Origin of the sequence: Ochrobactrum sp. EDr1-4 (genome assembly GCF_049199085.1) — a bacterium.
Taxonomy (GTDB): domain Bacteria; phylum Pseudomonadota; class Alphaproteobacteria; order Rhizobiales; family Rhizobiaceae; genus Brucella.
In genome coordinates, this window is the sequence record NZ_JBLZOF010000008.1 from 1 (window position 1) to 57671 (window position 57671).

Sequence of the window (57671 nt, forward strand, 5' to 3'; positions counted from 1 at the left end):
GCCGAGCGAACGGTCGACGGCTTATGGAATACCGTTGGCCAAATCCTTACGCTGTTCGAACCACAAGAATGCGCCAACTACTTCAAATCGTGCGGATATGACCCCGAGTAAAGCGGACACGCTCTAGCAGAGCAAGCGTCGGCATGGTTGGCAATATCGACCGCCCAGTTCAGATTTCTGCGATAAGCAATTGTGCCGCGGATAGGCTTGCGGCTCGGTTCTTATCTACATCGCGAAGCCGACAGCCAGTGCGTCGCAATAGTTCGCGCATCATGTGGAAGTCAGTCGAGCCAAAATACGGTGTGAAAATTTTGGAGGACGCAATGTCGTCCTTGTATTGTGACTGGAGTTAGCACTCCCAACAGACAGTGCCCATTTCAATGGCCGTCGAGACATGTACGATGCGCCTTTATTCGCTTGAAGCAACTGAGGCCGAAATATGAACGCAGCTAGGCTTGCATTTACTTCAAGCTTTCCAGATGGCTCACTTCATGTCCTCCAGAGTAATCCGATAGGAAGTTTGCCGAGTGTTGGAATAAACTTCGCGGGCGACATCGTATATCTTTTTCCGTGAGGCGTCGAAGGCAGCAAGGAGCGATGCTTCCGTCGCTGGGATGACGCTGGCTTTCTCAAATGCAGCTTTATCAATTAGAAATGGAACCGAAGTCATTCCATCGTAGCCGACAAATCGTACTCCCGCCTTAAAATCATCGAAACTTCTGCTAGGGTTTGGAAATAAAAGGACCATTATATTTCGCTTTAAACTTCATCACCTTGATCATCCCCACGATCAACGGCTTTTGCCATTGTTCGATACTTCTTGGCGAATTGTTTCAGCGCGATTTTTAGGCGACCTTCATCACGTGTTCCCTCCTGAAACCGGCGTGCAAGATAGCGTGCAGCATCGCTGCGCAAATCTTGCGTGTCGTCAGGTTTGCGAACCTCCCTGAGTAGGCGCGAAATCATAGTAATGTCTCTGTGATTCAAAGCATTGGAAGACATTTTGTCCTCCTTTGTTGCGGGCCAGGCGTCTTAGCCTGAATGACAGCGCCCGTTTCAAATGCTGTCGTGGTGATCACCATGCGCTTTACGTAGGGAAAAAGCAACTAAGGCAGCGATATAACAGCTCTTAGGTCAGTTTGGCCTGCATCGCTGAAAACGTTTCTTAGTCATATACGCAGAAATCACGTACCAACCAGCAATTTAAAACTCGATTTTCTCCGCAATACCCCGCTGGGCATCGTGGGTCGGATAACGGAATGCCCCCTATCATCGAACAGAAATGGAAGCCAGACTTAAATGTTCTTCGATCTGATTGAGTGCCAGTCAAGATTCTTGATGATTGCCCCTCGTCAACGGCGATATCGCCCGTCTATCTTGGAGAGAAGCGAATTGGCGCCCCGTTGATCCCATAAATAAAGTTTGAAGCTTAGCTGGTAGGAATCGTGTCTGGCCATTCCCGTGCGCCATGAAGTACGCGGAGGATACGAACAGCCGATTGTGTTACAGCATAAGCCGCGACGTATGGGGTACCGTTTATCACCAGTTCCCGCGTCCCGGCAATTCTGCCAACGCGACCACTCGCCGGAAAATCAATTAGGCGACGAGCAGCCGCGACTATTCGTTCGTCGACCATGATTGCAGATGAGGGATTCTCCGCCTCAATGAAAGTGAAGATGGCGTCTCGATCTGATAACGCAAATGCGGACCAGGTGAGCTTCACGACTTGAGCGCCGCTGCTTTAAGGCGCGCTGCCGCCCGTCGTCTTTCGAAATGAGCCGTGACTTCATCATCCGGCACGTCGGGTCGCGTGTCGTGAAGCGCTTCAAGAACCTTGCTGCGAAACCAGGCATCGTGCGCTTCGCTGCCTGATATAAGTTCGAGCGGTAATGCCCCCTCGTTCGCCGTCCGTGTGAGTAAGATACGAACTACGTCCGACACCGTAAGACCCATACTTTCAAGCACCGCAGAGGCACGATCTCTAACTTCGGCATCAATGCGAGTTTGAACGAGTGCGTTAGAAGCCATAAATTTCTCCAACTTAAAGCTTAATTGTAATGCATATGAATTACGCAGTCTATAGAAAATTTCTGTGTGCGCCAAGTCACTGCATTTTCCGCCTTGGAGCGATACGATCCACTCGTCACTATCATTATTGGCCGACGTACTGATTGCCAGTCAGAAACCGTTTCCATCTGTCCTAACGCCCGAAATGGGCCACCTAATAACAACTATTGGGTAGTCTGTGGAATCTAGCCTGAGTTTGACCCAGTTTTGTGTTTGATATTGATCAGACCTAGCGCAGGTATCCTGTTGAATCCTTTGTCGATCTCCATCTTTGTGTGGTTTAGCCCGAAATAGAAATCTGGCTCAAAATCTGGCGAAACTCAACAATGACGGCTTCTCTGCACCAACATCGGGCCGATATACCTAAGAAATAGCCGAAATATATCGCCGAGCACTGGGAACGATTGGTTATGATTAGCATTATCTTGCAGTGGTCGGGGCGCTTGCCAAAAACGAATGGAATACAGAGTGGTCGAAGATGGTTGCGCCTACTTAATGGGGCAGATTCATAGTTTGCGTAACGTGTTACGATCTGTAAGTAAAAAGATTGATCCAACTGAAAAGAAATACATGATCTCAACGCTCTTAAACGAAATACGTAATTATGAAATGCAGTTTGAGGCTTCGACTGATGATAAATTTAAAGAATTTATTATGGGCGCTATCGAAGAAAACAAACGTTTATTGAAGGTTTCAAGTTAAGTTTCGTAATTTTTGTTATCACGAGACGTTACTGATAGAGGTAAATTCCAGATCCGACAAATATCTTAGATTTGCGAGATGCGACGTTTTATTGTGTGTTTAACCAATAATGACATGCAATAAGTATTGGTTTACTCGAATCATTTCACTTTAACAATACGTTTATTTGGTAAGTGTTTTAAAATATTAAACTGCTTCTCTCTTCAAAAGTGACTTTAATCATCCAGCAACAATCATCGGCTCTATGGGGCACAACATGGTTGAAACCACCAGTACCGAGCAAACAGCGGAGACGCTGAAGGAAGCACTCCCATCTAAATCCGCTGCGATACATGAATTGATACGCAGACACGGCGAGAAAGAGCTCGGGCGTGATGTGCTCGCATTACTCTGGTCGGCCATCGCCGCTGGCATATCGATGAGTTTTTCTATGATGGCAAGAGGCATCCTCGAAGCCAACCTGCCAGCGTCCGAAATGTCGTTTCTGATAAGCTCAGCAGGATATTCGGTCGGCTTCATCATAGTAATTATAGCGAACCAGCAGCTTTTCACTGAAAATACTATAACACCTGTGCTGCCGTTTATGGACCAACCAAGCGTCCGTAATTTGTGGCGGGTTGCCAGGCTTTGGGGAGTTGTACTTACTGGAAATCTGATTGGAGGAGGAATAGCAGCCACCGCGTTCGCCATGCTACCCATTTTTTCTGATGACACGTTACGCTCATTTGTAGCAATGGGGCATCATTTAATGGAAAACACTGCAGGAGAGATGTTTGGAAAGAGTATAATATCCGGCTGGCTGATCGCTACGCTTGTATGGATGTTGCACAGCACAAAAGCTTCACACTTCGCAATAATATTTCTCGTCACCTACTTAATAGCCATCGGCGATTTTACACATATAATAGTCGGTTCCATTGAGGTTATATTTCTTTTGCTGATTGGCGAAGTTTCCTTCACAGACGCAGTTTTGCGTTTTGGCATTCCCACTCTGTTTGGCAATGTATTTGGCGGGACGTTTATTTTTGCTCTCATTTCGCATGCACAAATCAAAGCTGACGAGTAATGACGTTTAGACGGTGCGCTGCTGAACACGCGAGGAGCATTAATTTCGTCAGAGACACTCGTCGTTCAAATGGAAAAACCTCATATGCCGTTTCGATCTGGACTATTTGTTGGCACATATAATCCCCAACAGTTGAGCGCTATGCAGGAAGCGTATCGTGAAACTTGCCATCAACTCGGCCGCACAACTCAAAGTCCGATCAAAGCTCAAAGATTAGCCAAACAAATATACCACGTCTACGACAGCGGAGTTACCGACCCTATACAAATTGCTCGCATCATTTTGCACGCAGAAAGCATCGATTATAACTTGCAATATTCAATGAACGATTGCTATGCTTCAGGTCATCGTCGGCAAAATGTATTCAGCACGTTAGCCGCGCAAGATTTTCAATACGTTATCTGCCGGAAGCGGTTTACTGATTAGGTATCCCTGACCATTATCACATCCGATCGAGTGTAAAAAATCCAGCTGACTTTGTGTTTCAATACCTTCAGCCACGATGGCCATACCGAGATTATGGCCTAGTTCGACTATTGCTTTTACGATAGCTGTGTTTTGTGGCTTTTTGCCAAGTCCGGCAATGAAGGACTGGTCGATTTTTAAAGTATTAATCGGAAAGTCGCGCAAGTGAGTGAGTGAGGCATAACCAGTCCCAAAATCATCCAGCGAGATTTGCATGCCGGCGGATCGAAGCTCCGCCAGAAGTTGTCCTACAAGCTTTAGATCATCTCCCCAAAGAACCGTTTCCGTTATCTCAACCTCAAGGCTTGAGCGCGGAACGTTCATTGCGTCGATTTTTCGGGTGAGTAAATCTGCGAAGTCGGGATTGAGAAAGCTAAATTCGGAAGCGTTAAAGCTTATAATGCCCGGATCCAGCCCCAGACATCTCCAGGAGGCAATATCTGCAACAACTGCGTTGAGCATGTGCTCGGTGATTGTTCTCGAACTCATGGGATCAGAAAATGCAGGCCAAAACTCAGACGGTCCGATAATTGAACCGTCGTCGTCCACGATACGAGCCAACGCTTCAAAACCATATACGGAAAGATCGGCTAGCCGAAACTTGGGCTGATAGTGGGGCATTATTCGTCCAGTAGCAGCGGCTGTGCGAACCTTATCAATTGCAGCACGTCTGGTATCAAAGATTGTGGCTGTTTGAGAGGTGTAAAAGCCTATATTCCCGCCTCCGGACCGCTTAACTTTATAAAGCGCCATATCAGCGCAACGAAGCAATCCGTCGGGCGTATCTGCATCATCTGGAAAGCAAGCGATCCCCAAAGACGCAGTCACGTGGATCGCATCGCTATAAAAACGTATTGGCAAACTCACTTGGGAGAGTGTTTCATCGGCAAGGACACGCAGACTGCTAAACGAAATTGACCTGTCTACAATTAAAGCAAATTCATCACCGCCGAGACGTGCGACGAAAGCTCCTGTTCCTGCAACCTGCTCAAGCCGCCGCGCAACCGTCTTGATGACTTCGTCGCCTGCGTGGTGGCCAAGCGTGTCGTTAACTTCTTTGAACCCATCGAGGTCGATCATAAGAACATGAATTTTTTTTGCCCGACGCCGCCTTTTTAAAAGTCGCTCGGCCAGATCTTTTTGGAACCAGTGCCGATTGGCAATGCCGCTAAGATGATCAACATGTGCACTGAGCCAAAGCGCACGCTCTGCTTCATAATATTCGGTAATATCCTGAAAAATACCGATGACGTGGACCGGCTTCCCCTCGTCCATTTCCACATCTGCACTCGCACGAATACGCCGCTTGCGGCCACGCGCTGTGATAAAATTTATATCGAACTTAAACGACTTGCCCAATTCCACAGCATCTTTGACAGCATTCCTGACAAGCGTGCGATCCGGTTCCGGATAAAAACTAAGGGCGTCCTCTAAGTTAACCGTTTCACCATCTTCAAGCTCGTGAATAACACGGATTTGATCGGACCAAATAACCTCTGTTGTTGCAACATTGATCCTCCATGCGCCTATAGCAGCCATCGTCTCCACTTGTGACAACAATGCTCCGCGGCGGCCAGCTTCGCGTGATTGACGATTGGCCTCTGCAGCGGATTCGGTTGACATCACAAGATGGCGATGCGCCAATAACAGACCTTCGACAGCTCGACCTAACCTTACGAGCTGGGCGATTTGCTCATCACTGGGAACTTGGGGCTCTGTCCCAATCACACACAGTGTTCCAAGATAAAGTTCTCGGTCAAGCGATAGAGGTACGCCGGCATAGAACCGTATATTCGGCTCGCCAGTGACAAGTGGATTATTACAGAAACGGGGATCACTCGTTGTATTGTAGACGACGAGCGGTTTCTTCAGGCTAATTGTGTAGTCACAAAAAGCGATCTCGCGCGACGTTCCATCAAGGTCTATCCCACATTTTGCCTTAAACCATAGCCGGTCTTCCGCCATAAGTGAAACAAGGGAAGTGGGACAGTTAAAAATAGCGGCAGCAGTTTCAACGATTGCATCAAAGGCGGCCGATGGTGGGGTGTCAAGTATGTTGAGCTCATGAAGAGCATTAATGCGTTGCCGCTCGCTGTTTAACTCAACCATAACGACACTCCCACGTCGGCATCACATTAAATCAAAATAATCACCCAGGTTACCGAGGGTAGCGCAGATAGTCTACACAAGTCTTTATTTATAATATCTGAATAACTTATATCTATTCAATGTAGGTCTCGAATTGAGAACACGTCATCTGTTAAACATCCGGATTCCATATTAGGTCACTATGAAAATAATATTTAACTTCGTAGTCGCTGTTTGATAAAGTGTAATTAGAGTACGTGTTTTAAGAATTGCGTGAGTTCAGTATTTTAATTTTCGACCTTCTGATGCCAGTACCATTGATTCAGACATCTATATGAGAGATATGATTTGGGACCTTTTTTAGTAACTTATTTTAGTCTTTGAATTCGCTTCGAACACTATGAGACAGGTTCTATGACGATAAGTTTTAATTGTCCGGCGAGATAAATACATAAAAAATGTGCACTGCCAAGAGAACCAGAAATCCTACGGCAGTCTGGGTTAAATGTTGAAATCCGCTTAAACGACGACTAGATGAACGAAACGGGAGCGATTGAGATCCTAAACACTGCTTTAGATGCCCATCAATCGGATAATGTTGTCTTTGTAGTGAAGACTGGAATCTGATAGGACGTACCTTTATGTAATAACGCCTCTATTCGTAAGCGCCCAAACAACATTTTATCCGAAGGTCAATGCTGACCGACGCGCAAAAGCCTTTTTTGGTATAATTTAATAAGAACATTTATTCTTTCAGTAATGACACTATAGTTAGTTAATATGAGTTAAGCGAGTTTTGGGGCGGGGATATGGATCAGGCATCAGCAAAAAATAATATTGCTTCAGAATTATTTGAATTGAAGCCAGCAACCTGGAACTCGTGGCGCGCGATAAGAACAGCCTTTTGCATCGGATTCCCTTTTGCTGTTGCTTTGTTCTTTAACGATATAATGACCGGCATGTGGATCGCGATGGGTTGCCTGATGATGGCGACCGGCGAAGGCTCAGGCAGCTATAGTTCAATATTTAAAAAAATGCTGATTTCTGCGCCAATCGGTGCTTCAGGCTACCTCCTCGGTTATCTTGGGATATTGCCTTGGGCTTTCGTTGTTTTTGCAATGATGCTTGTCGGCTTTTGCGCAGCATATTTGAGCAACAAAAGCAGCACATTATCCATCGGCACGCTCCAGGCACTACTTTTAGCGTCAATCGCACTTGGAGTTCCTGCTATTAAACCATTTTGGCAGCCTGCGGCTCTTTATCTGGTGGGTACTCTTCTCTATTCAGTAGTCCTCGGTTTGGAAGCGTTGATACGCGGTTGGCATTCACAAGATGCTCAATCAAAAAAGGTAACTCATAGTTCCTCAGCCCAAATTCGTGCTGCAACTCAACGATCAATTGTAGCAACCGCAATCGCTTTTTCGGTCTGCCTTGGTGTTTCTTATTCTTCCCATTGGTTTGATCATGATGCCCACTGGTTCTGGATCCCCCTCACAGTCGGTTTGGTGATGAAGCCTGACTTTGGATCAATTCGAGACCGTGCAATTCAACGCACCATCGGAACAATCCTTGGCGTCATAATCGGCGCTGTAATCTTAACAGCCGTTCCAAAAGGCGCTTTGTTCATTGCTCTGATGGCCGCTTTGAGCGCTATGTTGCCGTGGGCAATGCAGCGATCCTACATTCTGCAAGCCGTTTTTCTAACACCACTGATTTTAATGCTTGTTGATGTCATAGTTCCAGGAACTGCCAATATTGACTATGGAGCTCAGCGTCTCGTCGATACAGCGATAGGCAGACTGATAGTGGTTCTTTTAGGGTATATCCCGCTTCAATATGTGAATAGATTAAGGACGTGACGTGGCTCTGCGATGAGAACATTTTTTGATCATTAAGTTTAGAAGCTTTTTTGAAATACCCGGACTATCGTATGCTAAAATAGGTGAGACTGTTTATCTGCGACTGAGTTTGCAATTGGCTAAGAAGGTATGGCGTGATGATAGATTTTGGGTTGACAGCTTTACCCGATCCCATGGTCCTTACCAACGCAGGCGTGTCCGGACGTTGAACCAGATTGCCACAAGTGATAGCCCTGCCATAAGGTATCTTCATCAGATGCGACCCTGCTTTCCGCACAAAGTTTACTTCTCATTGCGATACGCAAATCGAAAACTTGGAGCTGTCGGGGAAAGTAGGCCGTGATCAGTGCGCTTCGGGCGCACTTTCTTGTTCGACCAGCTCCTAGTGCACCAAAACCACGCAATTGGACACATCAAGCGCAAAGTCCAGTAAGTGCTTGACTACCAGCATCGTACGGCATTCCTCTCCTAGTAGACCGCCCACAGCGCGCAGCACTTCGTCAACCAGTTCCGGATCAAGCGCTGAGGTCGTTCGTCGAACAACATAACGGCTTCATGGAGAGTGCAAGCGCATTGGCTACAGTCTGCTGCTGGCCACCAGACAAATGTGCCGGATAGAAATTGCGCTTTTCGGCAATGTCACATTAGCGAGCAAAGCTTCTGCCTGGTGCAAGCATTCAGAACGCGAACGTCCCTGCACATAGATCGGCGCTTCAATGATGTTTTCGGGAAGGGCTTTGCGTGACCAAACATTGAAGCTCTGGAATACCATGCCCAGTTCAGAGCGAATGCGCGAGGCCATTTTTTGTTTGCCGGATAGGCTCAGCCCATTGAGTTCTTCGCCATGAGAATTATCCAGTTGAATGGCTGGATAGCCCGTATGCCAATTGTGGATGAAAATCAGACCATGAGCCAAGACCCATTGTCGTAACATTCGATACAGCTCGCAATCCTGTCGCTATGAGAAACTCAGTGTAACGCCCAAATAAAGCTCTCGTATCGGACCGAATAAACTGGCCTTTTAAACCTTTCATCAGAGCGCCCGTCAGGGAAATCGCATCATCATCGTTAAAAGCCATTACTGGACCTATTAAATGTCCTCTGCCAAATTGTCTTCGCATGGAGAAACCAACTATTTTTCCTCCACGATCAATAACTCGCACTTCAGATATGCCTGCAAGATAACGCAGAAGATGACTTCGATCAGCAGAATAAGCGTCCGCATCGCAATTGCAAATTCCTTGAAGATCGTTGATATTGGCGGGGCGGCAAGTCACTTTAAAACGCGGCAGATCGAGGAGATATCCTTGATACTGAAAAATATAACTGGCTTTGCTGGCACCTACAGACTCATAGAATGTAATTGAATGATTACAAGCATTTAGAAATGTGGGTCCGCCACCGGTCTTTTCAACGACGTGGCTGATAAGCCACTCTTCTAATCCGGAATTTTCCAGCTTAGGATGAGCGATCGTCATCCCTATGGCAAACCGGTCTTCACCAAACGGGAAGTACATAGCGGATCCTTGAATTCTACCGATCTGATCAATAGCCACTACACCTTTTCCTAAGGCCAGATTAGCAATCCAGTCTCGCTCTCTCTGTGGCCAGCCAACACTTACCGAAAGAGCTTGAAGTCCAGCTAGATGCTGCGGTTTTATGCAAACAAGTGACAATTCATAGCTATCTAGGCTTCTGTATTGAGAATGATGGGCCATGAAATCTACCTGAGCTACCAAATGCACCATGCTTTACGGAAATTTTAGTCCACGCTCTTTTTGGTAGCAATCGAAATTATACGTGCAACTTGGCTTTGAACTCTGTTAACGTACCTGTAAGTCGTTCTCGGACCAAGACATTTTTCAGCGAGAAGATGTTTGGCAATGTTTTTTCTCAATTAAGAAAACGCAAATCACCGCGCCCAAATTTCTGCCACCCACTGTTATTATATGGCAGTTCATTAAGCATTCTCTAGAACATAATCAATTTGAGACGTAATGACGATTACCACATCCTTAATTGGATTATCCATGCGAATAAAGGTATATTTTTCGGTTATTGCGGACTTGTTCTCTACTCTTCTAAATTTGATTGCCCGGCAAATATTTCCGCGAAAGTTTTATTTTATCATACTCATAGTGCATAACGCTCAAAGGAGCAGTTAGCGGACACTGACCACTATCCATGACCTAACCGTTCAAATGGCGCACTCGAGCGCGCTTCATGACGCTGATAGACATATCACCGCAATTCCGGTTTGGAGACAGCCTCAGAATAACCCAAAAGTGTTTGCTTTTTTGTAGATGCCTGTGAACCTTTTCCTGGTCACCTAGTTTATCACATTAAAAGGGAAAATGATGGCAACATTTATCACAACAATATCGGCCGTTTGGATTGTCCTAATCGCATTTTCGGCGTGGAATGAACGTAACGGTGGATAGCGATTAGTTTAGGTAGGTATCAACTACCTGTTCGAGCTGTGGATGCAGGCATCGGCTTAATCAGCGCTGAAAATCAAATTTACTCTCCCTTTCCAGTTGCAAACTTTACGCTTGCACTTTTTGCTGATAGCAAAATTACGCTCCTAACTTACAAGCATTTATCATCCAATTCCACGATCGGCTTGAGGTAAGAGCGTGGTTCAGTCGCGGTTTGCTGATTTTAAACCATGTCTTCAATCTTTACTTCTGAATTTTGAATACTTGAAAGCCATCATAAATAACATCTTTATAATAATTAACCTAAATATGATTTTCTTATTAAGAAAACTCATAAGTACTAATTAAATCGATAAAAATATCATTAATATTTTCAAAATTATAAAATAAATTATATTCTATGTCAGAACTATCCCACTGTTATTTAGAAAATACTTGCGGTTTCGGCTTTACATCGATTATGGGGAAACCAGATGTCTCAACGAGCTCCCCCTCAATTTTCACTTCACATAGCTGTCCCAAGAGCTAACTCTTTAGCCTACCCAATGACCCGGGATGTTACCCAATAGCCAATATAGGCTGAAACCGCAGATAACACAGTGCCCCAGATCAGATCAGCAATTGTCAGCGTCCACGACCAGTTCTTCAACGTGGCCTGATTGGTCAGATCATAAGTGGCATAGGCGACAAATCCCAAAAGAGCACCGTTCAAAAGCGTGACTGCTCCACTACCAGCTAAAAGGCCCGGCCTGACCGCAAAAAAGACCAGTCCGAACACGAATATCACATAGAAAACAATCGCCGGGGCAAGGCGGAAACTCGGCGCGAGCATGTCACCCATCACAGGGCGATAAAACACATTCGCCATATTGGTGAGCCACACTGAGTCAATCGCCAGAAAAGCAATAGCCGTTACCACATAAGCAACAATATAGGACTTCATGAATGCTTCACTCTCTTATTTTATTCGCGACCAGCTGACATCGCGGCACAACAGGCCCGCCAGAACGCAGCCATTGGTGGTCATCTTGTCGCCATTGACCTTGACGTTGATCTTGTAGGTGAGATTACGCTGCGGATCGAAAGCCGTTCCCGAATATTGGCCGTCCGCAGTCTCGTTAATACTCATAACCAGCCGGTCGCCGGTTTTCTCTTTTGCAGTCCCCGGCTTGATCCATGTATTGGTGGCACAAATATCTTTGCCACAATCCGCGATTTTGACCCGCGCCTTACCATCACCGCGTGCCCAGTTACCGCCTATTGCTTCGGCCTGTGCCGACACAGGAAATAACATTGCCGTAATGCCGATCATAATTATCCATTTCATCGACGCCTCCTGCATCTTTAGTTTGGATTGTTAAGCATGCTCAATCGTGTAGAGGCCTACATTGATTGCCCCTTCTTCAAAACCACCTTCGCAATAGCAAAGGTAATATTCCCAGAGTTTACGGAACCGATCATCAAAGCCGAGCTGTTCGATTGCCGGCCAATTAGAGATAAAGCGCTGACGCCATTCGGCGAGGGTAAGCGCATATGAACGGCCAAAATGCTCAATTTCTTTTAAAGCCAGACCGGCTTTCGACAGATCGCGTTCAAGCACCTTATCCGATGGCAGAAAGCCACCCGGAAAAATGAACTTCTGTATAAAATCAGCCTTGCGGCGATAGTTTTCGTAGCGCGCATCTTCAATCGAAATGATCTGCAAAACCGCACGACCACCCGGCTTGAGACAGCGTTTCAGCGTCGCAAAATATTCCGGCCAATAAGCTTCGCCGACTGCCTCAAACATTTCAATGGAAACGATGCGGTCGAATTGTCCCTCGACATCGCGATAGTCCTGCAGACGCAGATCAACTGCCTCAACCTGTCCGGCATCAGAAACAACCTTATTTGCCCAGGCAAGCTGCGATGGCGATAAGGTAATTCCCGTCACATGTGCATCGCCCTCTGCCGCCAGAAATGCTGCCAGAGCACCCCAGCCACAACCGATCTCAAGGATTTTTTCGCCGCGTTCAAGCGCCAGTTTGTCGGCTATGAACTGCAACTTATACTCCTGCGCATTTTCAAGGCTATGCGTCTTCTCATTCCAGATTGCGCATGAATAAAGCATCGTCTGATCGAGCCACCGGCGATAGAAATCATTGCCGAGATCATAATGGGCTTCGATGTTTTTACGGCTGCCACGCCGTGTATTGGCATTGAGAAAATGGCCCATGCGATGAACAAGGCGCATGAAGCGTGATCCACGCAATGTGGATAGCAGAGTATCGCGATTACGTGCTGCGAAACGAATGACTGAGGTTAAATCGGGCGTTGTCCAGTCGCCTTCAATATAGGCTTGTGCAAAGCCAATATCACCGCCCATCACCATACGCCGCACAGAACGCCAGTTATTGAGAATGATTTTCGCGTCTGCCCCTGGCAAGCTGCCCTGAGCAACAAGCGACTTTCCCGAAGGCAGCACGATTACCAGCCGCCCATAGCGCACCTGATTAAGCAACCGGCGCAAAAGACGAGCCGAAGGTGTCCAGGTTGAACGGCCTAAAGAAACGGATGTGGGAAGAGAAGAAGTCTCATCAAGCTGGCTCATGCGGCCTCGTTCCTCTGCTGGGACGTCTGACGACGAATATGTGTGATTGGGTCTTGTGGCGATATTTGCACTTGCGAAGCTTGATACCCTTCCGCCAGAGTTTCAACGCTTCCCAATGGATACCGCCAACCACACGTAAGGTCAGAAACGGGATCGCAAAGAAAGCACGCAGCAAGGCGGCATCGCTGAGTTCTACCCGGCGAGCCAGATGGCGCGCCGTCAGAAGCAAACCTTCATCATCAAAGCTGTTGATAAGAATTGTTAACGTGTCAGACGGAGGCGACACTTCAAACTCGTAGCGCAGCTTCATATCCATGAATGGCGACACGTAAAAGGCCTTGTCACAGCTTTGTACGATACGACCATTCTGGGTGGCCTCGACTGGGATCATATATCCGTGGCGCTGATGAAACGCATTGTCGACTTCCCAAAGGATAGCGACGAGTTCCTCTCTGCGATTATAGCAAAAGAACTCCGTCAGCGAATTAAAGGCCCAGCCAAGAATGCGCGGCATCGTCAGAAGTCTGATTGCACCACCATCCGGTTCAATTCCAGCGCCGCGCATGGCGTCTTCCACCTGCGCACGGAGAGGCGTAGCAGAGCCATTGCCTCTGTCTTTCTCAAAAAATGAAAACAGATTGAAGCTGTTGACCGAAAACGCTTTCAATTTCTTATCAAGGGCTTGCAACTCATCCAGATCAAGCAGCAGCGAATAAATCTTATAGGCAAGCTTATGCACTTTTGGCCGTGAACGCGCATGCGTTACATGCCCCGGGAAAAGTGCTGACTGGAAGGCTTTCGTCATGCCAGCATCCTTTCTCTAATGGCTATCGGCTGACGAACGATGCGCGCACTCTCCTGCTCCACCTGCCACGGACGGCGCAAGCCACCAAGATCTTCGGCAACGGCCAGACCTGCCTGCAAACCATCCTCGTGAAAACCGGAACCAAAATGCGCACCGCAGAACCATGTGCGACGCTGCCCCTGCAACGACCAGATTTCCTTTTGCGCGCGATCGGTTGCCATGTCGAAAATCGGATGCTCGTAGATTTCGCGACGTATCACCAGTTCCTCACGCGGAGCGCGACATGGATTAAGCGTAACGAAAGTATCGGGCGCATGGCCCAGCGCCTGCAAACGGTTCATCCAATAGGTGATCGACGGCTGGGAGGGCCCTGTTTTTGCGTTCGTCAGATAGTTCCAGCTTGACCATGCAGCACGGCGTTTTGGCATGAGCGAAGCATCGTTATGCAGTACCGCCTCGTTGCACGAACATTGAAACGCACCGAGAATACGACTTTCATCGGCACTTGGATCTGCGAGCATGCGCAAGGCCTGATCAGCATGGGTGGCAATCACCACGTCATCAAAGGTGTAAGAGACACCTTTTGCATCGATCAGTTCGACGGCATTTTCGGAACGCCTAACCGACGTGATCGGTGTCGAAAGCCTGATCCTGTCTGCATAGGGTTTTGTAATACGTTTCACATATTCACGGCTGCCACCAGCAACAGTCCGCCAGATCGGCCTGTCACGCAAAGCAAGCAGGCCGTGATTGCAGCAAAACCGGACAAAGCTTGCAGCCGGATAACGCCCGACTTCCATCGCGGGCGTAGACCAGATCGCCGCGGCCATCGGATAAAGATGATCTTCCCGAAAAGCCCGGCCATAACAATTTTTCACCAGATAATCATCAAGCGAGATGCCGTCCATCATCGATAAGTCTTTGGGCGCATTGCGATAAAATCGCAAAAGGTCGCGGATCATTGACCAGAAGCGTGGGCTGACAAGATTGGACTTTTGAGCAAATAATCCAAGTCCGGTTCCGCCGGAATATTCATAGGCACCATTTCCGACCGAAACCGCAAAGGACATATTCGACGCGACTGTGGGAACTTCCAATGCACGAAACAGGGCCGTCAGGTTGGGATAGGTCACTTCATTATAGACAATAAAGCCGGTGTCCACGGCAACAGGTCCGACAGCGCTGTTAAATTCGACAGTGTTACTATGTCCGCCAATACGGTCGGAGGCTTCAAACATCGTAACATCATGGCGTTGCGACAACAACCAAGCAGCCGACAGCCCCGAAATACCGCTACCAATGATTGCGACTTTCAGACGTCTGGTGCTGCCCGGATTACTCGTGATGTCCATAAGTCTCTCTCCCAGCGGCATCTTTGCTGCATTTGACTGTCTTACGTTTTGCGAAAGCAATTGGTTCAATGAAGCAGCGAAGTTTTTTCATTTTTTTGAGCCTGTTAGGAAACCAAAAAGCAAAACCAAACGTATTGTATCAGGTAAAACAAACTCACGACCAAAGGTCCGCCATGCAAGCCGGTCTGCTTTTGATTGTTGCTATCAGTCTCTCTGCGATCATGACGTTTGCATGGGCACTGGAGCGGAAGACCGGGAAAAGCGGCTGGATCGATGCGATCTGGTCAATTTCCGTTGGCATAGGTTCGGTTATTGCCGTTGTTCTGGCCGACACACCATGGCAGCGGCGTTCTATAATTCTGATCCTGATCCTTGCATGGTCGCTACGTCTTGGGGTGCATATCGCCAACCGAAGTCTGTCGCATGGCGAAGACCCGCGTTATGCTAAGCTCATGAGAGAATGGGGAGCCGACGCTTCAAAGCGTCTGTTTTGGTTTCTGCAAATTCAGGCTTTGGCCGCATTTATTCTTGTCTCGTCAGTGTATCTTGCAGCCGTCAGCCGTCCTTTTTTCCCGCACTTCTTTGACCTTATTGCAGCTGCGATCATTGTGATCGCCATTGCTGGCGAAGGATTGTCAGACGCCCAACTGGCAAAATTTCGTAAAACCCCAGCCGCCAGAACCGAAATTTGCGAGACAGGCCTGTGGGCTTATTCGCGTCATCCCAATTATTTCTTTGAGTGGTTGTTCTGGTGCTCATGGCCGTTGATGGCAATCACCGCTTCACCATGGAGCTGGCTATCGCTTCTCGCCCCCATCCAGATGTACTGGCTGCTGGTTCATGTTTCGGGCATCCCACCACTTGAAGACCATATGCTGAAATCGCGCGGTGAAAAATTCCGCGCCTTGCAACGCCGCGTCAATGCGTTTTTTCCCGGCCCCAGGAAATTAGGAGTCTGAACATGGATATGCTGACCTATGCAATTAATGCGGCAGAGCGCGTTCCTCTGAGCGACACAATCACACTTGCGGGCATCGAGTATCTTTGCGGTCGCACCAAACGCCGACTAGCCGGAACACCTGAGCAAATTGAGCTCGATTTCCTCAAAACCATGAATGACTTTCCCGTTGCCACGAATACCGATGACGCCAACCGCCAGCATTACGAGTTGCCACCGCATTTCTTTGAACTCGCGCTGGGACCACAGCGCAAATATTCCTGCTGCTATTATCCCGACAATAACACCACGCTTGCACAAGCTGAAACATACGCATTGAGCGAAACCGTGCGTCACGCCGACCTTCGCGATGGTATGCATATTCTTGAACTTGGTTGCGGCTGGGGTTCGCTATCGCTTTATCTGGCCGGAAACTTTCCCGCCTCCCACATTGTTTCCGTTTCGAACTCCGCTCCGCAACGTGCTTACATCGAAGCACAGGCTGCGATGCGCGGCCTTAAAAACATCACTGTCATCACCGCCGATATGAACGACTTTTCAGTCGATCAGCGCTTCGACCGCGTTGTTTCCGTTGAAATGTTTGAACACATGTCAAACTGGAAATCGCTGTTTGAGCGAGTACGCGGATGGCTCAATCCTGATGGCAAGTTGTTCATCCATGTTTTCACCCATCGCGATCGCTCCTATCGCTTCAACCATGAAAACCCTGCCGACTGGATTGCGCATCACTTCTTCACTGGCGGTATCATGCCAGCCTTTGATCTGCCGCATCGCTTTGACGATATTTTCACCGTGGAACAGGATTGGCGATGGTCAGGCAGGCATTATAAAAAAACTGCGTTGGATTGGCTGAGCAATTTCGATAAATCGATTGATAAGATCAGACCTATTCTGCAACAGGTCTATGCGCAGGATGCCGGTCTTTGGGAGCGCCGTTGGCGACTGTTCTTCCTCGCAACTGCTGGATTGTTTGGTCACGAAAATGGCAATGTCTGGGGTGTTGGACACTACCTGTTACGGCCCGTTCGCTAAGGTAAGGCCAATAGGTCGAAAGTGGGTATAATAACTTAGACTGGTTTTACGACAGGACGCCAAGACATCCTCGAAGCTCGATTGGGTGATGAGCGCCTAATGGTATCTCGATCAGCAATTTCGGTTTGATAAACTAGTTCAGGAGCACGGGTCGCATCCAAGACAACATCAAGTGTTAGCCGTTCGGTGCACACTATCGCTGACCGGGTTGGCTATAGAGTATTAACTATGCGAAGTTGGTGCGCTCGATGTCCCGCAAGGCGTGTTTGCCAGAACGCTGCATGCGAAGGCTTCTCCGGCAGACTGGAAACGGAGCTCTGTTACTCTCGCGACTGGAAAAACACCACACTCAAACAAATTATCAAAGAAGTGGATTAAGAGGTCACTTAGCACTCAAAGAACAATCAAATATCGAAAAAGTCTTGGATTTGTGACGTAAAACCAATCCAAGTTATTATCCGGCCCCTCAGTGGATCAAGTTCAGCTGGAATTTAACAGCTAAAGCGCTCGTTGAGACGCGCAAGAGCGTCATTGGCGCGCTTACGGCGAAAACAAAACCTTGATGTAACCGGCGGAGATTTGTTGGCCCGTTTTTAATTTTGAGTGCCAGTTAAAAACATGCTCGCTTCTAAAAATTCTGACGACGATTTGTCCCCCTTCAAGTTTGATTATTGGCCCAACAACGGCCGTGGTGGATGACTTTCCCAAAGTGGCTTAAAGACCGTTATTCCGTCAAATGCCAACTGAAAAACCTTACCGCTTGCGATTTTTATGCTTATACAGATGGCTATCGCATTAAGAGCATGTTCAATAGGCTAAAGTAATTTCGTCGTATTACCACTCGTAACGATACAAAAAAGATCATTGCAATCCCTCGTCGCTATAGCAACTGTCAAATTATGGCGGCCATACTTTGGCAACATGACCTAAGTTACCTTGAAAAGGTTACCCCCTAATTGCCGTTCAATTTCGCTGATAGCTACTTGTGCACGTACAGAATTGCCCGCCTCATCCAATGGCGGTGAAAATGCAGCGATTGCCATTTTTCCGGGGATGACAGCGACAAGTCCGCCGCCGACACCACTCTTTGCAGGCAAGCCAACTGAATATGCCCAATCGCCCGAGGAGGTGTATAAACCTTCCATCATCATCTCGGCGAGCAATGGTGCAACATGCTCCTTTTTAATAATACGCTTTTGGGTGATGGGATTTATACCACCGGCTGCAAGTGTTGCGCCCATGGTGGCGAGATCGACGCAATCGACGAGTGTAGAGCATTGTCTTGTATAGACATCGACTGCCCGCATTGGGTCGCTATAGCAGGTTCCTGCACTGTATAGCAGCCAGCCAATCGCCCGATTGTGAAAATTTGTATCCTGTTCGGATTTATTGACCTCGTCACTGAGCTGAATTTCTCGTCCGGCAAACTGGCTTTGCATATCGAGAATATTCGACCAGCATTGCTCTGCATCATCGCCTGGAACAAGACTTGCAGCAGCTATCGCCCCTGCGTTTACAAGTGGCGAAAGCGGCTTTCCCTCATGTAATTCCAGTGCTTGTACAGAATTAAACGGCATACCCGTAGGGCTATCGCCTAGCTTTTCCTTGACCGCCTTTGGACCGATTTTTTCCATGACAAGAGCAAGTGTAAAAACTTTGGAAATGGATTCGAGTGCGAATTTATAATCAGTATCACCCTGTTTGAAGACTTGGCCATCTGCAGTCACGATAGCGACACCAATTAGTTCACTGGGAACTTTGGCCAGAAAAGGAATATAATCAGCGTTGTTTCCACCAGATGTCTGCTTGGCAATTTTGTAAGCAGCAATAACGTTATCTTGAAGATTTAATGACAAATTATATCCCCCCCCAATTACATGCTCAGATTTAGGACTTAAACTATGCATAATGAATCAGTGGTGACAATAGCAAATATAATGATTAGCTATTCAATTAACTAATCTGATATTTTTTACTTAACTTAGGTTGACATAACGAGCGTACATGAGCGACGAATTAAAATGTAATACATATGGGTAACCATTGAATGGAGGGCTATGTATGACTAAAAAATCTATTTCTGCAAAATACAACGGCTTGGACGATGTATATGCATCATTAGAATTATCCGCTTCTTTGCCTAAGACAAAATTTCCAAAAGAAGAGCGCGATCCACGCAATGTGTTTGCTGCTGTGCGTGACGAGTTGATGCTGGACGGTAATTCGCGTCAGAATCTCGCAACGTTCTGTCAGACATGGGTCGATGAGAAAATTCGCGAGCTGATGGATTTGTCGATCGATAAAAATATGATCGACAAAGACGAATATCCGCAGACAGCAGAGATTGAAGCGCGTTGCGTGCATATGATCGCCGATCTGTGGAATTCACCGGATGCTGAGAATACGCTCGGTTGTTCCACAACCGGTTCATCAGAAGCGGCAATGCTGGGCGGACTGGCGCTCAAGTGGCAATGGCGTAAGAAGCGCGCCGCGGCGGGCCTATCGACGGATAAGCCAAACCTGATTTGTGGCCCTGTACAGATTTGCTGGCATAAATTTGCCCGCTATTTCGATGTCGAGTTGCGAGAAATTCCGCTTGAGGGCGACCGCCTGATCATGAGCCCGGAAGAAGTGCTCAAGCGTGTCGATGAAAACACGATCGGCGTGGTACCCACTATGGGGGTGACCTTCACCTGCCAATACGAGCCGGTCAAGGCTGTTCATGACGCTTTGGATAGGCTCCAGAAAGAAACTGGACTGGACATTCCTATCCATGTGGATGGTGCCAGTGGCGGTTTCTTGGCACCTTTCTGTGCGCCTGATATCGAATGGGATTTCCGTCTGCCGCGTGTAAAATCGATCAACACATCTGGCCATAAATTTGGTCTGGCACCTTTGGGTGCCGGCTGGGTTGTGTGGCGCGAAGCGTCTGATCTGCCGGAGGAGCTTATATTCAACGTGAACTATCTGGGCGGAAATATGCCGACTTTCGCGTTGAATTTCTCGCGTCCTGGGGGGCAGATCATAGCGCAATATTATAATTTCCTGCGTCTCGGGCATGAAGGCTATGCGAAGATTCACAATGCCTGTTATGAAACGGCGCAATATCTGTCAGACGAGATCGCAAAGCTCGGACCATTTGAGGTGATCTTTGATGGTGACAGTCAGAAAGGCATTCCTGCGCTGGCATGGAAGCTGAAAGAGGGCCAGACAATCGGTGGCTACACACTCTATGATGTGGCCGATCGTTTGCGCAGCCGTGGTTGGCAGGTACCTGCCTATTCAATGCCAGCAGATCGCGAGGACCTTGTGGTACAACGCATTCTGGTGCGGCACGGCGTCAGCCGTGATTTGGGTAGCCTTCTGATCGACGATCTTAAGCGCAGTCTTGATTACTTCGAAAAACATCCAGTCAGCAAACCACTAACCGAAGACGAGGCTGGTGGATTCAGCCACACTTAACTTTCTCTACATTCATTTGATTATTCGCAACTTACTCACGAGATTGGTGCTCAATCGATCTCGTGATCATCTCTTTACAGAGGGGACTTACTATGGCGAATACCAAAGCCGCTATTCCGGCTAAACAGCTATCGATGATTGGCTTTTTTGCCATTACCGCTTCCATGGTGATGGCGGTTTATGAATATCCAACCTTTGCAACATCAGGTTTTAGTCTGGTTTTCTTCCTACTGCTTGGTGGAATTTTATGGTTTATTCCGGTCGGTCTTTGTGCTGCTGAAATGGCAACGGTTGAAGGCTGGGAAGAGGGTGGTGTATTCGCCTGGGTTTCAAACACGCTTGGCGAGCGATGGGGCTTTGCAGCAATCTCATTTTGTTATCTTGAAATTGCCATCGGGTTTCTTCCGATGCTTTACTTCGTGCTTGGTGCCCTCTCCTATATCCTAAGTTGGCCAGCTTTGAATGCCGATCCAATCACCAAAACTATCGCCGCTTTGGTTATTCTTTGGGCGCTAGCTTTTACCCAGTTGGGTGGCACAAAATATACCGCGATTATCGCCAAAGTGGGCTTCTTCGCTGGTATTTTGTTGCCAGCGTTAATCCTAGCTGCCCTGGCTATCGCTTATCTGTCGAGCGGTGCGCCTTTACAGATAGAAATGTCAGCGCAGACATTCTTCCCTGACTTCACACAGATCGGCACACTTGTTGTCTTTGTTGCCTTCATTCTCAGCTATATGGGTGTTGAAGCGTCTGCGACACACGTTAATGAAATGGAGAATCCGGGACGTGATTATCCGATAGCGATGATACTGCTTATGATCGCAGCGATCGTGCTAAGCTCAATTGGCGGTCTCTCGGTTGCTGCAACCATTCCGTCTAACGAGATCAACCTGTCTTCGGGCGTGGTACAGACTTTCAGCGCACTGGTAGCACATTTTGGCCCCGGTTTCGAATGGACTGTTCGCATCATTGCAGCACTGCTTCTGCTTGGTGTTCTCGCCGAGATTGCAGCATGGATTGTAGGACCGTCGCGGGGTATGTTGGTTACAGCTCAGAAGGGAATTCTTCCAACAACGTTTGCAAAGGTTAACAAGAATGGCGTGCCGGTCGCACTCGTTGTAGCACAGCTAATTTTGACATCGATTGCGATTATTGTTCTGACAAATACCGGTGGTGGCAGTAATATGTCGTTTCTGATTGCTCTCGCTCTTACGGTGGTAATCTATCTTTGTACATACTTCTTGCTATTCCTTGGCTATATCCATCTCGTTCGGAAGCAGCCGGAACTAAAGCGTACATTCCGCGTACCTGGTAGTAACGGCTTCAAGATAGGTGTTGCAGTCGTCGGCTTCCTTGTTTCGATCATGGCATTTTTCGTTTCGTTTTACCCACCGACATCCATCGGAGGGGAAACGGCTGATGAGACCTATGTGACGCTACTCGTTGTTTGCTTCCTTGTTGTTCTGGCGATCCCGTTCATCGTCTACGCTCTGCACGATAAGCGCGGCAAGAAGACCAACGTCACTTTGGTGCCAATCAAGCTTCACAATGCACCGGAAGGGCATTTTTTCATGCATCCGCGTGCCCGCTCGCCGCATCATGTCATTGTTGATGATACGACATTGCAACGCACGAAGTCTGGCCTCTAGAAAGGCCCTCAACAAAGATCAGGGCGTTTTTCATCTTGCCTATACGAAAACGCCCTTTCTACTTTCCCCCTTGTTCTCGTCTCAGAAAGCAAATTGTAATGATCAATTCTACGAAGAAGCCGAGTAATACCCCTTCCATTCTAGGTAGATCTTTGGCTACTCCGGCAATGCGGTCCGATCAGTGGCTAACTATCCTTTCGGAAGGACGATTTTGGGTTAACGGCGATGATAGCCGGACCGAAACAATCCGTCAGGTTCTTGACGGGCTTGAAACCATCGAGCGTTTCTTTGCTTACCCAGGCAGCTCAGTCCTGAGCAAACTGCATGCACGTTTGAACGATGGCGATGCACGAGGGTTCCTACGCGCGGCGCAGAACATCTCTACAAGCATTATTTCGCAGAAATACATGGCCGACATTTCGGCGTGGGAAAATTGGGACGCTGATGATAGCCAGCCAGCTGACCGGCTGCCGCAGGCGATCAATCACATCGAAAGAAAGCCTTATTTTGAAGTGCTTTCCGTTGTTCCGCACATGACATCGCGCTGGCAGCATATTGCGCGCGAAGCGCGCTCCATTCGTCGCCCTGAAGATGAGTTCATCTATGAGACAGTTGTCTCTGGAAATGCAGAAGATGCCCTGACAGCTATTCTGGTGAATCCTTCAATCGCGTCGGTTGTTCTCTATGAGGGCTTTTCGGCTAAGGCTGCAGAGATAAACCCGCTGATTACCGCGATTTCCGAAGTCATTGATCTGGCTGAAATCAAAGATGATAGCCGTCTGGCCCTTCGGACGGCACAAGCTATCAAGAAGATTCGCCCTGAGCTCGACGTTTATCTCCTCAGTGACCGCGAGATCGAACATCTGGCAGGCGATCCGGATAATCAGATATTCAGCCGATTATTCTATCAGGTCGAAGAACCGCTTGAACTGCATCTTTCGATCCTCGAAGGCGTACACAAACGTTATCACACGCCATTCTTCGATAATCTTAAACATTATGCAGCAAGACCAATTGCAACTTTTCACGCACTGCCTATCGCGCGCGGCAAAGCTGTATTCAAGTCGAACTGGATACGGGATATGGGCGAGTTTTACGGCCCAAACTTGTTTCTTGCAGAAAGCTCGGCCACGACGGGCGGTCTTGACAGCCTGCTTGAGCCGACAGGCAACATCAAGGAAGCACAGGAATTAGCCGCCCGTGCTTTCGGAGCAGAGCATGTCTTCTTCGTCACTAATGGCACATCGACAAGCAACAAGATGGTGCTTCAGGCGCTGCTCGCGCCGGGCGATATCGTTATCATCGACCGAAACTGCCATAAGTCGCATCATTATGGCTGCGTTCTCGCCGGTGCTGAACCCTATTATGTCGAAGCATTCCCGCTGACCGAATATTCGATGTATGGCGCCGTCTCCATAAACACCATCAAGTCGGCTCTTCTCACACTTCGCGCTGCGGATCAGCTCGACCGCGTGAAGATGATCGACCTCACCAACTGCACCTTTGACGGCCATGTTTACAACACGCGGCGCGTTATGGAAGAATGTCTGGCTATCAAGCCCGATCTTGTTTTCCTGTGGGATGAAGCATGGTTTGGTTTTGCTCACTGGTCGCCATTCCTGCGTCAAAGAACAGCCATGGGGGCAGCGCGGACACTGGAAGATTACCTCTCCACACCAGATGCCAAAAAGGCATGGCAGGAACAGCAGAAAGCGCTTGGCGAAAACCCATCCGATGACGTGCTGCTTGCAACACGTCTGATCCCAGATCCGGATGTGGTCAGACTGCGGGTGTATCAGACCAATTCCATTCACAAATCCATGTCGGCGCTGCGTCAGGGATCGGTGGTACTGGTTCGCGATATCGAATTCAGTAAAGTGGAAGCACAGTTCCACGAAGCCGTGTTCACCCACGCCTCGACAAGCCCAAACCTGCAAATCATCGCAAGTCTTGATGTGGCACGCCGCCAGATGGAACTTGAAGGTTATGGCCTTGTGTCAAATGCGCTTCAGATCGCGCTGGAGATTCGCAAACAGATCAACAGCCATCCGATTATTTCTAAATATTTCCGCGTCCTCAACAATGCAGAAATGGTTCCGGCTGAATATCGTGAATCGAGCCTCACGGACTTCAACGATAGCTCGCTGACGTGGACTGATGCGGTCAAAGCGGTTCGTGACGATGAGTTTCTGCTTGATCCGAGCCGTATGACGCTGACCTGTGGTCAGGCTGGCTTTGATGGCACCAGCTTCAAAAACATTCTGGCTGACCGCTTCAATATTCAGGTCAACAAAACATCGCGCAACAGCATTCTGCTACAGTCCAATATCAACAATTCACGCAGCGACGTGGCTCTGCTGGTTCGTGTGCTGCTCGAAATTTCGCAGGAAATCGAAGAAAGCCTGAAGGAAGGCGGAGAGGCACGCATTCAAAGCTTTGCGGAAAAGGTGCGGACGCTCGTTGAGGATGTGCCGAACCTGCCGAACTTCAGCCGTTTCGACGACTGTTATCGGGGCGATCCGAAAGCTGCGACATTGAACGGTGATATTCGCGGCGCGTTCTACGATGCCTATAAGAGCGAACAGTGTGAATTTGTTCCTTTGAATGGTGCAGCCGTGGATGAACGGCTTGAGAAAGGTCCGACACTGGTTTCGGCTAACTTTGTCATTCCATACCCACCGGGCTTCCCGATCATGGTTCCTGGTCAGGTCATCACGCGTGAAATCATCGAGTTCATGCGCAAACTCGATGTGAAGGAAATTCACGGCTATGACAAAGCGGCCGGTCTGAAGGTCCTCAAGCGCGACGCATAAGCTAATACTTTCTCGGAAGCATCTGCCCTCATCAAAGGGCAGATGCTTTTGTTCACGCAATATCGGAAAGAAACAAAATGCACTTGTTTGAATGGATAAGTGATGTCCTGCGGTCTGCACCGGAGCTGGCGATCTTTCTCGCACTGGCAATCGGGTTCTGGGTCGGTGCTCTGAAATTTGGTAAAATCAGCCTTGGTTCTGTCACCGGAACCTTGCTTGTCGGCGTTTTGATCGGGCAGCTGGGCATTGAAATATCGCCACAGATCAAATCGATCTTCTTCATCATGTTCCTTTTTGCGGTTGGTTTCGGCGTTGGGCCACAATTCGTGCGCGGCATTGCAAGCGATGGGCTGCCACAAGCACTTTTTGCAGTGGTAATTTCCTGTCTTTGTCTGGGTTCGGTCTATATTGCGGCCGTCATTGCAGGCTATGGTCCCGGCTCATCCATTGGCCTTCTCGCAGGCTCGCAGACCATTTCCGCTTCTATTGGCATGGCGACAGATGCACTCAACAGAAGTGGTCTCAGCCCAACTGAAATCACACAGCAACTCAATGCCATCCCTGTTGCCTATGCCGTCACCTACCTGTTCGGCACCATAGGAACAGGTCTTATCATTGCCTTTCTCGGACCAAAGCTGCTTCGGATCAACCTCGAAGAAGAATGCCAGCGTTATGAACGTGAAATGTCTGCCGGTGCGCCTGAAGGTGGCATTGAAACGGCATGGCATCAATATATTGTCCGTTCCTTCCGCCTCACGGTTCCGGGGATCATTGCCGGAAAAACCGTTGGTCAGGCCGAGCAGATGGCGGGTGCCCGTATCTTTCTGGAGCGGTTGCGCCGCGACGGCAAGGTGATCTCCTTTGATGATGATACCTTGCTTGAAGTCGGCGATATCGTTGCGGTTTCAGGTCCGCATGATGCGATAGTGGAATGGTCAAACCGGGCACAGGAAGTCGCGGACCGCGAATTGCTGGACATTCCGATTGAAACCATGGATGTGGTCGTGACAAATAAACGGCTGCATGGTCGCACACTGATTAAACTGTCGCATGAGTCTTTTGCGCGCGGCGTTTATATCAATCGAATCAGACGCGGTTCGATGAATGTTGACGTGCCCGTTCAAGCCCAGAGCAAAGTCTATCGAGGTGATATTGTCAGCCTGACAGGTAGCCAGAAACACATCGAAGCGCTTATTGCCGAGATTGGCTATGCAGACAGACCAACCAGCACGACCGATATGGTTCTGGTCGGCTCCGGTATTGTCCTTGGTGGTTTACTGGGATCGATTGTAGTGCCAGTGGGCGGCGTTCCAATCACATTGTCAACCTCCGGCGGCGCCCTAATCGCAGGTCTGATCTTCGGCTGGTTGCGCAGTTTCACTCCCAAGATGGGCAATGTTCCGACCGCAACAGTGTGGTTCATGAACACTGTGGGCCTTAATATCTTTATCGCTGTTGTCGGTATATCAGCAGGCCCGACATTTATCTCGGGTCTTAAAGAAGTGGGCTTTGAAATGTTTCTGTGGGGCCTGTTTGCGACATCGGTGCCGATGCTGCTTGCGCCGTTAATAGGTAAATATATTTTCCGCTTTGATCCGGCGATCAATCTCGGCTGTTGTGGTGGTGCGCGTACAAGTACTGCTTCTGCGGCCATGGTTTCGGAAGCCGCAAAAAGCAATGTGCCAATGCTTGGCTACACAGTGCCTTATGCGATCAGCAATACTCTATTGACGCTGTGGGGACTGGTAGTTGTGTTGCTAACGCTTTGAGACGAGCAACGTTAATGAGTGATATGTGAAATCTCAGTTGGGCGCACTTGGGATGGTTTGTTGCTATTTTGGTACCCACCACTAAGTGCGCATCACTTACAATATGATTGATCAATGCCATCAATCGTTTCGCGCAGATAATTGCAAATATTGAAGCAATACGTGACCCTTAGACAATAAACTTGAAACGAAACATACAGGATGACATTAGCGATTCAGCTTTTCACTCTTTTTGGCCACTGAGAGCGTTTGCGGCAGGTGCTTTCCAAAAACACTGACCTGACGCAGTTAAGCAAGGCGCGGTTATATGCGGTAAGCGGGGCAGATTTGGTGGGATGTTTCTGATTTAGAGTTTGATTCAAGAACATAAGGATTGGCATCAAACTAGATATGCAGCGATGTCCTCGTCTCCAATTAACCAGTCATAAATACTGGCAATACATGGATATTAGCGAGATCTAAATCGTGTGCTTGAAGTTGCTTTCCAATAGATGTCACGCCATTTAATCCTTGTGATACAATATGACGCTGCTCAATATTGAACAGCATCATAATTCCAATCACCAATCAGAATGCACGCTGGAAACGTAGTTTCAAACCAAACGCATCCTGTCCATCAAGTGCGATACGCTTATTGTTCCACTGAACATAGGTAATTTCAGGTGTGATGTTGAAGCCAGGCACCAATGAATAGCTGACATTGCCAGTTGCCATCAGGGTTTCACTGGCATCATAGCCAACTTGCAGATTGAGTTTGGCTTTTTTAGTTGCCTGATAGGCAAGACCGGCCCACAAAGCCCAATCGCCACCCCATGTACCGTAGAAGCTATCTACCATACGATAGACTTCGCCATTGGCATTCGCCTCGTAAAGGTCGTCATTGGACTTATAAGCGAACTGCGACCAGACTGAGAACTTATCGCTCACCTTGAGATCAACCTTGACCTTCCCCGCCCATTTTTCATTGCGCGCGTCATAGGCCGCAACACCTGCAATGCTGCCCCATGACTGAGCATATTTCAGACCACCCACCACATGCGGCATATAGTCGTCGATGGTAACATCCACGTCCGCATCTGTATTTCCGCCCTGTTCAAGCGACAAGGTAGCCGAGAAGCCCTCCTTGTTTTTGTAGGTATAGCTGATGAGGTTCGTACGATAACCGCCAGCCAGAATGACGTCATCATTGAGCACATTGCCCAGATAATCGGTGAAAGTTACGAAAGCCGACTGGTCGAGACCAACGCGCAGACCGCCCAACTCAATAAAGCCGAGACGCAGGGAGCCAGACGATGAAGAGTCTGCACCATTATACCACTGATAACGTGTTTCAGTGACTGTCTTGAGTGTACCGAGTTCGGTTTCGGTTCCGGTAAATGAGCGGAAGGTGAAGCGGGTCAGCTGCGCATAAGTATCCATATCCCGGGTACTCGTTACGCGCGCATAAGCATTATCGCCACCGCTGACATCATAACGCACATAACCAGCAAAACGCAGGCAGGTTTCGGTTCCGGGAATATAGAAATAGCCCTTGCCATAGGCATCGCAAACGCGAACATATTCAACAGCTTCAGGCTCGGGTGCAACAATGGTATCGGCAGCCGATGCAACTTGCAACATTGCCAGAACAGCGACCGATGCAGCTAGAATTTTCTTCATTTGAGTAGGTGTCCCCTTTGATTTTAGGCAATAGGAGTTTTTCGGCGGAAAGAGACTTTCCGTCGTGCTGAGAACAGACTGCCGGAACTCGCTGAAACCGGCGGCCTGCTATGACTGTGAATGCTGTATTACGTGCCTGATATCGACAAAGCGCCCCGCCCCGTCATCAACTCAAATCCCCCATCTGGATTTTATTGCAAAATTCCTTAAATCTGGAACAGGTCAAGGTGAAATGATGCAGCAATTACAAGGTTTTATAGAGAGCTGCACACGCCCAAACAGGCACATGGCACTCTATAGCTTGCAGTGACGCGCCATCATTTCGGCAACGTCTTCCCGACCCTCTTCGCGCAGTTTTTTGATCGCAGCACTCATATCTGCCGACCGTTCGTCCTGCCCGAGCTTGAACTTGATTTCCATCTTCTCAATCGGCATTTCGTAGCCGACGATATTGGGCAGGCGCCGCTCCAGACCACCGGGGCCGAGTTCCTTCATCTGCCAAGGCTTGTCACGACCCTTTTCCATATGCTTGACGAGCTCGTGGAGATGTTTGGCGGTCGCTGCTTCCGACAGAATTTTGGGCGTGCCATGGATATGTGCAACCATAAAGCTCCAAGTCGGTGCGCTGTCCCTTTCCGGATAACCCGGATACCATGACGATGATACATAATGACCAGCATCCATCAGGATTGCGATTGATGGCAGGCCGCGTTTCAGAAACTCAACATGATCGTTGGATGCAGCAACATGCGAGACCAGCATGCCGTTTTCGCCGCGTGTCGGATCCATCATGAAGACGGGGTGCGATATAGCAACGCCTCCCTCATGGCTGGTGATCAAAGTACCAAGCACGGTTCTATCAACGAGATCGAAAACCTCGGTCGTATCGGACGGCTGGAAATAGGGCTTTGTATAGAGCATCGCTTGTCTCTTGATTTCAGGCGTGAATAGCGGGCAGTCGATCAGACCATGGACACATGGCTTCCAACTGACCTGCAAGTTCGAATAGCAGATTTTCGGCCCCATAAGGAGCTATGAACTGGCTGCCGATTGGCAAACCATCAGACGTTTCGTGAAGTGGGACACTCATCGCAGGCAAGCCAGCAGCGTTGACCGGATGGGTGAAGGTTGTCAGCTCCAGAAACTGCCGGGCAAACCCTTTCCAGTCGGGTGAGCGCACGTCGAGCATCCCAAGCGGAAATGATCCAACCGGCATGACCGGGCTTAACACCACATCGCATTCTTCAAACAGACGACCAAAACTGCGCGCCGTACTGTTTGCGGTCAAACGCGCTTGAATAACCTCTGTCGCAGCCAAGCCATCGCCGTAAGCGGCCAATCCCAGATTTGAAGGCTCAAAATAGAGGTCATTGGCAAGCTTTGCCATTGTCGCGGCAACATCGGCCACTTCAATTGCGGTGTAAACGGCGATCAGTTTTTGTACGGCACCCGCAAGCTCAACGCCGTCAAAATCAGGCTTCACCCGAACAACGTTATGTCCGAGCCGTTCGCATAACGCAATCGTCGCCTCAAGTGCTGCGATTGTCTCCTCGTCCAGATCGTGACGAAGATCAGACTCCTGCCAGACACCGATACGAAGTTTCCGCGGCGCCATTCTGACACTGTTTACGAACAAGTCCGTCTTGGCCGGGGCTGCGTAAAGCGAACCCGGTTCAAGCGCATCTGTCAGATCAAGCATCATTGCGGAATCGCGAACCGAGCGCGTCAATACATGATGACTGACCATTCCGCCCCAGTTTTCTGTCGAAACCGGACCGCATGGGACACGCCCACGCGACGGACGCAGCCCGAAAAGCCCGCCACAAGATGCGGGGATACGGATCGAGCCTGCTCCGTCATTGCCATAGGCCACAGGCACCATGTGCGCGGCAACGGCAGCTGCCGCACCGCCGGAAGAACCGCCAATGCTGCGGGTCACATCCCAGGGATTGAGTGCCGGACCATGCAGCGAGGATTCCGTTGCGATATTGCAGGAAAACTCCGGCAAATTGGTTTTACCCACCACCACCAGACCAGCTGACTTGTAGCGTTTGACGAGTTCATGATCGCGCTGCGAGATATTTCCCTCTGCCGCACGACATCCAAAAGACATTGCTGCACCGGCATAGGAAGGGCAATCATCCTTCAACAAAACCGGAACACCGCTGAGCGGGCCCTCTGGCAGCGATTTAAGCTGTTCTTCCGCTTGATCGCGCATCTCGTGGATCACAGCATTCAGCTTAGGATTGCATCGATCAATCGCTGCAAATGCCTCATGAACAGCCTCATGCGGCGACAGAATTTTTGCGTGAATGGCCTCTCCCAGACCGACGGCGTCGGTCCGGGTGTAGTCAAAGGATGTAGACGTCATGGGGTTATCCCAATGCTAAGCTCGCGAAGCGGAGCGTTTTACTGTTCCTTGCTGATCGTCCAGAAGCGAAGCGTATCACCAGCCCAGCCCTTGAAATCGTTTACTTTTGGACCGGCAGCTGTGATCGATGGCAAGTTTACGAGACCAAGAATCGGAACCTGCTCACCCATCAGCGTGTTAAGTTCGTTGAAGAGCTTCTTGCGTTCTTCGACGTCGCTTTTCGCAGAAACTTGGCTGAGAAGGTCTTCCGCCTTGGCGTCGTCCCACTGGCGCGCGGCATCAGCCTTCTTGTCACCGATCATCGACTGGAAAGACAACAGCGGATCAAGGCGGGCTGAATAAGCGAAAACAGCAAGTTCATAAGCGCCACGACGATACTGATCGAGCTGGGTCGCCCAGTCGCGCACTTCGAGCTGCGCATTGATGCCGGAGGCTGCAAGGAATGCCTGAACAATCGTGGCAACCTGCACGCGGTTCTGGCGGTTGGCGACCAGAAGGCTGATCGGTTCGCCCTTATATCCTGCCTTGGTCAGCAACTCCTGCGCTTTGGCTGGATCGTATGCAGGCCAGGCAGACGCCTGATTATCCGAATAGATGGTGTTTGGTGCAATGACCGACGGGTTTGGCGCATAAATGCCCTCACCGATCGCCGTTGCCAGCTGTTTAAGATCGATGGCGTGAGCAATCGCCTGACGCATCTGCGGATCTTTCAACTTATCGGAAGTGGACTGAATTTGAAGCACCATCCAGGAAGGCGTCTGCTGCACATTGACCTTCATGCCCTTCGCTTCCAGATCCTTGACACCAGTTGGCTCCACTTCATCGATGAAGTCGATCTCACCGGAAAGCAGGCCATTGGTGCGCGTGCTTGAATCCGGAACAGTCATGAACTGAATGGTCTTTACATGACCTTTCTTGTTACCCACCAAACCAGCGGCATCGCCGGGCAGCGCGACATAATCATCGAAACGGGTCAGGTCCAGATAGCGACCACGCTCCCATTTGGAAAAGGCATAGGGACCTGTACCAATCGGCTTTACAAATTTGCCATCTGCATCAACGGATTCCGGGCTCAATATCCATGGCGTACACTGGATGGTAGCCATGGTGATGACGAAGTTTGGCGCAGGTGCTGCAAAACTGAAGCGCACCGTGCTGTCATCGACGGCGTCGACCGACTTCAGTTCAGAGTCCACTTTTCCATTATAGCGATTGACACATTGAAAGGCTGTATTGGGCTTGAGATAACGCTCGAAATTCCAGACAATGTCCTTGGCGGTCAGGTCTTTGCCATTCTGGAACTTGACGCCTTTGCGCAACTTGAATTCATAAACCGTATGATCGGCATTCGAGGTCCAGCTCTCAGCCAGCATTGGCTTGATTGCGAGATCGTCGCCATAAGCGACCAGACCTTCGGCAATATGGGCAACAACCATATCGGCATTGGCATCGCGATTGACGCCCGGATTTATGCTCGCAACATCAGAGTGAATGGCGACGCGCAAGGTCTCATCGTCTGCAGCATGTGCCTGGAAGGATGTGGCGCTGAGACCAAGAAGCGCCATGCTGAGTGCAGAGCGGATTGAAATTGGATTGAACATTTTGGTTTCCCCTTTTTGTTTTTGATTTTGCGGTATGGTCAGCTTTGTGACCTCAGCACGTCCGCTAAAAATGCTTCGACCGGCTCCAGCACTTTGAAAGGCTCATGAGCCACACCCGGCACCCTGTCCCTGCGAACCGGGATGCGATGCGCTTCAAAAGACTTGGCCAGTGCTTCAATGCGTTCGATCCGGCAATCGCCCTGAAGATCGGCGCCGCCCATCCAGAAGGCGCTGTCACGCGGGATGGCGATTTCCCAAGTCGCGGTATCTTCCTCACCTATCACTGTATGAACCGTAACAGCCTTCATCGCTTCAAGATCAATGCGGCAGCCAAAACGTGCTTCAACATCGCGAACGCCAACCCACCAGTCATAATCAGAATTGAGCAGAGTTACTATGCCCGGCGCTCCGATTGAGACGGCCTTGAGCCTGTGGGGATGCAGCATGAAAAAGCGCTGGCAGAACTGCCCGCCGCCCGAAAAGCCGTACATGATAGCGCGATTGCTTTTGACGCGATACTTGGCGGCCACTTCGTCGATCATCGATAGCAGAATATGATCAAAGCGAATGCCGTGAAACTCGATGCGCTTGTAGTTGGCAAGATCGCCCTGCACGACGATGCCCGCAGGAAACAGCGGCGCCAGAACAATGCAGCGGTTCTTTCGCGCAAAATTTGCAAAGTGATCGCGGTACTGTGCCGCCGTCCGCCCCGTCCCGTGAATGATAACGATCAGTTCGTGCGTTTCGGTGCCGTCTTCATCATAGTCCTCAGGGACATAAAGGCAGTAACTGAAACGCTGATCGAACTGACTTGCAAAAAACGTGGTCGCTCCGAAATCGTAGAAGCTGAGTTTTTTGCCATGGCCCTGCCGTTTAGTAACAGGCTTTTCCTCAGTGATGGACATGACCGCCCTCCTCTCCGGATTTCGTATTTGCACTATCGCCGCGCCATTTGAGTTTGACGCCGCCCTCGCCCGTCAGTTCGAGCATTGGAATGGCTGACAAAAGACGTCGGGTATAGCCGTTTTGCGGCGCGTCGAAAATCTCGTCGCGCGTTCCCTGCTCGATAATGCGACCGTCATTCATCACGACCACACGATCGGCAATTTGTTCAACCACGCCCAGATCATGGGTAATGAACAGGCAACCGAAGCCATAGCTCTGCTGCAACTTGGCAAAGAGATCGAGAACCTGCGCACGCACGGTTACGTCAAGCGCCGAGAGTGCTTCATCGGCAATGACAAAAGCGGGACGGCGCACGAGCGCACGCGCAATCGCCACACGCTGACGCTGACCACCCGACATTTCATGCGCATAGCGATTGGTATAATCTCCACCGAGGCCAACGTCCTCCAGTGTTTCGCGAACACGATCCACTTTCTGGCTGGACGAAAGCTCTTTCGAGAAGCGCAGCGCCTCACCGACCAACTCGCCCACTTTCATACGCGGATCGAGTGATGAATAAGGGTCCTGAAACACCATCTGAGTGTGATAACGATAATCCTGATAATGGGATGAACGTCTCTCGACAGGTTGTCCCTTGAACAGCAACTTCCCTTCGCTCGGCTTGATTAGTCCAGCCATCACGCGCGCGGCCGTGGTCTTGCCCGAACCCGAGCCGCCAACCACTGCAACAACCTCGTTGGGCAGAACATCAATCGTAACCCCATGCAGAGCTCGCTTGCCAACAGCTTTCTTGAACCAGCCACCCCGGCCTTCAAAATCGACAACAAGATCGCGCACGCTGATCAGCGGATCTGCCTTTGGAACCACGCGTGCAGGCCCACGAACCGGTAATGTCGAAAGCAGTTTACGGGTGTAATCATGCCGGGGCTTTGCCAGAACATCCGCGGTATCGCCCGTTTCAACCACTTCACCATGGCGCATCACAACCACACGTTTGGAATAGCGCGCAATCATTGGAAGATCGTGACTGATCAGCAAAACGGTCGTGCCACGTTCCCTCGTGAGATCGACCAGCAACTCCATAACCTCGCGCTGGATAACCGCATCAAGCGCAGTGGTCGGCTCGTCCGCGATCAACAGATCAGGCTTCATGAGCATCGCGCAGGCGATCATGATGCGCTGGCGCATTCCGCCTGAGAACTCATGTGGGAACGCCTCAACTGCCCGATCAGGATCGGCAATACCAACACGCAACAACATAGCTCTGATCCAGTCGGCATGTTGTGCTTTCTCGGCTGGAAAGTGCAGTTCCAGCCCTTCTTCAAGCTGCCGCCCGATGGTCAGTGACGGGGTAAGCGAAGTCATCGGCTCCTGAAAGATCATGGCAATGCCATCGCCACGCAGCCCGCGCAAAGCGGTCGGCGACATCGTTGACACGTTCTGCCCCTTGAAGCGGATTGCACCATGACTTGTTTTAATGGACGCCGGAACCAGCCCCATGACCGCCCGCGCGAGCATGGTTTTTCCAGAGCCGGATTCACCAACGATGCCAAGAATTTCGCCAGCTTTTATGGAGAAGGAAGCGCGCTTGACGATCTCCAACGCACTGTCGCCAACACGCAGGCTGACATCGTTGATTTCAAGCAGGGGTGCGGAAGTCATGAGCGCTTCCTCATGCGTGGGTCGAGGCGGTCGCGCAACGCATCACCAAGAAGATTAATACCAAGCAGCGACAGCGAAATTGCAAGACCAGGGAATATACCAAGCCAAACGGCCTGCTCAATGAAATTGCGGCTTCCCGCTAGCATATTGCCCCAAGTCGGCGCTGGCGGCGGCACACCCAGACCCAGAAAGCTGAGCGAGCTTTCCGCGAGAATTGCCCAGCCGCACATGGACGTTGCCATGACCAGAACAGGTGCCAGACAGTTGGGCAGAATATGGCGCACCATTGTATAGATTTCCGAATTTCCCATGACGCGGGAAGCCTCAACGAACTCCCGTTCACGCAGGCTTAAAACCGTGCCACGGACCACGCGGATCACCGAAGACATATAGGCCAGAGCAAGCGCTAAGATGATGCCATTCTTGTTGGCGCCAAAGACGGCCAGCAAACCAAGCGCCATCAATATGCCGGGGAACGCCAGCAAAGCATCATTGACCATCATCAACAGCCGGTCGAACCAGCCACGCAAGAAGCCGCTGATCGCCCCGACAAGCACTCCGCCGAGGGTGGCGAGAAAGACTGTGAACACGCTGATTGAAACACTGGCCGATGCGCCTCTCATAAGACGGCTCAGCTGGTCGCGCCCAAATTCATCCGTACCCAGCCAATGCGCGGCACTTGGCGCCGCAAGGCGCGCGGCAAAGTCGAGGGCCAACGGGTTGTAAGGCGTCCAGAAGGAACCTACCACCGCTATAGTGAGAAGCGTTGCGGTCAGGGTTCCGCCAATAATCGCGTTGAGAGAGAGATTTTTCATTTTGCCGTCACCTTCGGGTCGAAGAACGGATAGAGAAGGTCCACGATCAGATTGACCAGCACATAAACGCAGGCTGTGAACAGCAAACAGCCCTGAATGACGGGATAATCGCGAGCAAAGATCGCATCAACCAGAAGCCTGCCAAGTCCGGGAATCGTGAAAACCGTTTCCACAACTGCAATACCGCCAAGCAGATTGCCAAGGATCAGCCCCAACAGTGTCCAGGTCGGGCCAAACGCATTACGGAAAGCATGACGCCACATCACGGTTGCTTCCGACAGTCCCTTGGCGCGGGCATGGGTGATGTAATCCAGATTCAGCACTTCAAGCGTCGAGGCGCGCGCCATCCGCAGAATGACGCCGATTTCATGCAGAAACAGTGTAGTGATCGGCAAAACCAGATAGAGAAACGCTTTCCATGGGTTCTCACCAAAGCTGACATAGCCGACAATCGGCAACCAGCCGAGCTTGAGGCCAAAGGCAAGCAACAGCAGCAAGCCCATCCAGAATGTCGGAACCGAAAGTAGCAAGGTTGCACAGGTCACAAGCGTCAGATCGGTCAGGCTGTTCTGCTTCCAGGCTGCGATCATTCCAAGCGGAACAGCGACAAGCGTAGAAAGCATAACTGCTGACAAGACGATACGCGCACTGACCGAGAAGCGCTCCAGAACCAGAGAAAGAACCGGCTGCTGGTTGGCAATGGAGACACCGAGATCACCATGCAGAACATTGCCTCCCCAGATCAGAAACTGGGTAAAGACGCTGTGATTGAGGCCCAGCTGCTCGCGCAGCGCGGCCAGCGTCGCAGCATCCGCAGAATCGCCCAGCATCAGGGCTGCAGGATCGCCCGGTATCAGCCGGACAATCACAAACACAGCCACTGCCACGATCAGCAATGTTGGAATGGCCATGCCTATTCTGGAAAGCGCAAAGCGCAGCATTTCTTTAGCCTTCGATAAAGAGGGATTTCGCGCGTGGCGCGGCATCAGACGGTAGCGGCGTATAATCCTGCAGACAGTAGGTCGCAAACTGGCGGTTCAAAGCAGGCAGCGGCGCGATTTCCATCACGCCAAGCGCTGCTTCCATCACCACCATGGCAACTGTGGCCGTGATATTGTCGTGATTGCCAGCACGTGGAGGACGGCAGACTGCATAAGGTGTCAGGAAGTCGTCGAACAGTGCTTCCTTCAGCTCCTTGCGGCCAATTTTTCCACCATGTGATTCAAGAGACTGGCGAACGCGCCAATCACGGTAGAAGCTTTCAGGTACGAACGGGATGCCGGTGTCGCGCAGCTTTGTCAGCGCAATTGGGCTGACCCAATGATTGGCGTGAACGATCAGATCATTCTCAGGCAGGATCGGGAAGGACTCATCCGGCGCGCATTCAAAATCGATGCCGAAACCGGCGCTCGTCGCAATCATGATATTGTTTGAGCAGGATTTTGGTGTCGAAGCCACAGCCTTTATTGCTTTGGCAAAATGCTCCTGCTCAAGCACCTTGCGGCGCACGAGACCCAAAGGAACGCCCAGCTTCTTATAGTCGCGTTCGCATTCGAGATAATTGGCGGTGATCGAGATTCCCGCTTCATTGAAGCCGCTGCGCGCTAGCCCACCAGCCTCGACAAACGTTACAAAATCGGGGCCGCAATTGTTGCGAACACGCAGCACAATGCCGGTTTCCACACATTCAGAACGCCAGTCCCAGTTCTGGCCATGAACCAGATTACCAGAAGTGCTTTTCGCAGGCATGATGAGAGCACCGGTGCAGCCGTCATCCTGCTCTTCGGGATCAGGCGAACCAGTTTCCGCACGCGCCATCGCAACGACTTCCGTGCGTGCATTGATCATGACGATCTGCTCAAACGGCACATCCGCACCTTTGGCGATGCCGCGCATTTCCTCGACATAAGACGCGTCGAATTCCTCGATCCGGCCAGCAAATTCTTCGATGAGACCTTGCCTGCGCTCAGGCGAAAGACCAAACGCGTCGAGCGTGCTGGAATAAAGACCCGCGCTGCGCCGGATGCGTTCAGCCGCCAGCACCCCATATTGGCGCCCGCGCTCTTCCGGTACGCCCGAAACTGTAATGAATGGAAATGGGGTAACTGACATACTCAATCCATATTTCACATTTTGTATTTTGTATCTTCTTAATACAATTCACATTCAATCATTGCGGAGTCAACAGTTTTTTATTAGAACATGGAACAATTCGATTTATACCCTTCCTATTGAGAGCCAACCTGTCATTCCAATGGGATAGGCTATACGAGAAAGAAATGGCCTATTGCAAAATATCCCGTATTCTTTGAGCATAGGTCCATGAGAGAACGCACATTCAGGGGGCGCTGCGCGTGAATATGGACGTTAAGAGATCAACGGAAGGCGAATCCGGCCTGAGCAGTCTTCAGGCGGAAGTCGCACATAAAATGGTCTCGCTCATATCCGCTGCACGCTGGAATATCGGCGACCGGCTGTCGGATGCTGCCATTGCAAAAGAGCTCCGTGTATCGCGGTCGCCCGTGCGTCAGGTGCTCAATCTTCTTGTGCAGCAGGGTATTGTCAGTCAGACACCCAATCGCGGATATCAGCTGCATCGCATTCCAGAGCCGGACGAACTCAACGACAATCTGCTGCCGCCATCGGAGGCGGAAGAGCTCTATCGGCGTCTGATGAGTGCGCGCGCCTCTGGTGCTGTTGGTGACGAAGTGTCGGAAGCCGAACTTGCCGATCAGCTGGGTGCGACGCGCGGCGCGGTGCGCCGGGTCCTGATGCGTTTTGCCACCGAAGGTCTCGCAGAGCGTCTTCCGGGCCATGGCTGGCGCTTTGCCGAGTCGCTCGATAATGAGCGCGCGGTCAATGAAAGCTACGCCTTCCGCCTGGTGATCGAATGCGGTGCGCTTTCGCAACCCGACTACGCGCCTGATCTCAGCCAGCTCGCAGCTCTGCAACGCGAGCAGAATGAAATATCGGTCCTGCCGATCCAGAATCTCACACGCGATCTCTGGTTCAACGCCAATGCCAACTTTCACGAAACCATCGTTTCGTGGGCGAATAATCGGTTTTTCACGCAATCAGTCCGTTGGCAGAACCATCTGCGCCGCATGACGGAATATTCCGATTTCGACCGTCTGGGCGAAGAGCGTATCCGCAAGGCCTGTAAAGACCACTTAGGCATTCTCGAAGCCATCGAGAACAAAGATTTCGAATTCGCGTCAGCTCTACTCAAACGCCATATCAGCCGTTCAGGTGCCGAAGACGTATAATGGTAGCCAAATGTCTGGATGGCACGAGTTCGACCAGTATATACCCCCAGATCTTTTTGCTAAACGGATCAGTAATAGTGCCAGTTCCTCATTGGCGTGAATAAGCGGCGAAAGCAACGTCTTCATAGTAATCGGGACAGATTTGTTTGTTCGTTTATAATTTGGATTTTTAGTAAATATTCGCGGCTTTCTCGAAGTTCCCAAGTCATTGATCCTTAGAAACAGGAAGGAAATGAACTCTATAAGCCGTGCATTGGCATCAACTATTTGAAATAATCAGGCTGCATTTTCGTGGCTGATAAACTTACGGAAACGCTCGGATTTTGAATTTCCGAACACGTCTTCAGGCGCACCATCTTCTTCGACCAAACCCTGATGCACAAAGACCACGCGATTGGACACATCACGTGCGAACCCCATTTCGTGCGTGACGACCAGCATGGTGCGGCCTTCTTCTGCCAGACCGCGCATAACGCGGAGCACTTCCCCAACCAGTTCAGGATCAAGCGCCGAGGTCGGCTCGTCAAACAACATGACCTTCGGCTTCATCGCGAGAGCACGCGCAATCGCCGCACGCTGCTGCTGGCCACCCGATAAATGTGCCGGATAGAAATCGCGCTTGTCAGCAATACCAACCTTGGCGAGCAAAGCTTCCGCCTCTGCCACGCATTCGGCACGCGAACGGCCCTGCACATAGATCGGTGCTTCAATGATATTTTCGAGAATGGTCTTGTGAGACCAGAGATTGAAGCTTTGGAACACCATACCGAGTTCAGAGCGGATACGCGATACCTGCTTCTTATCAGTTGGATAAGCTTCGCCCTTCGAGTTCTTCGCCATGCGAATGGTCTCGCCCGAAACAGTCACGGTGCCAGACGTCGGTGTTTCCAGCAAATTGATGCAACGCAGGAACGTCGATTTGCCGGAGCCAGAAGAGCCGAGGATCGAAATCACTTCGCCTTCGCGCGCTTCCAGAGAAATACCCTTGAGTACTTCATTTGCGCCGAAGCTCTTGCGCAGATTTTCGACTTTCAGAGCCACGTTCGACGTCACCGGGGATGTTGGAGACACAAGTTTACTCACGATGATTTTCCTTCGGTGGCGGTTTTGACGACGGGCTGACGCAGATACGGCGTGAGCTTGTATTCAGCGAACATAAGCACACGTGTCAAAACGAAGTTGATAGCGAGATAGATCGCGCCCGCAATGACGAACACTTCAATCGCACGATAGGATTCTGCGATCAGCTTGGCGGCGATGCCTGTTACTTCCATCAAGGTGATGATGGAGGCCAGCGACGTTGCTTTGACCATGGAGATCATTTCATTGCCATAGCCCGGCAGCGCCTGACGGATTGCAAGCGGCATCACAATGCGACGAAAGCTTGTGAAGCGCGACATGCCACAGGCTTTGGCCGCTTCGATCTGACCACTGGGAACTGACAACAGACCACCACGGATAATTTCACTGGCATAAGCTGCGTTGTTTAAAGTCAGCGCGATGATCGCACACCAATAGGGTTCACGCAGGATCGGCCACACGAACGAATAGCGTACTGCCGGAAACTGGCTGAGACCGTAATAGATAATGAATATCTGAACCAGAAGTGGTGTGCCGCGAAATACGAACACATAAAGACGTGCGATCCAGTCGAAAACGGTAATGCCTGACAGACGCATAAGCGCAAAAAGCAGAGCCAGTATAGCGCCAAAGACAATTGAACTGGCAGCAAGCTGAAGGGTCAGCGGCACGCCACTCATCATCTGCATGAAGGATTCGGTATAGAACTGAAAGTTCATGATGCCCTCCGGACGCCGCGCGAAAAGTGACGTTCCGCTTTTTGCAGAATGGTGCCGGAAACCGACGAAATCAGCAGATAAAGCGCACCAGCGATCAGGTAGAAGTTGAATGGCAAGCCAGTAGAACCTGCCCCAATCTGGGCCTGACGCAGAATATCAACAACGCCGACAACGGAAATCAGCGCGGATTCTTTCAGTGCAACCTGCCAGACATTACCAAGGCCCGGCAACGCATGACGAAGTGCCAACGGCGCAATGATGCGTCGGAATTTAAGCGCCTGTCCCATGCCGCAAGCAGAGGCTGCTTCAAGCTCGCCCTTGGAAACGGCACGAAATGCACCACGGAAAACTTCCGTATGATGCGCACCGCACGAAATGCCGATTGCAAGCACACCAGCGAGGAATGCCGGAAAGCCGACGAAGCCCTGCGCACCGAAAAAGCGACCAATTGCCGTTACGGCGGCACTACCGCCGAAATAAAACAGATAAATCACCAGAAGATCGGGAATGCCGCGAATGATTGTGGTGTATGCGTCTGCAACACCACGAAGCGTGCGTCCGCCGGAGATTTTGGCCCAAGCTGCAAACACACCAATGATCGCGCCAAGCAGATAGCCGACGACCGACAATGCTACCGTGACGAGCACCGCCATCATCAGCACATGGCCCCAGCCGTCAGGTTCAAAGCTCAGAATATCGAGAAAAGCCTTCATGTTGCCTCAGGCCGTGCGGGGGATAGGGGAATAAACGTCATCTTGTTTGCCGGGTGTCTCATTAGGCTGGTGCTGACGCGTCAATCAAAGGCCGCTCCTGTAACAAACTGGGCGGCCTCTGATGGGTAGCTGAGCTTTTTAGAGCTCCGCTTCATCCATGTCGAGAGAACAAAAATTCAGACATTGAACTGGAAACCATCAACTGTGAATGATTGTCCTGTGATGAAACAAGGCTCGGAAGTCGCCAGAAAAGTCACCAGACGGGCAACGTCGTCAGCACAGCCAAGCCGTCCCAACGCAATACCGCGGATAACCTCGTCGGCTCGTTCAGTGACATTGGTATCAATCTCGGTACGAATGACGCCAGGACAAATGGCGTTGACCGCAATGTTTGGCCCCAGTTCCTTGGCAAGGGAACGAGTCATGCCAAGGATACCGGCCTTTGCCGCCGCATAAGCGAACTTGCTGACCGCAGCCGTCACACCACCCGAATAGGCATTCAGTGACGACATCGAAACAATCCGGCCACCGCCCTGTTTCAGCATATGTGGTGCGGTATGCTGAATGTAGTTGAAGCAGCTTTTCAGATTGATTGCGATGGCGCGGTCGAACTCATCTTCCGAAATATCAAGAATGCCGACAGGTGCGGAACGCCCGGCATTGTTGAGAAGGAAATCGACGCGACCAAACGCATCCACCGTTTCGGCGACCACTTCGCCAGCCCGTTTATGGCTTGAGACGTCCGCAACACAATGCAACGCACGCACGCCAAGGCTTTCAATTTCGGCAGCGGTGTCCGCCAGTTCCGCTTCCAGCAAATCGACCAGTGTAACGTGATACCCGGCACGCGCCAGATCGAGAGCACAAGCCTTTCCGATGCCCCGCGCGCCTCCGGTGACGATGGCAACCTTGTTTTCAGTGTTCATTTCAATACGTGCTCCTTTTGTGTTGCCATGTGATGGTATGTCTGTCACATTATTCCACAACAGGAATTTGGTTCACATATATGAACATTGAAAATAACGGCGAAGTGAAATCCGCAGTTCGGGTTCTCGAAATCCTCGAGTTCCTTGCGCGCGCGCACAAACCGGTGACGCTTAAGGCAATCGTTGCGGAACTGGGTTATCCCAAGAGCAGCACCTTCAATCTGCTCGCAACTCTAGTGGCACGCGCTTATGTCGTTCGCGACGACACTGAATCTTATAAAATTCACGATACATTCCGAAACGGCCCCGGCTGGTGCAGCGGCAGCGACGCCTATCTGATTGCCACCGCACAGCCGATAATGGACGCGATGCGCGACAGCGAAGGGGAGACTGTGTTTCTCGGCACGCGCCGCAAGGATGGCCGCGTTAAGCTTCTGGCCAAGAGTGCAAGCTATCAGGTGGTGCGCTTTGATTCTGACCTGACAGGCTCCGACCCTGCTTACTGCACGGCAATGGGACGTGTTCTTCTCGCACACTGGCAGCCGGAAAAGACGTCGAGCTATCTCGCAAAAGAGCGCATCATCCCTTTGACCGACAAGACCGTGATCGACCGTGTGCAAATCCGCCGTATCATCGACGCAACGCGTGAGGCTGGCTACGCGATTTGCGATGAAGAAGCCGTTATGGGCGGCTCAGGTGTCGCAGCACCTGTCTTTGATTCAAGCGGCGAAGTTATCGCAACACTCAATATGGCAACGATTTCATCGCGCTTCACAGCGTGTCGACAGCGCATGATCGACGCAGTGGTAAAGCATGCCGCCGAATTAAGCGCCCGCCTCGGACACAAACCATCCACAACAGACAAGCAGTAAAATGGATATTCACTTCAAAGAAAAAAGAGTTCTGATCACCGGGGCCGCAAGGGGAATTGGCCGCGCAATATGCGAGGCATTCGCCGCCGATGGGGCACATGTAACGGCAACCGATGTTCTTGATGCCGAACTGGCAAGTCTTGTGGGCGAAGCGTGTCCTGCACGTGGTGGCTCAATCCGCGCAGTTCATCTTGATGTTACCGATGAGGCCGCAATCGCCAAACTGGCAACTGACGCCGAGGTCGAAGGCGGTTTCGATGTGTTTGTGCATGTTGCAGGCGGTGTGCTTGGCCAGAAAAAACGCCCCTTGGAAGATGTACCGGCTGCAGACTGGGATCGTATATATGACATCAATGTGCGCGGTGCATTTCTCGTTGCGCGCGCCATCGTTCCAGCGATGAAAAGCCGTGGCGAAGGCAAGATGGTCTTCATTTCAAGCGGTGCTGGTCTGGGAGTCAGCCTGACAGGAATTCAGGCCTATGCCAGCGCCAAGGCAGCGCTCATCAGCCTCGCACGACAACTTGGCCATGAACTTGGCCCGTACGGCATCAATGTGAATGCTGTCGCACCCGGCTTCTTGCGCACAAGCCCCGATTATGAGCGCCAATGGGCGTCTTATGGAGACGATGGTCAAGCCGCCATGCTCAATGAAATTCCGCTGCGCCGGATTGGGTTGCCGGAAGATATCTCAAATGCCGTGCTGTTCCTGACTTCCCCCTATGCAAGCTGGATCACCGGCCAGACTTTGTCGGTCAGTGGAGGACCAACAACATGACAACCGAAACACCGGTTCCTACATGGACATGGCCGGAAGAAAGACTGCAATCCATCATGAACCGCGCCCGCGCCGGTCGCAGTTTAAAACCATCGGCGTGGCCAGAAGGTGCAAAATGCGCGGTGGGCCTGTCGTTTGATTCTGACCACGATACGTTTGAATTGCGCGATGGCGGCAAATCCATTTCAGCGCTTTCGCAGGGTCAATTTGGACCAAGACAAGGTATTCCACGCATTCGCGAACTTCTGCGTCTCAACACTATTCCGGCGACTTTCTTTGTGCCAGCTGTTTCTGCGATACATTACCCCGAAGAACAGCGCGCCCTGATCGATGAAGGACATGAGATTGCCCTTCATGGCTGGATTCATGAGCGCAATGCTTTGCTTGATGGCGATACCGAACGCGATCTTCAGCACCGTTCTGCCGATGCGCTGGAAAAGATTACCGGCGTTCGTCCTGTTGGCATCCGGACACCATCCTGGGACTTTAGCGATAACACGCTGCAAATCACGGCCGAGATGGGCCTGATTTATGACTCATCCCTGATGGCCGATGTCGATTGTTACGAGCTATTGCTGCACGGCGAGCCATGTGGCGTGACCGAATTGCCTGTCGAATGGATTCGCGATGACGCCGCCTATCTTGTGATGGATCGTTGGGGCGGCTTGCGTCCGCAAATCGCACCACATGATATTCTGCAAATCTTCATTCGGGAGTTCGATGCGGCCTATGATGAGGGCGGAATTTTCCAGCTGACCATGCATCCCGACATCATCGGCCACCGGTCCCGCATCTGGATACTCAAAGAGTTGATTAGCCACATACGACAGCGCAAGGATATCTGGTTTGCAACCCATGCTGACATTGCGCGCTATGCGGCGCTAAATAGCTGATAGGAATAGAGTTTTCTCATTTCGATTTTGCACCTGGTTCGAAATTCGAACCGGGTGTCTCTGCATTGCCTTTCGACATTGCTTCAGTCATGAAAACGGAATTATATTCATATATGTGAACAAATTTCTGCTTTTCATCGCTAGATTGCAGGTCCACACTCATGGATGAGACGGGTGTGAAGAATGGTTCTCATCAGAAGACCGCATCCCGATATCGATAAGAACGAGGGAACTATGTTTAAAAAAATCGCAGTTATCAGCCTTTGCACTTTGTCCGCCCTGTACAGCGGCAGCGTGCTTGCCAAGGAATGGAAATCAGTGACCGTTGGCGTTGAAGGTGCTTTTCCGCCCTTCAATTTGACGACACCCAGTGGCGAACTTCAGGGACTTGACCTTGATGTTATCAAGGAGGTCTGCAAGCGTGCCGAGCTCGATTGCACGATCGTGGCACAGGACTGGGACGGTCAGATTCCGTCGCTTCTTGCTGGCAAGTTCGATGTGGTTCTGACAATGGGTCCTAATCCAGAGCGGCGGAAGGTTATCGACTTCTCCGACCCTTATGTGATCACGCCAAATACATTCCTCGTGCCCGCTGAAGGTCCGCTTGCCAATCTCCCGCATAGCGGAGAGAGCCTTAACACCGAGACTGAAGAAGGCAAAAAAGCCCTCGCGGACCTCAAGGAAGCAGTAAAAGGCACGACACTCGGCGCATCGCTTTCAACCAGCCAACTGCAATTTGTCGAGCAGAATTTCGGCGATGTCGCTCAGGTCCGCTCTTACAAAGGCTCCGAACAGGTCAAGCTTGATCTGCAATCCGGCCGCCTCGATGGTCAATATGACAACGTCGTCTTTGCGCGGGATCGTGCGGAGAAAAGCAACGGCGCTCTCAAAATTAGCGGACCACTTCTGGCCGGCGGCATTCAGGCCACGAACGTGTGTATCGGTCTGCGCAAGGATGAACCGGAGCTGAAAGCAAAGCTCAACAAGGCACTTGGCGAAATGCAGTCCGATGGCACTCTGTCGAAAATGTCTGAAAAATGGTTCTCTATGGATCTTAGCCCAAAAGGCTAATTTACAGTGATATGACAAATACAAAGCGCGCTGTTTTAGCATCGTGACTTTTCTGGGTAACGACTTTTGAGCTTGGAATTCGATGGATTATTGAACGTTAGCTTGAAATGATATGCCCAGAGTCAACGCAATTCATGCTTCAGCAATCCGATTAAAAGGATTGTTGAAGCATTGTTACGTCATATGAAATTTAGCCGAGTGGAGTACTATTCCAGATTGTTTTAGTCCGGACCGGCCGACACAAGCGACCAGCTGCGGCAATTTCGAGGAGGTTCGCCTCCCCTCTAGTTTTCGGTCCATCATCAACCTCGCCAACGTCAGCCGATTATGCTCCCTCATGCCAATTTAGGCGGTCGCGATCAGACTATGAGCAATGGCGAGCAACCGCGTTTCGCGATCAGGATGCCGGTGCTGGTCAACCGGAATAGTTTTAAGGCCAAGGTTGATGGCGGCGAGATGTACGCCAGTTGTGATGCCGGTCTGGCGCAGGATGGAGGCGGCAAGCAAAGACCAAGCCACGCCAAATGCTGCAGAACCGGAAGCTCGTTCCAGGCATCGAGAGCAACGATCGCCTGCAGCACAGCCGGCAAGTTTTCGGCTTGTCTTAACACTCCGCGTTCGTTGTACACTGCGCAAACCTTTCGGGCTCAAGGCCCATCCAGGTTCATGCGAGCCAATGCACCGTCGCGTCTGCAGCACGTCGCGGGCGATGGTCAGTTGGTGACTGGGGGAACGAATATCACGCGCGGCATCATCCAAGAAAAGTTCTTCCACCTCGACCAACTCGCGGTCGAGCCATAGCGCCGCGCAGGCATCGGCAAAATGAAAACGTGCGATCAGTCCTGTGCCGTCCGGCAAATGGGCAGACCACCCATCAAGCCGCTGCAAAGCCTAACTTTAACGTGCCAGTGGCCGGCACCATTTAAATCAAATAAAGATATATTTTTCAATAACTTAGTTAAAATAAATATTCTTCAGTCCCTACCCTGGCCCCTACTTTTTCACTCGGTTGGCGGCTTGATAAACATTGATATTAAATCAAATCGCCTCGTGCGCCTGCGCATACTGGTCGCGAAACTCTTCCCCGCGCATAGACCGCCTGACGAAACTCAGCCGTGAAAAATCATCAAATATGGAAGAAGCGAACCCTCAAAACCTTCAAAACTGTTGGCAAAGCAGAAAAAACATCGAAAACGCTCCTAAGCGGAACCTTCAAAACCCTCAAAACCTAAATCGTATCCGCGTGGGGTATCTGTTCGCATACTCTTTTGGACTGATGGCTGACGGCCTAATGTTCACTAAAACGCAGTAATTTAGTGATGTAGTTAAGCTTGGATTGATTTCGGCAAAGGGCGCTATCTATGGAATGGGCTTTCCTCCACACGCTGACATTCACCTTCATGTCGGTATTCTCGATGGTAAACCCGATTGGCATGGCTCCCGTGTTTCTGGCTCAAACCAGTCGCCAGCCGAAAGAGGAACGCCACAAACTTGCGTTCAGGGTCGCATGTTATGGCGCTATTCTGCTTATCATAACGTTATTTATCGGGCCGAGCATCCTTCAGTTCTTTGGTGTCGCTCTTGCCGATATGCAGGTTGCAGGAGGGATTTTCGTATTCTTCACTGCTTGGCAAATGCTAGTTGCAGACCCGACGCCGCCAGCGGGTGTAGCAGAAGCACCTACCGGTCGTGATAAATCAGCAGATATAGCATTCTTCCCTTTGACAATGCCCATCACAGCTGGGGCCGGCACGATTGCTATTATCCTCACATTATCGAGTAAAATGGAAGGCGGCCTACAGAACGAGGTGGCATCATACGCCGGCGCGGTTGTCGGAATCGTCTTGGTCTTTATCTGCGTTGCAATTTGCTACAGGTACTCAGACGCAATCTTTAAGAAAATCGGTCCAGCGGGAACGGCGGTATTGACGAGGCTAACCGCATTCTTGCTCTTGGCTATCGGCGTCTCCGTGACTTGGGGCGGCTTGAGCAGTTTGATATTATCCTTGAAATGAGTGCACGCCCCCCTGCAAGGAACCTCTCTAGAACTCGATAAACCGCTTTGTCTGCGCATCGATATCAGGGCAATCAGCGCGGCTGAACGGCTCGAACGATATTAGGGTAATCTTAGGGTTCGGCTCGCGTTACGATGTAACTTAAATCGGTGTTTCTCTCGCGTAGTGATGTCAGATTAATCGGTGAAGCCTCGCGCGCGTGCGCGTATTGGTCTCAAAAATCCGTTTTTCGGATATTTCCGAGAAAGGGTATCAGTTGAATATATACCCTTGTAGATAACGCCCATCGCGGGGGTGTGATATTCGGTCAGCCGGTTTGTTCAGTTGATTTGTCAAACGACTCACATCACCATCTTGAAATAAATGTGAATGGGTGGGCAACAAATGACGCGGGCGTTCGACGGCTTCCTAGATATGCTAAATGCTTCGGCAAATCAGCTTTCACTAATCAATACGGCAACGTTCACTAAGAATGTGCACTCTTATTTGCAAAATGCCCTTAATCAAATACAGCCTTCTGATGAGGTTTTTTTTGGGTATGAACGAGGTAAAGGCGTATGCGCAGCGCCTTGTAAGCAAAATAAGTGCATCTTTCAGCACGAATATCGATGTTGAAAGAAATGAGTTTTCAGTTGCCGTCGAAAAATTGCGTACGTTCATGGAAAAATGTCAGCCATCGGAAACTGCCATAATTCTGGGATTGAGCTGACGGCGTATGAAATCAGTATCGTAGACTGATAAGCATTGGAAATATATGGCACCTGTACGTAAGACAAACGTTACTAAAGAAGAGTCAGATGTAGCCTAGGAGCTTATTGAGAGTTCACCAAACGACCCTATTTTGGCCATCCTAAGCGGCGCCTATCTCGAGCACTATTTGGCTCGATGCGTGCGAATGCATTTGCATTACGTCAAAGGGATTACCGATAAGGATTTCGACTTCGGGCCTTTTGCGTCGTTTGAAGCAAAGGCTAAGCTGGGACGTTTGACAGGTATCTACGGTGATAAGCTGTACCAAGACTTAAAAACGATAATCGATATTCGAAACATTTTTGCGCATCGCCGAGATGTTCATAGCTTTTCGAACCCCGATATTGAAAAGCTCATTCGCAAGCTAAAAATGGGTGCCACAGAAGTTGCGGCACTAAAAATCGTCAAAAAAAGCGATCCAACACTTCGAGAAATTTTTATTGCAACGACCACAACGATTACACAATTCATCGGAGACCGGCGCGCTACCCAGATGCCGGAGCCGCCTGAGCATTCATAAAGTTTTCCGCTTGTGTGCGGGTATGAATAATCTATTTTCAGCGCCTCTTGATCGAAAAGTGTTCAGTTTTGGGCATTACCCAATGCGTCCGCTTTTGGACACATCAGCACTAAGTCGCATATCAATGGGTTTCCCGCCCCTTCAACAGGGCATGTCAGCCGGACGAAATTCGTTCGCTTGATTATTGGGTTTCTTCCACTGCGGAAAGAACTCGATCTTGCGAAAAGGGGTATGCGCAAAATTGAGCAGACCCCCTCATTAAAATTCAGGAGACCTTTGCTAGCATCTTGCCTGCGGTCCAAATCTAGTTACTACTAACTAGATTGGCGATGAGGGGTTCATATGCAGCCGTTGGATATACTGTGGGTCGGCCTCGGAGGCGGGCTTGGCTCGGTGTTTCGATGGTGGGTTGGTAAACTGGCTGGCGAAAGCTATCAGGGGAAATTCCCGCTCGGAACATTCTTGATCAACGTGACAGGCGCTTTTGCCATAGGCTTTCTGTCGGTGCTGTTTTCTGTCGAGTGGTATGAACGCTTTGGCGATATCTTAAAAGCTGGCATTTTAACCGGCTTTCTCGGCGGATACACAACATTCAGTTCGATGCAGCTCGATGCAGTGAAGCTTGCGCGGGAGCGATACCAGAGCTTGGCAATCGTGTATCTTTTTGTATCTGTTATTGCAGGTTTAGCCGCAGCAGCATTCGGTGCATTGTTAGCAAGCTGGATAGGGTGAGGTGCTCGCGATGATTAATACAATCATATTCGTTTTCGTCGGCGGCGCTGTCGGAGCCATGGCCCGTGAATTTCTAATGTTGGTCGTGCCAAACCTTTCAGACGGCATTCCGATGTCGATATTAGTCGCTAACGTCGTCGCATCATTCCTGCTCGGACTTACGACCAGCCTTTATCATAAAGGCACGCTCAGCCAAGGTGTCAACACATTGGTAGCGACTGGAATAATGGGCGGGCTTTCGACCTTCTCCAGCTTTGTTTACGGGGCATATGTACTCATGTCAGGATCGACAGCCGGAATGATGTCAGCGTTGCTCTATTTGGCGCTGAGTATTGTGCTCGGTTATATCGCCGTCGTTCTAGGATTGCGCTTGGGTAATCGTGGTTAGGCAATATTCTGCCCAGTGAGGAGTTTCCTGAGCGAAGCGGAGTGGAAAATGATTCTGATGTCAACATAAGACAACAGGCATCACCTCGAAACGGCCTTGGCGGCGTATGCCTTCCGGCAGATCTCCTCGCAGAAAGGGCTTCGAGTTTATCGCAATTGATTAATCGCTAATGACCACCTTAGAAAAACAAGCCGCGATTTTCTCGTTGGCTCCGAGGTCCTTCGCAAATTTCACCAGTTGAGGTCCGTCGCCGTCATCAGCCATACCGCCCCAGACATCTTTAAACGTTTGCTTGCCCGAGGAGTTTTCAAAGAAAAAATAGCCGGGGTCAGCCACAGGCGTTGAGGCATAAATTACAGTCCAGTCATCTGACTGCATAAAACTGTCAACTTCGACCTTTGATGGTTTCACCTTTTCTTTGAGGCTTTCCGAGATGAGTTTCGCGTACTCAGTCTTTCGCTCTTTCGTTAGTGCTTGATCTACCCCTGGGCAATTCACTGCTGCGGTTGCCGGGTGTATGAACAGTGAGCCAGCCAAGGCAATTAAAGCGGACCTGGTTATTAATGACATATTCGGCCTCCTATAATGCTGTTAGAGCGAAATAACTTGAGCCTAACGCTTGTCAGGTCTGGAGATCAATCGAAAAACCAAGCCAAAACAAAAACCCCGGCGTTGAGGCCGGGGTTCGGTTTATTAAGGGTGTTATAATTTTCGGCGGTGGTTCATGTAATAGCGGATCTCTTTCCAGCCGATAAAAGCTAACACATACGATAGTGCAGCAAGAATAGCCGCTTCAATTATTAGAAACCAAATCACGATGCGTCTTCAAGCCTGAACTAGGCCGCCTCCTGATTTTTTGCCCTTCATCCATGGAAGCGCGACTTCTGGTACTTCGAGAATTCCGGTCTTCTTGGCGAAACCTCGAATGGCGCTCTCTGCTGCTTCCACTGGTTTGATGCCATCGTGGCTATCGCAGCACGCTTTCCAAGCGGTTTCATAAATGAGGCCACGGTCGTATTCGGGCCATTCATAAAGAAAATCTAAAGCATCCCCGATGCTGGCAATTTCTCGAACAAGGTAAGGGCCGTCCTTCACAAAAACAGGACTGTCAAACAAACGGTCGCTCATCGAAACCTCCATTTGATCGAACGTTAAATGTTGGAATGACGGTTTCGATTTAGTTACCAATCTATCGGTTTCAAGGCCTTCACAATCACAAAAATCGTAAAACAGAATGGCTCGATGCATTAACATGGCCGGGCACCAGCTTGTCGAGCATGGGAAGCACCTCAGAAAGCTGGCTGCGACTTTTCCAGTGCATCGATACGCGCACGAACAAATGCCGGTGTGAGCAAACCATTCATCAGGCGTTTACGGCACCCGTCCAGCACGCGCTCATGCAATCTGCTCAAATCTGAGCCGAACACGGTCGCTAAAAATTTATCGGCCTCTTGCTGCGATGAGATTGAAGGAAATGGCGCGTTTTCATCTTCACCGTTTGCTGCGAGTGCATACCCGTTTTTTTTCTTTGCCGGGAAGTCGGGGGAGCTTGCTACAGCGCTTTTGATTTGCGCGCTTCGCTCCCCCTCAACGTCACCCATAACTGGAGAACCGTCGCTCACTTCATAGCCGTTTATTACAGGTAATCCTGTAAGGTATTCCTTAAAGGTAATTGGTGGCATTTTCTGCCCACCTTGGTCGGCACTTTCTGCCATCCTTGGTGGGCATTTATTGCCGTCCTTGTCATTTTCAGGGTGGGCAACTTCTGCCACCCTTGCAGCCTCAAAGTGGGCATTATTTGCCATGCTGGATTGCGGCTTATTGCGTACATTCTGATCGGCTTTAATCTCGCGCTGGCGTTCTTCCAATTCCTGAACATACATCTGAACTCGCTCATGATGCGGGTTGTCGATGCGATAAACCGTGATGCCATTTCTCCGGCCAACCGGAATGAGATAGTTATGCTGCTCAAGCAGTCGGCGGGCCTTAACAGCGGTGTGGTGCGAACGCAGACCAGCACGAATAAAGACACGGCTGTTTGATGCGTAAGCGGTCGTTGCCTGGAGTGTCTTCTTGTCGATGGTGACGACGGACGCATAGACGATAATCAGGTTAAGGCACTGACCAGCGCGCAAAAGCGGATCGGCTGCTACTGTCTCGAACAGCGAGAACTTGAAAGCGGCGAGTTCCTGCTTGGCCTGATCGAACGCATTCGGGCTTTGACGGCGTGGGAAGGCGTGAACCTCGGCGGATGCCCCGCTTTTGCAATTAGAGCCTGATGTATCTTTTGGCCGAGAATTTGAAATGACAGGCCCAAACTGCGAACCTTGACCATGAGCGCCTGACTATCGCCTGCAAGCTTGTCCTCATTCACACCGGCCTTTTTCACCAGCTTCTGATACTCTTCGTAATAGCGCCCGCCATCACGGATCATGGCCTGTAGTGTGTTGTCGTCAATGCCGATGAAATTCGCTTGCACCTTGGCGTTGGCATAAGGCATGCTGGCAAACTTTTTAGCCAAGACGCCCATAACGGCAGGAATGTTCGATGCATCCGCCTCGCTTCCGATCAGCTTTTGAATATAGCTCTTTCCACCCGGCAAACGGCGTATGAAGTCCGCAATGCCTTCCATGGCTTGTTGCGCGCCTTCTGCGCTTCCGCCAACCTGAGACATCGCATAGCCGACAGCCTTGATATCGCTATACCCAGCTTGACTGCATTCTCAGCCGTTTTCTTCAAGCTGTCATTGAATGTCTGTTCGCTCGACTTGTTGACCTGATAGCCAAGCGAGACGAGAAAATCACGGATTGTCGTAGAGGTCATTTCGCCCTCGCTACGTTCTCAGCCCCTTGAGCCGGTAAAACCGCCGCCCGTATCAGCCCGGAAAGGGAAGCCCCTTTCTTCCGCGCCAATTCTTTAAGCATCCGCTTTTCATCCTGAAAAACTCGGATGCGGATATAACCTGACATTGCAACATCTGACCGCATGGTAGTCTCCTTTCGTTGCAACGAGTTTACCACGAAAGACGATAGAGCATCGTTTCAAAGCTGTTTATTATCAATGACTTGATCTATATCAATGCGCATCATCGTCTATCATGTTCCATCAAATACCGATGACGCCTACACCTGCGACAATCTGTCATTACGGGAAGAGCTAGGCTTTGCTGATCCAGCCCAACGCCTTTGACCCTAATCAATGCGTGATTGTTGCAGGCAATACATCATGCATACATCAATATATATTCTTCTGGAGGGCATTGTGGGGACAAAGCTTCAATTGGCATCGATCATAAGTTCGATTGCGTTCATCGTTCTGATTGGCATTGGATTTATCGTAATCCTGACAGTTCCAGAGCTTTCACAAAACCCAGCCTATCCGATGATTTGGGCCGTGGTTATCAGCGCAATCATTACGCCAATCGTTGGCTGGCTTATCGCATCGAGAATAATCAAGGCGCGATAAAGCCTGTCTGCGCATCTTATGATGCATATCAAGCCACAATGCGCCTGCGCCAATTGCCTACGGTTTGAGGGCTTACGCCGAGACGCAGGGAAATCTCGCGGTCAGACAATTCCGGCTGAGTGTCCAACATGGTCATGACTGCTGCACGCTTGTCGGCATTGGTTCTGTGTCCAGTTTGGACAGTTGCCGCATGTGGTTTGCCGTTTTCATAGAGCCCGCGCAGAATGACGAAATCGGCCTCGATGCGGTCCATAAACGGGTCTTCCCGTTCTGTGGGATCAATCCACTGGCTTTCGAATTCGTATTTCTTCCAAGCGAAACGCGCTTCCATGTCACGCCATGAACGAACCGGCTCGTTATTGATGAAATCCTCAACCAGTCTTTGGCGAACATAAACCTCTGGCTCCTGTTCGTGATATTCAAAGAACAAGGCGCGGTCCCATCGCTGCTTATTCCAAGCCTTAATTTCATCCATCGCCGCTTGGATGGTCGTTGGCATGGGAAATGCCGATGAAATCGTACTTTTGGCCCTCTCGGTTCCTCTCAGCATTATACCGGCCTCTTCACCGTCCATAAATGCTGTGTACTGACGCTGAACTCCTGACGTGCAAGCATACGGCATGATGACTGAGAACGGCTCTATTGCGGCTCGCAAAGCTATTTCCCATGGTGTCGGGTCGAAGACAGCTTTGATCGACCCGTACTCCTCCAGAACCAATTCACGCTTCACAGCACCCTTGCGCTGCCGATCCGAACGCTGAGCTTTCATTTCCGGGCTATTGAAGAAATCCTCGAATACGTTCCTTGGTTTTGGCTGCTGAATAGGTTCGTCCAATTTGGAAACAGCCTCGTTGAAAGACAGGCCAGCCTTTGCAGCTATCTTGCTGGCTCTCGCCTTGGCCGCTGCGCGTTCGCCCTCGGTGGCGCCGCCAGCGACCAGCGCATAAACCTTGCGAAACCGTTCGATGTCCAAATTGGACGCAGTATGAATATTCATGTGCCCTCGCCTCAATCCGCACGAAGCGGCACAAGTTCAATGCGTGTGATGGTTTGAACAGGCTGTTCTGCATCGCCTGAAATCTGCAACCGCAGCACCTTGCCAAGCAGCCCCATAAAAGCGACTGGATTTTCTTCTGCCTGCTTTGTCAGGTATGAAACCAGCCCATCTTCACCCGACTTATTACCAGCATCCGCCGCTGCGGTCAGGATTGCATCTTTCAGCAAAGCCGTGGTTTTATTCATTGCGCCTTGCGGCCTGCCCTTGCCTGCCGCTGGTGGGCGACGTTTCTCAATAGCGTTCATTATTGCGCCCTCGCTCTGATGAGATTGCTTTCTGTAATTGCTTGGACAGCCTCGACCGCTGTTAGCCCAAACTGTTCCCGAAGGTACGGAATGACAGGGCGCGGCTTTGCTGCGTTTGGTGTGGTTGCCAGCCAGATAGCGGCGCGTTTAACTGGATCAGACATTTGAATCCTCCGAGCAATCGACGGGGTAACCGCATTCGCGAAGACCGTGCTCGCGCGCAGCAACTCACCCTGCAACGGGTGCGCCTATATATTGCCAAAGCGCATTTTTGTGATCGGTTTCGGTCTCTCCTCAATTTGAAGCAGCATAAGGTTGTCGCACGGTTGTTTGAAGCGGGACCCGATGGTTTCATTGGTGGTTTGAGTGCCGAGAATTATCTGGCCATTACCTAAACTTCCCGCGTCACGGTGACCCGTGATCTGCAGTATCTGGTCGATAAGCGGCTTTGACGCGGCAAGGGCAGTTGCGCTTGTAACCGGGGCAGATTTGTTGGGTGGGTCTTTTGTTTTCGAGTCAAAGTCAAGAATATATTTGTCCGGTTCCCGGCAGATGTAACACGATGCGATTGTAGATAACCGGTCAGAAACATCGGTTCCTTTAAAGCGGGCATGAACTGGCGGATTTGAAACTGGGGCCGATTTGGTGGCACAAACTGATCGATCATATGCGATTTCCGGAAGGTTCTTACGTAGAGCCAAGAGCAGTCGTACTTCAACCCGACAGCTTTAGGCGGTCGCGGTTCCAGATTGCCAGTCAAGAACATCGGCCGTTAAAGCTGGGTTTAATGCCAGTTTACCCATCATATTTGATTTAGATTATCCAAAAATTACATTTTCACAAATTCTTACCTTAGCACTGTGCTTAGGTCATTTGCGTACTCATTCACTTCGCGAAGGTCGAGTTTGGATTCTACATGGTCGAGATGATGGGCCAGAAGACACAGCGCTTGCTCGGCGTTTTGTTTTGTGATCGCCTCAACGATTTTTGCATGCTCCTCAGAACCACAGTTGACGATATCGGTATCGCGGTAGATCGCTGTAATCAATGATGTTCGCGAAATGAGGTCTCTCATCATTGTAAAAAGAAAGTCAGACGATGTAAGTTCGGCCAAAAGAACATGAAATCCGCCTGAAAGCTTGATGATGTCCGTCGTCATTCTCCGGCTGATTGCTCTTTTTTCCTCACTAAGATGGTGGCTCAGACGTCTTAGATCGGCCCGTGTAGCGTGTTTACAAAGATGTTGGACGACACATCGCTCAACTGCACGCCTTACAAAAAATACGTCGCGCGCCTCTCTGACCGTCGGCTTGCAAATAAAGGCGCCATGATTGGGGACTATATCGACCAATCCCTCGCGACTAAGTGCTGCGAGTGCCTGTCGAGCGCGAGTACGACTGACATTAAAAAACGCTGCCAATTCCTCTTCTTTAAGCTGGAAACCAGGACGTAAACGTCGTTCAGCTATCGAAAGCCAGATTTTCTCAACAATCTGATGTGTCAATGCATCCCTTTGCCCTGCCATGAGTTATACTCCCCTTCTCAACCAGCAGGCGTGATACAAGTAGAAAGTCAACTATATAAGTAGAACAAACAACATAAAATTGTCAACAATCAACTGTTATGCATTTTTTATGTTGTCAACGTACAAGAAAGCTTATTTTTTGGCAGAGGATAATTATAACTGTTCACTTTGGATGTGGCGTAGCCCGCACCGACGAGGGCTTCGGCTAATTTGACTGCAGCTGTTACGCCATCAATGACCGGCACACCGGTCGCTATCTTAAGACGTTCACACAATGCTGACATGCCAGCACAGCCCAGTACAATCGCTTCGGCCCCATCGTCAGTCTTTGCTCGCTCGATTTCCGCAATTAATAGCTGTTCGGCGAGAGACTGATCATCTTCTAAAGCCAGAACCGGCAGGTCAATTGCTCGAACTTTGCGGCAATATCGCTCTGCCCCATAATTACTGACAAGCTCCTCGATGATCGCGACCGACCGCGGAAGCGTGGTAATCACCGAAAAACGACGGCTGATTGTCATCGCTACCTG

At 50.2% G+C, this 57671-nt stretch carries 54 protein-coding genes and 4 pseudogenes (1 of these 58 running past the window's edge); 21 read left to right on the forward strand and 37 right to left on the reverse strand.

Annotated features, from left to right (window positions below; all coding sequences use genetic code 11):
• Positions 1-111, forward strand: a pseudogene (locus tag ACOZHT_RS19310) (IS630 family transposase); the annotation flags it as partial.
• Between the two features lie 373 nt (positions 112-484).
• Here the strand turns inward: ACOZHT_RS19310 and ACOZHT_RS19315 are convergent.
• The 4 genes from ACOZHT_RS19315 to ACOZHT_RS19330 all read right to left on the reverse strand — a co-directional run bounded on the left by ACOZHT_RS19315 (position 485) and on the right by ACOZHT_RS19330 (position 2028).
• Positions 485-748 (reverse strand): DUF1488 domain-containing protein, encoded by a 264-nt coding sequence (locus ACOZHT_RS19315; RefSeq protein ID WP_339514444.1) that lies wholly within the window; start codon positions 746-748, stop codon positions 485-487.
• A gap of 11 nt (positions 749-759) precedes the next feature.
• On the reverse strand, positions 760-1002 hold the full coding sequence (locus ACOZHT_RS19320) for a hypothetical protein (protein WP_339514446.1): 243 nt from the start codon (positions 1000-1002) through the stop codon (positions 760-762).
• Between the two features lie 427 nt (positions 1003-1429).
• Positions 1430-1723, reverse strand: a complete 294-nt coding sequence (locus ACOZHT_RS19325) for a type II toxin-antitoxin system RelE/ParE family toxin (protein ID WP_339514448.1) — start codon at positions 1721-1723, stop codon at positions 1430-1432.
• The gene (locus ACOZHT_RS19330) at positions 1720-2028 is read right to left on the reverse strand and encodes a type II toxin-antitoxin system RelB/DinJ family antitoxin (protein WP_064322969.1); all 309 of its coding nucleotides are present in this window, start codon (positions 2026-2028) and stop codon (positions 1720-1722) included. The genes ACOZHT_RS19325 and ACOZHT_RS19330 overlap by 4 nt, the downstream gene beginning before the upstream one ends.
• Before the next feature lie 507 nt (positions 2029-2535).
• Here ACOZHT_RS19330 and ACOZHT_RS19335 point away from each other — a divergent pair.
• Positions 2536-2769 carry a hypothetical protein gene (locus ACOZHT_RS19335; protein ID WP_339514450.1) on the forward strand — a complete coding sequence of 78 codons (234 nt, stop codon included), beginning with the start codon at positions 2536-2538 and terminating at the stop codon, positions 2767-2769.
• A 256-nt stretch (positions 2770-3025) separates the two neighbouring features.
• On the forward strand, positions 3026-3835 hold the full coding sequence (locus ACOZHT_RS19340; protein ID WP_339514452.1) for a formate/nitrite transporter family protein: 810 nt from the start codon (positions 3026-3028) through the stop codon (positions 3833-3835).
• A gap of 372 nt (positions 3836-4207) precedes the next feature.
• Here the strand turns inward: ACOZHT_RS19340 and ACOZHT_RS19345 are convergent, their stop codons facing one another.
• A complete protein-coding gene (locus tag ACOZHT_RS19345; protein WP_339514454.1) occupies positions 4208-6409 on the reverse strand; it encodes a sensor domain-containing phosphodiesterase in 2202 nt (733 codons plus the stop codon).
• A gap of 788 nt (positions 6410-7197) precedes the next feature.
• Here ACOZHT_RS19345 and ACOZHT_RS19350 point away from each other — a divergent pair.
• Complete coding sequence (locus tag ACOZHT_RS19350; protein WP_421566296.1) at positions 7198-8247, forward strand: FUSC family protein; 1050 nt, start codon at positions 7198-7200, stop codon at positions 8245-8247.
• Positions 8248-8632: 385 nt separating this feature from the next.
• On the opposite strand, the pseudogene ACOZHT_RS19355 reads toward ACOZHT_RS19350, so the two are convergent.
• From ACOZHT_RS19355 to ACOZHT_RS19385, 7 genes and pseudogenes are all read right to left on the reverse strand, one after another.
• A pseudogene (locus ACOZHT_RS19355) lies at positions 8633-9079 on the reverse strand (ATP-binding cassette domain-containing protein); the annotation flags it as partial.
• Positions 9080-9098: 19 nt separating this feature from the next.
• The gene (locus ACOZHT_RS19360; protein WP_421566297.1) at positions 9099-9965 is read right to left on the reverse strand and encodes a GNAT family N-acetyltransferase; all 867 of its coding nucleotides are present in this window, start codon (positions 9963-9965) and stop codon (positions 9099-9101) included.
• A gap of 1258 nt (positions 9966-11223) precedes the next feature.
• Positions 11224-11628: a DUF2177 family protein gene (locus ACOZHT_RS19365; RefSeq protein WP_339514298.1), complete on the reverse strand. Its 405-nt coding sequence runs from the start codon at positions 11626-11628 to the stop codon at positions 11224-11226.
• A 15-nt stretch (positions 11629-11643) separates the two neighbouring features.
• The gene (locus tag ACOZHT_RS19370; protein ID WP_421566298.1) at positions 11644-12012 is read right to left on the reverse strand and encodes a DUF2147 domain-containing protein; all 369 of its coding nucleotides are present in this window, start codon (positions 12010-12012) and stop codon (positions 11644-11646) included.
• A gap of 30 nt (positions 12013-12042) precedes the next feature.
• Complete coding sequence (locus ACOZHT_RS19375; RefSeq protein ID WP_421566299.1) at positions 12043-13275, reverse strand: class I SAM-dependent methyltransferase; 1233 nt, start codon at positions 13273-13275, stop codon at positions 12043-12045.
• Positions 13262-14080, reverse strand: coding sequence for a DUF1365 domain-containing protein (locus ACOZHT_RS19380; RefSeq protein ID WP_339514292.1), 819 nt, complete (start codon positions 14078-14080; stop codon positions 13262-13264). The genes ACOZHT_RS19375 and ACOZHT_RS19380 overlap by 14 nt, the downstream gene beginning before the upstream one ends.
• Positions 14077-15432 carry an NAD(P)/FAD-dependent oxidoreductase gene (locus ACOZHT_RS19385; RefSeq protein WP_421566300.1) on the reverse strand — a complete coding sequence of 452 codons (1356 nt, stop codon included), beginning with the start codon at positions 15430-15432 and terminating at the stop codon, positions 14077-14079. Before ACOZHT_RS19385 ends, ACOZHT_RS19380 begins: the two co-directional genes overlap by 4 nt.
• Positions 15433-15605: 173 nt before the next feature.
• Here ACOZHT_RS19385 and ACOZHT_RS19390 point away from each other — a divergent pair, with 173 nt between their 5' ends.
• Positions 15606-16391, forward strand: a complete 786-nt coding sequence (locus ACOZHT_RS19390; RefSeq protein ID WP_421566301.1) for a DUF1295 domain-containing protein — start codon at positions 15606-15608, stop codon at positions 16389-16391.
• Positions 16392-16393: 2 nt separating this feature from the next.
• Entirely contained in the window at positions 16394-17422 is a 1029-nt protein-coding gene (locus tag ACOZHT_RS19395) for an SAM-dependent methyltransferase (protein WP_421566302.1), read from the forward strand.
• 926 nt (positions 17423-18348) lie between these two features.
• Here the strand turns inward: ACOZHT_RS19395 and glsA are convergent.
• Complete coding sequence (gene glsA / locus ACOZHT_RS19400) at positions 18349-19278, reverse strand: glutaminase A (RefSeq protein WP_339514287.1); 930 nt, start codon at positions 19276-19278, stop codon at positions 18349-18351.
• A 205-nt stretch (positions 19279-19483) separates the two neighbouring features.
• Between glsA and ACOZHT_RS19405 the strand changes: the two genes are divergently transcribed.
• From ACOZHT_RS19405 to aspT, 4 genes are all read left to right on the forward strand, one after another.
• The gene (locus tag ACOZHT_RS19405; RefSeq protein WP_421566303.1) at positions 19484-20884 is read left to right on the forward strand and encodes a glutamate decarboxylase; all 1401 of its coding nucleotides are present in this window, start codon (positions 19484-19486) and stop codon (positions 20882-20884) included.
• Between the two features lie 92 nt (positions 20885-20976).
• Positions 20977-22533: a glutamate:gamma-aminobutyrate antiporter gene (gene gadC, locus ACOZHT_RS19410; protein WP_339514283.1), complete on the forward strand. Its 1557-nt coding sequence runs from the start codon at positions 20977-20979 to the stop codon at positions 22531-22533.
• Between the two features lie 167 nt (positions 22534-22700).
• Complete coding sequence (locus ACOZHT_RS19415) at positions 22701-25346, forward strand: aminotransferase class I/II-fold pyridoxal phosphate-dependent enzyme (RefSeq protein ID WP_421566304.1); 2646 nt, start codon at positions 22701-22703, stop codon at positions 25344-25346.
• Positions 25347-25423: 77 nt separating this feature from the next.
• Positions 25424-27115 (forward strand): aspartate-alanine antiporter, encoded by a 1692-nt coding sequence (gene aspT / locus ACOZHT_RS19420; protein ID WP_421566305.1) that lies wholly within the window; start codon positions 25424-25426, stop codon positions 27113-27115.
• 567 nt (positions 27116-27682) lie between these two features.
• Here aspT and ACOZHT_RS19425 read toward each other — a convergent pair.
• From ACOZHT_RS19425 to ACOZHT_RS19465, 9 genes are all read right to left on the reverse strand, one after another.
• The gene (locus ACOZHT_RS19425; RefSeq protein ID WP_339514279.1) at positions 27683-28774 is read right to left on the reverse strand and encodes a porin; all 1092 of its coding nucleotides are present in this window, start codon (positions 28772-28774) and stop codon (positions 27683-27685) included.
• A 294-nt stretch (positions 28775-29068) separates the two neighbouring features.
• Entirely contained in the window at positions 29069-29695 is a 627-nt protein-coding gene (locus ACOZHT_RS19430) for an FMN-binding negative transcriptional regulator (protein ID WP_339514277.1), read from the reverse strand.
• A gap of 16 nt (positions 29696-29711) precedes the next feature.
• Positions 29712-31145, reverse strand: coding sequence for an amidase (locus ACOZHT_RS19435; protein ID WP_339514275.1), 1434 nt, complete (start codon positions 31143-31145; stop codon positions 29712-29714).
• Positions 31146-31183: 38 nt separating this feature from the next.
• Positions 31184-32746 (reverse strand): ABC transporter substrate-binding protein, encoded by a 1563-nt coding sequence (locus ACOZHT_RS19440; RefSeq protein ID WP_421566306.1) that lies wholly within the window; start codon positions 32744-32746, stop codon positions 31184-31186.
• A gap of 38 nt (positions 32747-32784) precedes the next feature.
• Positions 32785-33651 carry an alpha/beta hydrolase gene (locus ACOZHT_RS19445; RefSeq protein WP_339514271.1) on the reverse strand — a complete coding sequence of 289 codons (867 nt, stop codon included), beginning with the start codon at positions 33649-33651 and terminating at the stop codon, positions 32785-32787.
• Complete coding sequence (locus ACOZHT_RS19450) at positions 33638-35314, reverse strand: dipeptide ABC transporter ATP-binding protein (protein ID WP_421566307.1); 1677 nt, start codon at positions 35312-35314, stop codon at positions 33638-33640. The genes ACOZHT_RS19445 and ACOZHT_RS19450 overlap by 14 nt, the downstream gene beginning before the upstream one ends.
• A complete protein-coding gene (locus tag ACOZHT_RS19455; RefSeq protein WP_339514267.1) occupies positions 35311-36129 on the reverse strand; it encodes an ABC transporter permease in 819 nt (272 codons plus the stop codon). Before ACOZHT_RS19455 ends, ACOZHT_RS19450 begins: the two co-directional genes overlap by 4 nt.
• Positions 36126-37070: an ABC transporter permease gene (locus ACOZHT_RS19460; protein WP_112812990.1), complete on the reverse strand. Its 945-nt coding sequence runs from the start codon at positions 37068-37070 to the stop codon at positions 36126-36128. The genes ACOZHT_RS19455 and ACOZHT_RS19460 overlap by 4 nt, the downstream gene beginning before the upstream one ends.
• Positions 37071-37074: 4 nt before the next feature.
• On the reverse strand, positions 37075-38241 hold the full coding sequence (locus ACOZHT_RS19465; protein ID WP_339514260.1) for a C45 family peptidase: 1167 nt from the start codon (positions 38239-38241) through the stop codon (positions 37075-37077).
• Positions 38242-38489: 248 nt separating this feature from the next.
• Here ACOZHT_RS19465 and ACOZHT_RS19470 point away from each other — a divergent pair, with 248 nt between their 5' ends.
• Positions 38490-39395 (forward strand): GntR family transcriptional regulator, encoded by a 906-nt coding sequence (locus ACOZHT_RS19470; RefSeq protein ID WP_339514304.1) that lies wholly within the window; start codon positions 38490-38492, stop codon positions 39393-39395.
• Positions 39396-39671: 276 nt separating this feature from the next.
• On the opposite strand, the gene ACOZHT_RS19475 is transcribed toward ACOZHT_RS19470, so the two are convergent.
• From ACOZHT_RS19475 to ACOZHT_RS19490, 4 genes are all read right to left on the reverse strand, one after another.
• Positions 39672-40478, reverse strand: coding sequence for an ABC transporter ATP-binding protein (locus tag ACOZHT_RS19475; protein ID WP_339514258.1), 807 nt, complete (start codon positions 40476-40478; stop codon positions 39672-39674).
• Positions 40475-41194 carry an ABC transporter permease gene (locus ACOZHT_RS19480; RefSeq protein ID WP_421566308.1) on the reverse strand — a complete coding sequence of 240 codons (720 nt, stop codon included), beginning with the start codon at positions 41192-41194 and terminating at the stop codon, positions 40475-40477. The genes ACOZHT_RS19475 and ACOZHT_RS19480 overlap by 4 nt, the downstream gene beginning before the upstream one ends.
• Positions 41191-41907 (reverse strand): ABC transporter permease, encoded by a 717-nt coding sequence (locus tag ACOZHT_RS19485; protein ID WP_421566309.1) that lies wholly within the window; start codon positions 41905-41907, stop codon positions 41191-41193. The genes ACOZHT_RS19480 and ACOZHT_RS19485 overlap by 4 nt, the downstream gene beginning before the upstream one ends.
• 176 nt (positions 41908-42083) lie before the next feature.
• A complete protein-coding gene (locus tag ACOZHT_RS19490; protein WP_421566310.1) occupies positions 42084-42833 on the reverse strand; it encodes an SDR family NAD(P)-dependent oxidoreductase in 750 nt (249 codons plus the stop codon).
• An 80-nt stretch (positions 42834-42913) separates the two neighbouring features.
• On the opposite strand from ACOZHT_RS19490, the gene ACOZHT_RS19495 reads away from it, so the two are divergent.
• From ACOZHT_RS19495 to ACOZHT_RS19510, 4 genes are all read left to right on the forward strand, one after another.
• A complete protein-coding gene (locus ACOZHT_RS19495; protein WP_339514252.1) occupies positions 42914-43705 on the forward strand; it encodes an IclR family transcriptional regulator in 792 nt (263 codons plus the stop codon).
• A 1-nt stretch (position 43706) separates the two neighbouring features.
• Positions 43707-44480 carry an SDR family NAD(P)-dependent oxidoreductase gene (locus ACOZHT_RS19500; protein ID WP_421566311.1) on the forward strand — a complete coding sequence of 258 codons (774 nt, stop codon included), beginning with the start codon at positions 43707-43709 and terminating at the stop codon, positions 44478-44480.
• On the forward strand, positions 44477-45373 hold the full coding sequence (locus ACOZHT_RS19505) for a polysaccharide deacetylase (RefSeq protein ID WP_339514248.1): 897 nt from the start codon (positions 44477-44479) through the stop codon (positions 45371-45373). The genes ACOZHT_RS19500 and ACOZHT_RS19505 overlap by 4 nt, the downstream gene beginning before the upstream one ends.
• A 234-nt stretch (positions 45374-45607) precedes the next feature.
• Positions 45608-46444, forward strand: a complete 837-nt coding sequence (locus ACOZHT_RS19510; RefSeq protein WP_339514246.1) for a transporter substrate-binding domain-containing protein — start codon at positions 45608-45610, stop codon at positions 46442-46444.
• 204 nt (positions 46445-46648) lie between these two features.
• Here ACOZHT_RS19510 and ACOZHT_RS19515 read toward each other — a convergent pair.
• A pseudogene (locus ACOZHT_RS19515) lies at positions 46649-47335 on the reverse strand (DUF1612 domain-containing protein); the annotation flags it as partial.
• A gap of 470 nt (positions 47336-47805) precedes the next feature.
• Here ACOZHT_RS19515 and ACOZHT_RS19520 point away from each other — a divergent pair.
• From ACOZHT_RS19520 to ACOZHT_RS19535, 4 genes are all read left to right on the forward strand, one after another.
• Positions 47806-48459, forward strand: a complete 654-nt coding sequence (locus ACOZHT_RS19520; protein ID WP_339514244.1) for a MarC family protein — start codon at positions 47806-47808, stop codon at positions 48457-48459.
• A gap of 895 nt (positions 48460-49354) precedes the next feature.
• Complete coding sequence (locus ACOZHT_RS19525; protein WP_339514242.1) at positions 49355-49729, forward strand: hypothetical protein; 375 nt, start codon at positions 49355-49357, stop codon at positions 49727-49729.
• A 342-nt stretch (positions 49730-50071) separates the two neighbouring features.
• Entirely contained in the window at positions 50072-50461 is a 390-nt protein-coding gene (gene crcB / locus ACOZHT_RS19530; RefSeq protein ID WP_421566312.1) for a fluoride efflux transporter CrcB, read from the forward strand.
• A gap of 10 nt (positions 50462-50471) precedes the next feature.
• Positions 50472-50849 (forward strand): CrcB family protein, encoded by a 378-nt coding sequence (locus ACOZHT_RS19535; protein ID WP_421566313.1) that lies wholly within the window; start codon positions 50472-50474, stop codon positions 50847-50849.
• 159 nt (positions 50850-51008) lie between these two features.
• Here the strand turns inward: ACOZHT_RS19535 and ACOZHT_RS19540 are convergent, their stop codons facing one another.
• The 5 genes and pseudogenes from ACOZHT_RS19540 to ACOZHT_RS19560 form a co-directional block, all read right to left on the reverse strand.
• Positions 51009-51419 (reverse strand): hypothetical protein, encoded by a 411-nt coding sequence (locus ACOZHT_RS19540; protein ID WP_339514236.1) that lies wholly within the window; start codon positions 51417-51419, stop codon positions 51009-51011.
• A gap of 255 nt (positions 51420-51674) precedes the next feature.
• Entirely contained in the window at positions 51675-51977 is a 303-nt protein-coding gene (locus tag ACOZHT_RS19545; protein WP_339514234.1) for a DUF982 domain-containing protein, read from the reverse strand.
• Positions 51978-52138: 161 nt separating this feature from the next.
• Positions 52139-52531 carry a hypothetical protein gene (locus ACOZHT_RS19550; protein ID WP_421566381.1) on the reverse strand — a complete coding sequence of 131 codons (393 nt, stop codon included), beginning with the start codon at positions 52529-52531 and terminating at the stop codon, positions 52139-52141.
• A pseudogene (locus ACOZHT_RS19555) lies at positions 52486-53155 on the reverse strand (hypothetical protein). The gene ACOZHT_RS19550 and the pseudogene ACOZHT_RS19555 overlap by 46 nt, the downstream one beginning before the upstream one ends.
• A gap of 513 nt (positions 53156-53668) precedes the next feature.
• On the reverse strand, positions 53669-53836 hold the full coding sequence (locus ACOZHT_RS19560) for a hypothetical protein (RefSeq protein WP_339514232.1): 168 nt from the start codon (positions 53834-53836) through the stop codon (positions 53669-53671).
• 238 nt (positions 53837-54074) lie between these two features.
• Between ACOZHT_RS19560 and ACOZHT_RS19565 the strand changes: the two genes are divergently transcribed.
• Positions 54075-54314: a hypothetical protein gene (locus tag ACOZHT_RS19565; RefSeq protein WP_339514230.1), complete on the forward strand. Its 240-nt coding sequence runs from the start codon at positions 54075-54077 to the stop codon at positions 54312-54314.
• Positions 54315-54342: 28 nt separating this feature from the next.
• On the opposite strand, the gene ACOZHT_RS19570 is transcribed toward ACOZHT_RS19565, so the two are convergent.
• Genes ACOZHT_RS19570 through ACOZHT_RS19580 form a run of 3 tightly spaced genes read right to left on the reverse strand, consistent with a single transcriptional unit; the run spans position 54343 to position 55780 of the window.
• Positions 54343-55311, reverse strand: a complete 969-nt coding sequence (locus ACOZHT_RS19570; RefSeq protein ID WP_421566314.1) for a winged helix-turn-helix domain-containing protein — start codon at positions 55309-55311, stop codon at positions 54343-54345.
• 11 nt (positions 55312-55322) lie between these two features.
• A complete protein-coding gene (locus ACOZHT_RS19575) occupies positions 55323-55616 on the reverse strand; it encodes a hypothetical protein (protein WP_339514226.1) in 294 nt (97 codons plus the stop codon).
• Positions 55616-55780 carry a hypothetical protein gene (locus ACOZHT_RS19580; protein WP_339514224.1) on the reverse strand — a complete coding sequence of 55 codons (165 nt, stop codon included), beginning with the start codon at positions 55778-55780 and terminating at the stop codon, positions 55616-55618. The genes ACOZHT_RS19575 and ACOZHT_RS19580 overlap by 1 nt, the downstream gene beginning before the upstream one ends.
• On the opposite strand from ACOZHT_RS19580, the gene ACOZHT_RS19585 reads away from it, so the two are divergent.
• Positions 55781-56011: a hypothetical protein gene (locus tag ACOZHT_RS19585; protein WP_339514222.1), complete on the forward strand. Its 231-nt coding sequence runs from the start codon at positions 55781-55783 to the stop codon at positions 56009-56011.
• 452 nt (positions 56012-56463) lie between these two features.
• Here the strand turns inward: ACOZHT_RS19585 and ACOZHT_RS19590 are convergent, their stop codons facing one another.
• Positions 56464-57141: a GntR family transcriptional regulator gene (locus ACOZHT_RS19590; RefSeq protein ID WP_339514220.1), complete on the reverse strand. Its 678-nt coding sequence runs from the start codon at positions 57139-57141 to the stop codon at positions 56464-56466.
• A 107-nt stretch (positions 57142-57248) separates the two neighbouring features.
• Positions 57249-57671 carry the 3' portion of an aspartate/glutamate racemase family protein gene (locus tag ACOZHT_RS19595; protein ID WP_339514218.1) on the reverse strand. 303 nt of this gene lie beyond the right edge of the window, so 423 of the gene's 726 nt are visible here — the last part of the coding sequence; the start codon falls outside the window, past its right edge; it ends in the stop codon at positions 57249-57251.

Excerpts from the sequence above, each read along its gene's own strand:
- ACOZHT_RS19315 (WP_339514444.1), bottom strand. The coding sequence starts at position 748 with ATGGTCCTTTTATTTCCAAACCCTAGCAGAAGTTTCGATGATTTTAAG.
- ACOZHT_RS19320 (WP_339514446.1), bottom strand. The coding sequence starts at position 1,002 with ATGTCTTCCAATGCTTTGAATCACAGAGACATTACTATGATTTCGCGC.
- ACOZHT_RS19330 (WP_064322969.1), bottom strand. The coding sequence starts at position 2,028 with ATGGCTTCTAACGCACTCGTTCAAACTCGCATTGATGCCGAAGTTAGA.
- ACOZHT_RS19340 (WP_339514452.1), top strand. The coding sequence starts at position 3,026 with ATGGTTGAAACCACCAGTACCGAGCAAACAGCGGAGACGCTGAAGGAA.
- ACOZHT_RS19345 (WP_339514454.1), bottom strand. The coding sequence starts at position 6,409 with ATGGTTGAGTTAAACAGCGAGCGGCAACGCATTAATGCTCTTCATGAG.
- ACOZHT_RS19350 (WP_421566296.1), top strand. The coding sequence starts at position 7,198 with ATGGATCAGGCATCAGCAAAAAATAATATTGCTTCAGAATTATTTGAA.
- ACOZHT_RS19360 (WP_421566297.1), bottom strand. The coding sequence starts at position 9,965 with ATGGCCCATCATTCTCAATACAGAAGCCTAGATAGCTATGAATTGTCA.
- ACOZHT_RS19365 (WP_339514298.1), bottom strand. The coding sequence starts at position 11,628 with ATGAAGTCCTATATTGTTGCTTATGTGGTAACGGCTATTGCTTTTCTG.
- ACOZHT_RS19370 (WP_421566298.1), bottom strand. The coding sequence starts at position 12,012 with ATGAAATGGATAATTATGATCGGCATTACGGCAATGTTATTTCCTGTG.
- ACOZHT_RS19375 (WP_421566299.1), bottom strand. The coding sequence starts at position 13,275 with ATGAGCCAGCTTGATGAGACTTCTTCTCTTCCCACATCCGTTTCTTTA.
- ACOZHT_RS19380 (WP_339514292.1), bottom strand. The coding sequence starts at position 14,080 with ATGACGAAAGCCTTCCAGTCAGCACTTTTCCCGGGGCATGTAACGCAT.
- ACOZHT_RS19385 (WP_421566300.1), bottom strand. The coding sequence starts at position 15,432 with ATGGACATCACGAGTAATCCGGGCAGCACCAGACGTCTGAAAGTCGCA.
- ACOZHT_RS19390 (WP_421566301.1), top strand. The coding sequence starts at position 15,606 with ATGCAAGCCGGTCTGCTTTTGATTGTTGCTATCAGTCTCTCTGCGATC.
- ACOZHT_RS19395 (WP_421566302.1), top strand. The coding sequence starts at position 16,394 with ATGGATATGCTGACCTATGCAATTAATGCGGCAGAGCGCGTTCCTCTG.
- ACOZHT_RS19405 (WP_421566303.1), top strand. The coding sequence starts at position 19,484 with ATGACTAAAAAATCTATTTCTGCAAAATACAACGGCTTGGACGATGTA.
- gadC (WP_339514283.1), top strand. The coding sequence starts at position 20,977 with ATGGCGAATACCAAAGCCGCTATTCCGGCTAAACAGCTATCGATGATT.
- ACOZHT_RS19415 (WP_421566304.1), top strand. The coding sequence starts at position 22,701 with ATGCGGTCCGATCAGTGGCTAACTATCCTTTCGGAAGGACGATTTTGG.
- aspT (WP_421566305.1), top strand. The coding sequence starts at position 25,424 with ATGCACTTGTTTGAATGGATAAGTGATGTCCTGCGGTCTGCACCGGAG.
- ACOZHT_RS19425 (WP_339514279.1), bottom strand. The coding sequence starts at position 28,774 with ATGAAGAAAATTCTAGCTGCATCGGTCGCTGTTCTGGCAATGTTGCAA.
- ACOZHT_RS19430 (WP_339514277.1), bottom strand. The coding sequence starts at position 29,695 with ATGCTCTATACAAAGCCCTATTTCCAGCCGTCCGATACGACCGAGGTT.
- ACOZHT_RS19435 (WP_339514275.1), bottom strand. The coding sequence starts at position 31,145 with ATGACGTCTACATCCTTTGACTACACCCGGACCGACGCCGTCGGTCTG.
- ACOZHT_RS19440 (WP_421566306.1), bottom strand. The coding sequence starts at position 32,746 with ATGTTCAATCCAATTTCAATCCGCTCTGCACTCAGCATGGCGCTTCTT.
- ACOZHT_RS19445 (WP_339514271.1), bottom strand. The coding sequence starts at position 33,651 with ATGTCCATCACTGAGGAAAAGCCTGTTACTAAACGGCAGGGCCATGGC.
- ACOZHT_RS19450 (WP_421566307.1), bottom strand. The coding sequence starts at position 35,314 with ATGACTTCCGCACCCCTGCTTGAAATCAACGATGTCAGCCTGCGTGTT.
- ACOZHT_RS19455 (WP_339514267.1), bottom strand. The coding sequence starts at position 36,129 with ATGAAAAATCTCTCTCTCAACGCGATTATTGGCGGAACCCTGACCGCA.
- ACOZHT_RS19460 (WP_112812990.1), bottom strand. The coding sequence starts at position 37,070 with ATGCTGCGCTTTGCGCTTTCCAGAATAGGCATGGCCATTCCAACATTG.
- ACOZHT_RS19465 (WP_339514260.1), bottom strand. The coding sequence starts at position 38,241 with ATGTCAGTTACCCCATTTCCATTCATTACAGTTTCGGGCGTACCGGAA.
- ACOZHT_RS19470 (WP_339514304.1), top strand. The coding sequence starts at position 38,490 with ATGGACGTTAAGAGATCAACGGAAGGCGAATCCGGCCTGAGCAGTCTT.
- ACOZHT_RS19480 (WP_421566308.1), bottom strand. The coding sequence starts at position 41,194 with ATGAACTTTCAGTTCTATACCGAATCCTTCATGCAGATGATGAGTGGC.
- ACOZHT_RS19485 (WP_421566309.1), bottom strand. The coding sequence starts at position 41,907 with ATGAAGGCTTTTCTCGATATTCTGAGCTTTGAACCTGACGGCTGGGGC.
- ACOZHT_RS19490 (WP_421566310.1), bottom strand. The coding sequence starts at position 42,833 with ATGAACACTGAAAACAAGGTTGCCATCGTCACCGGAGGCGCGCGGGGC.
- ACOZHT_RS19495 (WP_339514252.1), top strand. The coding sequence starts at position 42,914 with ATGAACATTGAAAATAACGGCGAAGTGAAATCCGCAGTTCGGGTTCTC.
- ACOZHT_RS19500 (WP_421566311.1), top strand. The coding sequence starts at position 43,707 with ATGGATATTCACTTCAAAGAAAAAAGAGTTCTGATCACCGGGGCCGCA.
- ACOZHT_RS19505 (WP_339514248.1), top strand. The coding sequence starts at position 44,477 with ATGACAACCGAAACACCGGTTCCTACATGGACATGGCCGGAAGAAAGA.
- ACOZHT_RS19510 (WP_339514246.1), top strand. The coding sequence starts at position 45,608 with ATGTTTAAAAAAATCGCAGTTATCAGCCTTTGCACTTTGTCCGCCCTG.
- ACOZHT_RS19520 (WP_339514244.1), top strand. The coding sequence starts at position 47,806 with ATGGAATGGGCTTTCCTCCACACGCTGACATTCACCTTCATGTCGGTA.
- ACOZHT_RS19525 (WP_339514242.1), top strand. The coding sequence starts at position 49,355 with ATGCATTTGCATTACGTCAAAGGGATTACCGATAAGGATTTCGACTTC.
- crcB (WP_421566312.1), top strand. The coding sequence starts at position 50,072 with ATGCAGCCGTTGGATATACTGTGGGTCGGCCTCGGAGGCGGGCTTGGC.
- ACOZHT_RS19535 (WP_421566313.1), top strand. The coding sequence starts at position 50,472 with ATGATTAATACAATCATATTCGTTTTCGTCGGCGGCGCTGTCGGAGCC.
- ACOZHT_RS19540 (WP_339514236.1), bottom strand. The coding sequence starts at position 51,419 with ATGTCATTAATAACCAGGTCCGCTTTAATTGCCTTGGCTGGCTCACTG.
- ACOZHT_RS19545 (WP_339514234.1), bottom strand. The coding sequence starts at position 51,977 with ATGAGCGACCGTTTGTTTGACAGTCCTGTTTTTGTGAAGGACGGCCCT.
- ACOZHT_RS19550 (WP_421566381.1), bottom strand. The coding sequence starts at position 52,531 with ATGCCACCAATTACCTTTAAGGAATACCTTACAGGATTACCTGTAATA.
- ACOZHT_RS19560 (WP_339514232.1), bottom strand. The coding sequence starts at position 53,836 with ATGCGGTCAGATGTTGCAATGTCAGGTTATATCCGCATCCGAGTTTTT.
- ACOZHT_RS19565 (WP_339514230.1), top strand. The coding sequence starts at position 54,075 with ATGCATACATCAATATATATTCTTCTGGAGGGCATTGTGGGGACAAAG.
- ACOZHT_RS19570 (WP_421566314.1), bottom strand. The coding sequence starts at position 55,311 with ATGAATATTCATACTGCGTCCAATTTGGACATCGAACGGTTTCGCAAG.
- ACOZHT_RS19575 (WP_339514226.1), bottom strand. The coding sequence starts at position 55,616 with ATGAACGCTATTGAGAAACGTCGCCCACCAGCGGCAGGCAAGGGCAGG.
- ACOZHT_RS19580 (WP_339514224.1), bottom strand. The coding sequence starts at position 55,780 with ATGTCTGATCCAGTTAAACGCGCCGCTATCTGGCTGGCAACCACACCA.
- ACOZHT_RS19590 (WP_339514220.1), bottom strand. The coding sequence starts at position 57,141 with ATGGCAGGGCAAAGGGATGCATTGACACATCAGATTGTTGAGAAAATC.